The 55916-nt window shown below is 46.7% G+C and carries 64 protein-coding genes and 1 tRNA gene (2 of these 65 cut by a window edge); 32 read left to right on the forward strand and 33 right to left on the reverse strand.

Annotated features, from left to right (window positions below):
• A protein-coding gene (gene thrS, locus F9L33_RS09735) for a threonine--tRNA ligase (RefSeq protein ID WP_152142598.1) crosses the window boundary here: on the forward strand, positions 1-112 show its 3' end. Its footprint begins 1835 nt before the window's first position; 112 of the gene's 1947 nt are visible here — the last part of the coding sequence; the start codon falls outside the window, past its left edge; the stop codon is at positions 110-112.
• 52 nt (positions 113-164) lie between these two features.
• Here the strand turns inward: thrS and F9L33_RS09740 are convergent, their stop codons facing one another.
• Together F9L33_RS09740 and F9L33_RS09745 are read right to left on the reverse strand one after the other, a co-directional pair.
• Entirely contained in the window at positions 165-491 is a 327-nt protein-coding gene (locus tag F9L33_RS09740) for a hypothetical protein (protein WP_152142599.1), read from the reverse strand.
• A gap of 128 nt (positions 492-619) precedes the next feature.
• Positions 620-1111, reverse strand: coding sequence for an Lrp/AsnC family transcriptional regulator (locus tag F9L33_RS09745; protein WP_152142600.1), 492 nt, complete (start codon positions 1109-1111; stop codon positions 620-622).
• Between the two features lie 104 nt (positions 1112-1215).
• Between F9L33_RS09745 and F9L33_RS09750 the strand changes: the two genes are divergently transcribed.
• On the forward strand, positions 1216-2355 hold the full coding sequence (locus tag F9L33_RS09750; protein ID WP_152142601.1) for an MFS transporter: 1140 nt from the start codon (positions 1216-1218) through the stop codon (positions 2353-2355).
• Between the two features lie 129 nt (positions 2356-2484).
• Positions 2485-2682, forward strand: coding sequence for a hypothetical protein (locus F9L33_RS09755; protein ID WP_152142602.1), 198 nt, complete (start codon positions 2485-2487; stop codon positions 2680-2682).
• On the opposite strand, the gene F9L33_RS09760 is transcribed toward F9L33_RS09755, so the two are convergent.
• Positions 2679-4064 carry a PLP-dependent aminotransferase family protein gene (locus F9L33_RS09760; RefSeq protein ID WP_152142603.1) on the reverse strand — a complete coding sequence of 462 codons (1386 nt, stop codon included), beginning with the start codon at positions 4062-4064 and terminating at the stop codon, positions 2679-2681. The genes F9L33_RS09755 and F9L33_RS09760 overlap by 4 nt on opposite strands.
• A 95-nt stretch (positions 4065-4159) precedes the next feature.
• Here F9L33_RS09760 and F9L33_RS15775 point away from each other — a divergent pair, with 95 nt between their 5' ends.
• Positions 4160-4393 carry a DUF1127 domain-containing protein gene (locus F9L33_RS15775; RefSeq protein WP_193222012.1) on the forward strand — a complete coding sequence of 78 codons (234 nt, stop codon included), beginning with the start codon at positions 4160-4162 and terminating at the stop codon, positions 4391-4393.
• A 93-nt stretch (positions 4394-4486) separates the two neighbouring features.
• Here F9L33_RS15775 and F9L33_RS09770 read toward each other — a convergent pair whose 3' ends face one another.
• From F9L33_RS09770 to F9L33_RS09790, 5 genes are all read right to left on the reverse strand, one after another.
• Positions 4487-6907, reverse strand: a complete 2421-nt coding sequence (locus F9L33_RS09770) for an FAD-dependent oxidoreductase (RefSeq protein WP_152142605.1) — start codon at positions 6905-6907, stop codon at positions 4487-4489.
• A 3-nt stretch (positions 6908-6910) separates the two neighbouring features.
• Positions 6911-7141 carry a hypothetical protein gene (locus F9L33_RS09775; RefSeq protein ID WP_152142606.1) on the reverse strand — a complete coding sequence of 77 codons (231 nt, stop codon included), beginning with the start codon at positions 7139-7141 and terminating at the stop codon, positions 6911-6913.
• On the reverse strand, positions 7138-8307 hold the full coding sequence (locus F9L33_RS09780; protein ID WP_152142607.1) for an aromatic ring-hydroxylating dioxygenase subunit alpha: 1170 nt from the start codon (positions 8305-8307) through the stop codon (positions 7138-7140). The genes F9L33_RS09775 and F9L33_RS09780 overlap by 4 nt, the downstream gene beginning before the upstream one ends.
• 88 nt (positions 8308-8395) lie before the next feature.
• Positions 8396-9280, reverse strand: coding sequence for a LysR family transcriptional regulator (locus F9L33_RS09785; protein WP_152142608.1), 885 nt, complete (start codon positions 9278-9280; stop codon positions 8396-8398).
• Positions 9281-9346: 66 nt separating this feature from the next.
• Positions 9347-10054 (reverse strand): SOS response-associated peptidase, encoded by a 708-nt coding sequence (locus tag F9L33_RS09790; RefSeq protein ID WP_226804070.1) that lies wholly within the window; start codon positions 10052-10054, stop codon positions 9347-9349.
• Positions 10055-10070: 16 nt separating this feature from the next.
• Here F9L33_RS09790 and F9L33_RS09795 point away from each other — a divergent pair, with 16 nt between their 5' ends.
• The 4 genes from F9L33_RS09795 to arsC are packed head-to-tail and all read left to right on the forward strand — an operon-like array spanning position 10071 to position 12271.
• Positions 10071-10484, forward strand: a complete 414-nt coding sequence (locus tag F9L33_RS09795) for a VOC family protein (protein WP_152142609.1) — start codon at positions 10071-10073, stop codon at positions 10482-10484.
• Positions 10485-10533: 49 nt separating this feature from the next.
• Positions 10534-10872 (forward strand): DUF952 domain-containing protein, encoded by a 339-nt coding sequence (locus F9L33_RS09800; RefSeq protein ID WP_152142610.1) that lies wholly within the window; start codon positions 10534-10536, stop codon positions 10870-10872.
• Positions 10869-11927 (forward strand): quinone-dependent dihydroorotate dehydrogenase, encoded by a 1059-nt coding sequence (locus tag F9L33_RS09805; protein ID WP_152142611.1) that lies wholly within the window; start codon positions 10869-10871, stop codon positions 11925-11927. The genes F9L33_RS09800 and F9L33_RS09805 overlap by 4 nt, the downstream gene beginning before the upstream one ends.
• On the forward strand, positions 11924-12271 hold the full coding sequence (gene arsC, locus F9L33_RS09810) for an arsenate reductase (glutaredoxin) (protein WP_152142612.1): 348 nt from the start codon (positions 11924-11926) through the stop codon (positions 12269-12271). The genes F9L33_RS09805 and arsC overlap by 4 nt, the downstream gene beginning before the upstream one ends.
• Here arsC and F9L33_RS09815 read toward each other — a convergent pair.
• The 3 genes from F9L33_RS09815 to F9L33_RS09825 are packed head-to-tail and all read right to left on the reverse strand — an operon-like array spanning position 12268 to position 14528.
• Complete coding sequence (locus tag F9L33_RS09815; protein WP_152142613.1) at positions 12268-13581, reverse strand: MATE family efflux transporter; 1314 nt, start codon at positions 13579-13581, stop codon at positions 12268-12270. The genes arsC and F9L33_RS09815 overlap by 4 nt on opposite strands.
• Positions 13582-14088 carry a PaaI family thioesterase gene (locus F9L33_RS09820; RefSeq protein ID WP_152142614.1) on the reverse strand — a complete coding sequence of 169 codons (507 nt, stop codon included), beginning with the start codon at positions 14086-14088 and terminating at the stop codon, positions 13582-13584.
• Positions 14088-14528 carry a PaaI family thioesterase gene (locus tag F9L33_RS09825; RefSeq protein WP_152142615.1) on the reverse strand — a complete coding sequence of 147 codons (441 nt, stop codon included), beginning with the start codon at positions 14526-14528 and terminating at the stop codon, positions 14088-14090. Before F9L33_RS09825 ends, F9L33_RS09820 begins: the two co-directional genes overlap by 1 nt.
• 241 nt (positions 14529-14769) lie before the next feature.
• Here F9L33_RS09825 and F9L33_RS09830 point away from each other — a divergent pair, with 241 nt between their 5' ends.
• Entirely contained in the window at positions 14770-15147 is a 378-nt protein-coding gene (locus tag F9L33_RS09830; RefSeq protein ID WP_152142616.1) for a MerR family DNA-binding transcriptional regulator, read from the forward strand.
• Positions 15148-15240: 93 nt separating this feature from the next.
• Positions 15241-15633 carry a MerR family DNA-binding transcriptional regulator gene (locus F9L33_RS09835; protein ID WP_152142617.1) on the forward strand — a complete coding sequence of 131 codons (393 nt, stop codon included), beginning with the start codon at positions 15241-15243 and terminating at the stop codon, positions 15631-15633.
• Here F9L33_RS09835 and F9L33_RS09840 read toward each other — a convergent pair.
• Together F9L33_RS09840 and F9L33_RS09845 are read right to left on the reverse strand one after the other, a co-directional pair.
• Positions 15630-16277, reverse strand: coding sequence for a sulfotransferase family 2 domain-containing protein (locus F9L33_RS09840; RefSeq protein WP_152142618.1), 648 nt, complete (start codon positions 16275-16277; stop codon positions 15630-15632). The two genes, F9L33_RS09835 and F9L33_RS09840, sit on opposite strands and share 4 nt — an antisense overlap.
• 37 nt (positions 16278-16314) lie before the next feature.
• Entirely contained in the window at positions 16315-17226 is a 912-nt protein-coding gene (locus tag F9L33_RS09845) for a DMT family transporter (RefSeq protein WP_152142619.1), read from the reverse strand.
• 196 nt (positions 17227-17422) lie between these two features.
• On the opposite strand from F9L33_RS09845, the gene F9L33_RS09850 reads away from it, so the two are divergent.
• Positions 17423-18433 carry a hypothetical protein gene (locus F9L33_RS09850; protein WP_152142620.1) on the forward strand — a complete coding sequence of 337 codons (1011 nt, stop codon included), beginning with the start codon at positions 17423-17425 and terminating at the stop codon, positions 18431-18433.
• Here the strand turns inward: F9L33_RS09850 and F9L33_RS09855 are convergent.
• The 7 genes from F9L33_RS09855 to F9L33_RS09885 form a co-directional block, all read right to left on the reverse strand.
• A complete protein-coding gene (locus tag F9L33_RS09855; RefSeq protein ID WP_152142621.1) occupies positions 18430-19110 on the reverse strand; it encodes an ABC transporter ATP-binding protein in 681 nt (226 codons plus the stop codon). The genes F9L33_RS09850 and F9L33_RS09855 overlap by 4 nt on opposite strands.
• The gene (locus F9L33_RS09860) at positions 19103-20392 is read right to left on the reverse strand and encodes a lipoprotein-releasing ABC transporter permease subunit (protein WP_152142622.1); all 1290 of its coding nucleotides are present in this window, start codon (positions 20390-20392) and stop codon (positions 19103-19105) included. The genes F9L33_RS09855 and F9L33_RS09860 overlap by 8 nt, the downstream gene beginning before the upstream one ends.
• Entirely contained in the window at positions 20389-20877 is a 489-nt protein-coding gene (locus F9L33_RS09865; protein ID WP_152142623.1) for a DUF2937 family protein, read from the reverse strand. The genes F9L33_RS09860 and F9L33_RS09865 overlap by 4 nt, the downstream gene beginning before the upstream one ends.
• The gene (gene proS, locus F9L33_RS09870) at positions 20878-22215 is read right to left on the reverse strand and encodes a proline--tRNA ligase (protein WP_152142624.1); all 1338 of its coding nucleotides are present in this window, start codon (positions 22213-22215) and stop codon (positions 20878-20880) included.
• Positions 22216-22296: 81 nt separating this feature from the next.
• A complete protein-coding gene (locus F9L33_RS09875) occupies positions 22297-23763 on the reverse strand; it encodes a Ppx/GppA phosphatase family protein (RefSeq protein ID WP_152142625.1) in 1467 nt (488 codons plus the stop codon).
• A 3-nt stretch (positions 23764-23766) separates the two neighbouring features.
• Entirely contained in the window at positions 23767-24444 is a 678-nt protein-coding gene (locus tag F9L33_RS09880; protein WP_152142626.1) for a chromosomal replication initiator DnaA, read from the reverse strand.
• A 2-nt stretch (positions 24445-24446) separates the two neighbouring features.
• Positions 24447-25556 (reverse strand): AI-2E family transporter, encoded by a 1110-nt coding sequence (locus tag F9L33_RS09885; protein WP_152142627.1) that lies wholly within the window; start codon positions 25554-25556, stop codon positions 24447-24449.
• A gap of 120 nt (positions 25557-25676) precedes the next feature.
• Between F9L33_RS09885 and F9L33_RS09890 the strand changes: the two genes are divergently transcribed.
• Positions 25677-26027, forward strand: a complete 351-nt coding sequence (locus F9L33_RS09890; protein ID WP_152142628.1) for a Lin0512 family protein — start codon at positions 25677-25679, stop codon at positions 26025-26027.
• Positions 26024-26395 carry a Lin0512 family protein gene (locus F9L33_RS09895; protein ID WP_152142629.1) on the forward strand — a complete coding sequence of 124 codons (372 nt, stop codon included), beginning with the start codon at positions 26024-26026 and terminating at the stop codon, positions 26393-26395. Before F9L33_RS09890 ends, F9L33_RS09895 begins: the two co-directional genes overlap by 4 nt.
• A gap of 40 nt (positions 26396-26435) precedes the next feature.
• Here the strand turns inward: F9L33_RS09895 and F9L33_RS09900 are convergent, their stop codons facing one another.
• Together F9L33_RS09900 and F9L33_RS09905 are read right to left on the reverse strand one after the other, a co-directional pair.
• The gene (locus F9L33_RS09900) at positions 26436-26891 is read right to left on the reverse strand and encodes an SRPBCC domain-containing protein (RefSeq protein WP_152142630.1); all 456 of its coding nucleotides are present in this window, start codon (positions 26889-26891) and stop codon (positions 26436-26438) included.
• Positions 26892-26900: 9 nt separating this feature from the next.
• Entirely contained in the window at positions 26901-27569 is a 669-nt protein-coding gene (locus F9L33_RS09905) for a glutathione S-transferase family protein (protein ID WP_152142631.1), read from the reverse strand.
• A gap of 127 nt (positions 27570-27696) precedes the next feature.
• Here F9L33_RS09905 and F9L33_RS09910 point away from each other — a divergent pair, with 127 nt between their 5' ends.
• On the forward strand, positions 27697-28038 hold the full coding sequence (locus F9L33_RS09910) for a helix-turn-helix domain-containing protein (protein ID WP_152142632.1): 342 nt from the start codon (positions 27697-27699) through the stop codon (positions 28036-28038).
• Positions 28039-28343: 305 nt separating this feature from the next.
• Here F9L33_RS09910 and F9L33_RS09915 read toward each other — a convergent pair whose 3' ends face one another.
• From F9L33_RS09915 to F9L33_RS09925, 3 genes are read right to left on the reverse strand one after another with little or no spacing between them, the layout of a single operon-like run.
• Positions 28344-28835 (reverse strand): T6SS immunity protein Tdi1 domain-containing protein, encoded by a 492-nt coding sequence (locus F9L33_RS09915; RefSeq protein ID WP_226804072.1) that lies wholly within the window; start codon positions 28833-28835, stop codon positions 28344-28346.
• Positions 28787-29923 carry an NADH:flavin oxidoreductase/NADH oxidase gene (locus F9L33_RS09920; RefSeq protein ID WP_226804074.1) on the reverse strand — a complete coding sequence of 379 codons (1137 nt, stop codon included), beginning with the start codon at positions 29921-29923 and terminating at the stop codon, positions 28787-28789. The genes F9L33_RS09915 and F9L33_RS09920 overlap by 49 nt, the downstream gene beginning before the upstream one ends.
• A gap of 2 nt (positions 29924-29925) precedes the next feature.
• Positions 29926-30690 (reverse strand): NAD kinase, encoded by a 765-nt coding sequence (locus F9L33_RS09925; RefSeq protein WP_152142634.1) that lies wholly within the window; start codon positions 30688-30690, stop codon positions 29926-29928.
• Between the two features lie 193 nt (positions 30691-30883).
• Here F9L33_RS09925 and glyA point away from each other — a divergent pair, with 193 nt between their 5' ends.
• The gene (gene glyA / locus F9L33_RS09930) at positions 30884-32176 is read left to right on the forward strand and encodes a serine hydroxymethyltransferase (protein WP_152142635.1); all 1293 of its coding nucleotides are present in this window, start codon (positions 30884-30886) and stop codon (positions 32174-32176) included.
• Between the two features lie 63 nt (positions 32177-32239).
• Here the strand turns inward: glyA and F9L33_RS09935 are convergent, their stop codons facing one another.
• A complete protein-coding gene (locus F9L33_RS09935; RefSeq protein ID WP_152142636.1) occupies positions 32240-33127 on the reverse strand; it encodes a LysR family transcriptional regulator in 888 nt (295 codons plus the stop codon).
• Positions 33128-33232: 105 nt separating this feature from the next.
• On the opposite strand from F9L33_RS09935, the gene F9L33_RS09940 reads away from it, so the two are divergent.
• The 7 genes from F9L33_RS09940 to F9L33_RS09970 all read left to right on the forward strand — a co-directional run bounded on the left by F9L33_RS09940 (position 33233) and on the right by F9L33_RS09970 (position 39101).
• On the forward strand, positions 33233-34075 hold the full coding sequence (locus F9L33_RS09940) for a nuclear transport factor 2 family protein (RefSeq protein ID WP_152142637.1): 843 nt from the start codon (positions 33233-33235) through the stop codon (positions 34073-34075).
• Between the two features lie 103 nt (positions 34076-34178).
• Entirely contained in the window at positions 34179-34661 is a 483-nt protein-coding gene (locus F9L33_RS09945; RefSeq protein WP_152142638.1) for a GNAT family N-acetyltransferase, read from the forward strand.
• Positions 34662-34673: 12 nt separating this feature from the next.
• Positions 34674-35495, forward strand: a complete 822-nt coding sequence (locus tag F9L33_RS09950) for a hypothetical protein (protein WP_152142639.1) — start codon at positions 34674-34676, stop codon at positions 35493-35495.
• Positions 35496-35588: 93 nt separating this feature from the next.
• Positions 35589-35807: a hypothetical protein gene (locus F9L33_RS09955; RefSeq protein WP_152142640.1), complete on the forward strand. Its 219-nt coding sequence runs from the start codon at positions 35589-35591 to the stop codon at positions 35805-35807.
• Between the two features lie 84 nt (positions 35808-35891).
• Positions 35892-37178 (forward strand): homoserine dehydrogenase, encoded by a 1287-nt coding sequence (locus tag F9L33_RS09960; RefSeq protein ID WP_152142641.1) that lies wholly within the window; start codon positions 35892-35894, stop codon positions 37176-37178.
• A gap of 30 nt (positions 37179-37208) precedes the next feature.
• On the forward strand, positions 37209-38954 hold the full coding sequence (gene recJ / locus F9L33_RS09965) for a single-stranded-DNA-specific exonuclease RecJ (protein WP_152142642.1): 1746 nt from the start codon (positions 37209-37211) through the stop codon (positions 38952-38954).
• 72 nt (positions 38955-39026) lie between these two features.
• A tRNA-Glu gene (locus F9L33_RS09970) sits at positions 39027-39101 on the forward strand.
• A gap of 209 nt (positions 39102-39310) precedes the next feature.
• On the opposite strand, the gene F9L33_RS09975 is transcribed toward F9L33_RS09970, so the two are convergent.
• Positions 39311-39523: a hypothetical protein gene (locus tag F9L33_RS09975; RefSeq protein ID WP_152142643.1), complete on the reverse strand. Its 213-nt coding sequence runs from the start codon at positions 39521-39523 to the stop codon at positions 39311-39313.
• Positions 39524-39594: 71 nt separating this feature from the next.
• The gene (locus F9L33_RS09980) at positions 39595-40200 is read right to left on the reverse strand and encodes an autoinducer binding domain-containing protein (RefSeq protein ID WP_152142644.1); all 606 of its coding nucleotides are present in this window, start codon (positions 40198-40200) and stop codon (positions 39595-39597) included.
• Positions 40201-40309: 109 nt separating this feature from the next.
• Here F9L33_RS09980 and F9L33_RS09985 point away from each other — a divergent pair, with 109 nt between their 5' ends.
• Positions 40310-40918, forward strand: coding sequence for an autoinducer binding domain-containing protein (locus F9L33_RS09985; protein WP_152142645.1), 609 nt, complete (start codon positions 40310-40312; stop codon positions 40916-40918).
• A gap of 11 nt (positions 40919-40929) precedes the next feature.
• Here F9L33_RS09985 and F9L33_RS09990 read toward each other — a convergent pair whose 3' ends face one another.
• Positions 40930-41301 carry an H-type lectin domain-containing protein gene (locus tag F9L33_RS09990; RefSeq protein ID WP_226804076.1) on the reverse strand — a complete coding sequence of 124 codons (372 nt, stop codon included), beginning with the start codon at positions 41299-41301 and terminating at the stop codon, positions 40930-40932.
• A gap of 155 nt (positions 41302-41456) precedes the next feature.
• On the opposite strand from F9L33_RS09990, the gene F9L33_RS09995 reads away from it, so the two are divergent.
• Positions 41457-43325, forward strand: a complete 1869-nt coding sequence (locus tag F9L33_RS09995) for a monovalent cation:proton antiporter-2 (CPA2) family protein (protein ID WP_152142646.1) — start codon at positions 41457-41459, stop codon at positions 43323-43325.
• On the opposite strand, the gene F9L33_RS10000 is transcribed toward F9L33_RS09995, so the two are convergent.
• Positions 43322-45334 (reverse strand): hydantoinase/oxoprolinase N-terminal domain-containing protein, encoded by a 2013-nt coding sequence (locus F9L33_RS10000; protein WP_152142647.1) that lies wholly within the window; start codon positions 45332-45334, stop codon positions 43322-43324. The genes F9L33_RS09995 and F9L33_RS10000 overlap by 4 nt on opposite strands.
• 90 nt (positions 45335-45424) lie before the next feature.
• Entirely contained in the window at positions 45425-47764 is a 2340-nt protein-coding gene (locus tag F9L33_RS10005; protein WP_193222014.1) for an AsmA family protein, read from the reverse strand.
• A gap of 153 nt (positions 47765-47917) precedes the next feature.
• On the opposite strand from F9L33_RS10005, the gene F9L33_RS10010 reads away from it, so the two are divergent.
• Positions 47918-48712, forward strand: coding sequence for a crotonase/enoyl-CoA hydratase family protein (locus F9L33_RS10010; protein ID WP_152142649.1), 795 nt, complete (start codon positions 47918-47920; stop codon positions 48710-48712).
• On the opposite strand, the gene F9L33_RS10015 is transcribed toward F9L33_RS10010, so the two are convergent.
• Positions 48709-50817, reverse strand: a complete 2109-nt coding sequence (locus tag F9L33_RS10015; protein ID WP_152142650.1) for a hypothetical protein — start codon at positions 50815-50817, stop codon at positions 48709-48711. The two genes, F9L33_RS10010 and F9L33_RS10015, sit on opposite strands and share 4 nt — an antisense overlap.
• Positions 50818-50912: 95 nt before the next feature.
• Between F9L33_RS10015 and rimO the strand changes: the two genes are divergently transcribed.
• Together rimO and F9L33_RS10025 are read left to right on the forward strand one after the other, a co-directional pair.
• Entirely contained in the window at positions 50913-52292 is a 1380-nt protein-coding gene (rimO, locus tag F9L33_RS10020) for a 30S ribosomal protein S12 methylthiotransferase RimO (RefSeq protein ID WP_152142651.1), read from the forward strand.
• Positions 52293-52456: 164 nt separating this feature from the next.
• Positions 52457-52849, forward strand: a complete 393-nt coding sequence (locus F9L33_RS10025; protein WP_152142652.1) for a helix-turn-helix domain-containing protein — start codon at positions 52457-52459, stop codon at positions 52847-52849.
• Positions 52850-52965: 116 nt separating this feature from the next.
• Here F9L33_RS10025 and F9L33_RS10030 read toward each other — a convergent pair whose 3' ends face one another.
• Positions 52966-53550, reverse strand: coding sequence for a DUF4145 domain-containing protein (locus F9L33_RS10030; RefSeq protein WP_152142653.1), 585 nt, complete (start codon positions 53548-53550; stop codon positions 52966-52968).
• Positions 53551-53867: 317 nt separating this feature from the next.
• Here F9L33_RS10030 and F9L33_RS10035 point away from each other — a divergent pair, with 317 nt between their 5' ends.
• The 5 genes from F9L33_RS10035 to F9L33_RS10055 form a co-directional block, all read left to right on the forward strand.
• On the forward strand, positions 53868-54110 hold the full coding sequence (locus F9L33_RS10035; protein ID WP_152142654.1) for a peptidase: 243 nt from the start codon (positions 53868-53870) through the stop codon (positions 54108-54110).
• A gap of 53 nt (positions 54111-54163) precedes the next feature.
• Complete coding sequence (locus F9L33_RS10040) at positions 54164-54547, forward strand: thiol-disulfide oxidoreductase DCC family protein (RefSeq protein ID WP_152142655.1); 384 nt, start codon at positions 54164-54166, stop codon at positions 54545-54547.
• Positions 54548-54793: 246 nt separating this feature from the next.
• Complete coding sequence (locus tag F9L33_RS10045) at positions 54794-55030, forward strand: EF-hand domain-containing protein (RefSeq protein WP_152142656.1); 237 nt, start codon at positions 54794-54796, stop codon at positions 55028-55030.
• A 106-nt stretch (positions 55031-55136) separates the two neighbouring features.
• Positions 55137-55373: an EF-hand domain-containing protein gene (locus tag F9L33_RS10050; RefSeq protein WP_152142657.1), complete on the forward strand. Its 237-nt coding sequence runs from the start codon at positions 55137-55139 to the stop codon at positions 55371-55373.
• Between the two features lie 106 nt (positions 55374-55479).
• Positions 55480-55916, forward strand: partial view of a hemolysin III family protein gene (locus tag F9L33_RS10055; protein ID WP_152142658.1) — the 5' portion only. 229 nt of this gene lie beyond the right edge of the window; only the first 437 of its 666 coding nucleotides appear in the window; it begins with the start codon at positions 55480-55482; the stop codon falls past the right edge of the window.

The raw sequence follows: 55916 nt of genomic DNA on the forward strand, positions 1-55916 counted from the left end.
AGAGGGCACAGTCTCTGTACGCCGTTTAGGCAACAAGCAAACCTCAGTGCAAGCTTTAACAGACGTAATTGCTGAATTATCAGTCGACGCAACACCACCGGATATGCGTTAAACGCTGAATAAAGAATACAAAAAGGGCGGATAAAATTTCCGCCCTTTTGCTTTTAAACCGTGTGCTGGTTGGTGATATAAGTATCTAGGTTATATTCAACCGATAATGAAAACGCGCAGCTTTGATGGATATGCGCTTTAATCGCCTTCTCTAACTCTTCCGTCAAAGACACCGTAAACGCACGATCACGATGTGGCTTTTGCAACAAGGCTACCGTCACCAAAATATGCGTATGATTGAACTGATCAGCAGGATAAGCACGGCCTTTACATGCCCCAGCCCCTGTATCCTTACCAAGGATAGTTTCTTCTATAGCTTGCAAAATTTCTTCTGCATTAATATCCAAATCACTACTATATTTTATGTCTGCATGGGGCATAATTTATATCCTTTTACGCAATTATTTATGCTTTTTGTAATCAGCATATCTTATTATTTCTAGACTCATATATATGAAAAATATCACAAAGATGTTGCACAAACTTGATTTTATAAAGAATTTCCTCCTTAAACGATTTCAGGTGCGACAAGACCTTTTGTAATCCCCGCTTGAACGGGTCTTTCTAAATATGTGGACAAAACCATATAGCTTTTAGTCGCCGTTACACTGGGCATGGCATAAAGTTTTGCCAATAAAGCTTCCATCGCTTGCGATGTTTCCATACGAACCTTTAACAACATACATGTATCACCTGTTACAGAATGGATTTCCTCAACCTCTGGCAATTCGGCCAATGCCATCAGTTCTTTAGTTTTCCCCCACCCTGTCGTATCCACATGAATGAACGCTAAGAACCCTTTACCAGTCTCTGCTGCATCTAAGGATGCGACAACAGACTTGATGCGCCCAGATGCTTTATGTCGTTTCACACGTTCGTGCACTGCAGGTGCGGACAGTCCAACCAGATTGCCCAACTCGGCATAACTACGCTCTGCATTCTCAGTCAAAAGCCCTAATAACTTTCGGTCAATTGCGTCTAAACCTTTTCCATCTTTCATTTATACAGAACCTCATTCGTATTTATTTAATTCGGGTACATTTCACTTTAACTTTATTTAATTCTGCAAAATAACAAGAGTCAATTACAGCATACGAGACATCAATGAACCCTATTCTTCTTCTAACCCTCTCTATTGGTATCATAGGATCCAACTCATTGGTTCTCAGCCCGATCGCAGGCGAGGTTGCGCTTTCTTATGATAATCGCTCAGCATCTGACATCTTAATCGCCTCTGCACTCTATGGTATAGCCACCGCTATAAGCGCCCTCATCCTTGCACCACAGGCAGATAGTTATGGGTTAAGGAAATCGCTCTTTTGGTCCCTGATTGCTGCAACTGTTGGATTAAGCGCAAGCGCCCTTGCCCCTTCTTTGATCTTTCTTTGTATTTCACAAAGCCTGATCGGCCTTGCAGCGGGCGTTGCTCTACCTGCAACATATGGATTGGCAGCAGAAATCGCCACAAAGGGACGCGAAAGTGAAACTATGGGAAAAGTGCTTACAGGGTGGACTTTGAGCTTGGTCATTGGTGTTACCCTTTCAGCACTTATTGCCGACTGGTTACACTGGCGAATTGTTTTCCTAAGCATGGCATTGATCAGTGGTGTCATCGCCATTTTTGTCAAAACTATCGCAAGACACGAAAAGCACATAATCAAGTTTAAGAAAACATCACCACTCACAGCACTGTATATACCAGGCATATCTGGCGCACTCATATCAGTCGCAGCATTTATGACAGCTTTTTACGGTCTTTACTCCTTTCTAGGCGCACATATGCAAACCACTCTTGTCGTACCTACGTCCTATATCGGCTTGGCATCCTTAGCTTATGGCATCGGCTTTGGGCTAATCACCCCCATTGATCGCTTCATAGACCAATACGGCCCACATCGCGTTGCACCATTGGTATTCACAACCATGATCGCGGCTTATGGCTTATTATCGATTGCATCAGGCACAGCTTATATACTCATCCTAAGTTGTGTTGTCTGGGGGGGCGTAAATCATCTAGGCCTGAACTTATTGGTTGGGCGTCTAACAGCAATTGACCCCACTCAACGTGCATCAATCATGGGACTATACAGCGCTGTAACATATGCCTCCATGTTTATAGGAGCTACCGCTTTTAAACCTATTTTTGATTATTATGGCTTTGCCGTCATCGCAATACTCTCTGCCATCTGCATCGTCCCTGCCCTTTGGAATTCATTACGCCCAACACTTCACCCCGCCGACTAATGGCTAAAAACCGTTGCATAAAATCCACCATAACTTTAATCGAAACGTCAAATTTGCGCCATATTTCCAGCTCAGCATCTTTAGAATAACGACTCGCACTAATGCGGGCGCAAATGAAAGAGCAGACCAATGGCAAGTAATAAGAAGTACCAATTAAACGGTGTATCTTTGGCTACTCCACCAGAATTCATGGGTGGTCGCACAGAGACACATATGGAAAAAACCAACTGGCTAAAGCGCACAGGTACAAAAATGCGCCGCAAGGATAAGATGAAAACATCTGATCCAATCAGGTTTTATGACGGCATCCAAACTTTATATGGTTAAGTGTCAACATCCATCGGTGGCGAGCTAAGTAAGCGATCTATCGTTGTTAAAGCATCCCCATATGCCCCAATCGGTACACTTGAATTCAGGGATATCCGTACAGCATGTGGTGTTGGCATGTTATTCAATGCAAATTCATCGGCTGCGCGCACGATTATAGATTCACGCTCGCATGCCATAGTAAAGGATGATGCCCGCCAACCACGTGGAAGTTGAAGCCAAATAAATGGCACATCGCGGCGCCACGATATATCCCATTTGCCCAAACGATTGACTGTGTATTCCACACGTTTGCTCACCGTTTCCAAAACCCTGCGTCTGGTTGTTGCAGCATCACCCGATGTCAGCAATTCAGCAGCAACATCCGTTACCAATCCCGACACACCAAAACTTGCAGTTTGCATCAAACGCGTTGCTACAGAAACTTTATCGTCTGGGCATAATAGATACCCAAACCGCAATCCTGCCGAAACGGACTTAGAAAACGATGACAAATACCATGCTCGCTCAGGGCATATGTTTATGAAACTCGGTACTTTCGCAGGGCCAATACCCCAACAATCATCTTCAATCACCTGAAAATCATATCGGCGTGCTAAATTCGCAATTGCCAAACGGCGCTCAAGCGGCATCTCACCCGTTGTTGGGTTCAAAACATTACAAGACGTAAACAACGCCTTAAATGGTTTGCGCTTATAAACCGTTTCCAAGTGCTCAGGAATAATCCCAAACTCATCTGTTTTAACACCCAGCAAATCCGCACGCTGCCCCTGCACCGCATATCGAATACCTGGATATGTCAATGCATCCAAAGCGATCGCACCAATACCATCAGACAAAACAGCAGCACAGGCCAATCCAATCGCATTTTGTCCGCCATTGGTCACAACTAGGTTTTCATGATTACAATACACATTCGAATATTCCATCCACTTCGCCAAATGTGGATAGATCGCATGACGGCCATCACGTTCGGGGTAATATAAATATTCATCCGCTTTTGCCTGACCAACTTTAATAATTGCGCGTTGCAACGCCTCGGCCTGACCGACATTCGTCGTATTTGTATTGCGCAGATTGATCAGTTGATCAGGAACTGTGCCAAAGGTTTTCGAAAACTCGCCAACATGTTCTGTTTTACCAGCAACAAATGTACCGCGCCCAACAGTCGCTTGCAGCAACCCTTCTGAAATACCTTCTTTATACGCCCGCGCTACAGTACCAGGCGTAACCCCTATATCCCATGCAAGATCACGTACGGGTGGCAGCTTTGCACCTGCCTCTAAAGTTCCTTTGGCAATATCAGACCTTAAAGCAGCTACAACGGCTTTGTATTTCGGTCCATCAAAATCTGATAAGGTCGGCTGCCAAATTGTACCCATTACAATATTTCCCTAGCGTAACTATACGAATCTTTGTATCACATAATTACAAGTACAATATAAATTGTACCAATACAATATGGAAAGTTAGGAAAATGGCTTATAATCACTCATATACTGCTGAAATCGCGTTAAATTTAGCTAACCGTGCGGACTTACCAGTCCTTTCACAGGTGGCTATTCGTTTTGCGAATACAGTGGCTAAGTGGGCTGATCGATACAAATCTCGCCGTGATCTTAGTACAATGACACCAGAACGGTTAAAAGACATCGGGATTACAGAATACGATGCTTACCATGAATCTCGCAAGTCATTCTGGCGCGAATAGTTTCCCCTTTGCGCGGTTCGTGCAGATTTTACCGCGCAAAAAAAAGCGCCCGTCTTTTCTTCCGAAGACGGGCGCGTCTGCTTTAAACTTACTCTAAGCTCTTAAACGTTCGCCTTTCGGATCAAACGCAGGTTCATCCAACAGAACCGCTCGATGGGGCTTCCCAAGGATTGCCACATCAAACTCTGTTCCAGATTTCACATAATCCGCTTTGATAAAACAAAGCGCGATGGATTTTTCGACACTATAACCATACGCCCCAGAACTCACACGCCCTACAGGTGTGCCATCTGGCAAGAACACAGGCTCCCCACCACTGGCATCCGCATTCTCAGTCTCAACAGCCAAACTGACCAACAATTCGCGCGGTGGATTACCCATAAGCTTTGCATAGGCCTCTTTGCCCAAGAACTCTGGCTTATCCATCTTGATCAAGCGATCCAAACCAACCTCTTGCGGCCAATATTCTGGGCTATACTCACGCGACCAAGAGCCATAGCCTTTTTCAATCCGCAATGATCCTAATGAGCGCCCACCAACAGGACGCACGCCCAAATCTTTGCCCGTTTCTAATAAGGCTTCATATAGCCTCAACTGATCCTCAGTTTTCACATACAATTCCCAGCCCAGATCGCCCGTAAAGGACACACGCAGCGCAATCGCATCTATACCCGCAACTGTAATCTGTGCAGACCGCATAAACGTCCAATCCTCATTGGATAAATCCGCTTGCGTTAAATGCGATAGCAATTCACGTGACTTCGGCCCTGCCACATTAAACCCGCAATACGCTTCAGTCAGGCTTTCGAAACTGACAGTATCAGGCCGTTCAACCGCATTAAAATACCGCTGATGATACCGTTCAGCCATACCCGACCCAACCATATAAAAATGATCATCACCTAATTTTGTTACGGTGAAATCCCCAGCAATACCGCCACGTTCACCCAACAATGGCGTCAAACAAGACCGTCCAACCTCTTTGGGCACATGATTGGCAATAACGCGGTCTAACCAATCCGCTGCCCCTGCCCCTTTGATTTCGTATTTACCAAAGTTCGACACATCAATGATACCAACACTAGCGCGCAACGCTTCACATTCTGCACGCACAGGCTCAAACCAATCTTGGCGATCAAAACCATAATCCTCTTTGCCTTCAACGCCTTCGCCTGCAAACCACAGCGGATGTTCCCAGCCGTAGCTCAGGCCAAACACAGCCCCTAATTCCTTTTGCTTCTGATACGCAGGCCGCATTCGCATCGGGCGCCCTGCTTCGCGCTCTTCATAAGGGAAGTGGATTTTGAAACGGTTGGCGTATTGATCTTCGACACGCGCTTTTGTGAAACCTTTGTCCGCCCAATGCCCAAACCGCGCCACATCCCAAGGGAACATATCAAACTCTGGCTCCCCTTCGACAATCCACTGTGCTGTCATCAAACCCAGACCACCCGATTGACTGAACCCTGGAATAATTCCGTTACAGCAGAAATAGCCTTTCAATTCAGGAATTGGCCCATACAGTGCTGAACTGTCGGGTGACCATATCATAGGTCCGTTAATCACACGTTTCACACCAACTTCTGCGGCAGATGGCACACGATCCATCGCCCGCATGATGTTGTCCATGATGCGATCCAAATCATCCGCAAACAATTCATGGCCAAAACCAAGGGGTGTACCCTCTTCTGCCCAGAACTTCATGTCCTTTTCATAGGCACCAATCAGCAGCCCATCACCCTCTTGGCGCATGTAATACTCGCCATCACGATCTGCCACAGATGGTAAACGACGATCCATCGCAGCAATCTCTGGAATGGTTTCCGTGACCAAATATTGGTGTTCTGTTGGTTGCAATGGCAATTCTATCCCTGCCATAGCGGCCACTTCACGCCCCCAAAGCCCCGCAACATTCACGACCCAATCGGTTTGAATGTTACCCTTTGGCGTTTCCACAATCCAAGATCCATCAGGTTGCTGCACAGTCCCTGTCACAGGTGTAAAGCGGTGAATTTCAGCACCCATCTGCCGCGCACCCGTTGCATAAGCTTGGGTCACACCAGATGGGTCAACGTTGCCGCCATCAGGTTCAAACATGATGCAACGTATATCGTCAAAGTTCACCAATGGGTTCTTGGCAGCCGCCTCTTCACGGCTCAGCTCGTAAAAGTCAGCCTCAAAATACCGCGCTTTAGCCGCCTGTATACGCAACTGATGCTCGCGCTGTTCTGTTTGTGCCAAATACAGCGAGCCAGGTTGAAAAACACCGCACCCCTTCCCTGTCTCAGCTTCCAGCTCTTTATACAATTTCATCGTATAATATTGCAGCTTCGAGATATTGTTGTTGTCGTGCAACCCGTGCAAATTCGCTGCTGCGTGCCATGTAGAGCCTGATGTCAATTCATCGCGTTCCAACAACACAACATCTTTCCATCCCAGTTTCGCAAGGTGATACAGGATCGAACAACCAACAAGGCCACCCCCAATAACAACTGCCTGTGCATGCGTTTTCATTTTCTATTCCTCGCGCCCTAAAGCGACCAATGTTTTGTGAATTTCTTTTGCTACTGGAAGACCACCCTCCAGCGCATAAACGTAGGCCTGGGTCAGGAAATAGGCGCCCTCTAATTCATGCCCATTTGCCAACTCATCATTTCCAAGTTTTTGGTAAATCCGAACAAGGGTCGCATTATCCCCACTGTCATGGGCCGCTAACACCTGTGCGTTCAGATGGTCATAATCGATCACTCTGCTGCCATTTTCGCACGACCATTGTTGATTTGTGTTGCAACCCATTCGTGGAAAATATGCGTAGGCCCATCCATAGCAGGTGAAAATTTACCCCCATCAAAGAATACCCCATGACGGCCCTTTTGCATCCCTTCGACCACGAAAATATCTTCTTTAAAAACTTCTTCCCAAAAATCGGCATTTGTGACCCGCAGCTTTTTATATGCGTCACCAACGGCTTCATCACTGGCGTAATACAATGCCACATGTTCGCGTGTTTTATTCACCCCAACAGGTTCCAAAATAATCGCATAAGAATGATCACGGTGCACACCGAACATGACGTTTGGATAAAGCGTGGCATATTCTGATGCCGTATCCCATTTATCCGTCAAATCTTTAAAATCGGGAAAGGTTTGCCCATCTTCACCCTTCAACTGTTGATAAACAACGGACCCTTGTCCAGAATATTTATACTGTTCTTCAAGATGGTAATGATCCTCTAATCGCGACACTGTATTCAAACCGGGATGCACCCACGGTAAATGGTAACTTTCACTGTAATTCTCAACAGCCAACTTCCAGTTGCTGTCCACCTCTAGAACAAACGCACCATCCTCATGATGATAAAGCGGTTTATCAAACTCTTTCCAACGTTCCAGCAATTCAGAATGTGCCACTGTGAAGTCATCTGCCGTACCGCTGACATTCACAAACACCACGCCCAAATACACATGGCTGCGGATTTCAAACAATCCCAGTTCATTACGCTTGATATCTTCATGGATATTCTGACCAGGCCCACCCACATGCGGGGTAGAGCGTAATGCGCCATCCAAACCATAGCACCACGAATGATAGGGACAGCGGATCGTTCCGCGAATATTGCCTTTTTCCTTCACCAAAATCATACCACGATGGCGGCATGTGTTCTGATATACATTCACATTGCCTTCCGCATCCCGCACCAACAGCAAAGGCATACCAAGGAAATCGACAGGCATTGCATCGCCTTCATTGGGCACATCATGCGCAAAACCAACCCCAGCCCAATTGTCGAATAAAACCGATTGGCGCTCTTCTTTGAACACCTCCTCATCAATGTAATGTGCATTTGGCAAACCGCGCGCAAGGCTGACGGGTTTTGTCACATCGGACAAATCTGATAAATGAGACTCAGTCATAGCAATACTCCTCTTAAAGAAGCATTTTTCAGTGAATCCGTACAATCACAATACGGAAATAATTCCTATTGAGTTGAGTTTAATTCATTCAATTTTGCTTAAGCAACCATTCAGAAAAAACCTGCATTTCCGGGCGCTTACGAGCACCATCTTTAAATAATAAATAAAAAGCCCCGGGCGCTTCTATAGAGTGGTGACTAAACGGAACAAGTTTATGATCATCAAGCAACGGCTTAGACAATCGTTTCCACCCCAAAACTACTCCTGCATCATCCTGTGCCAACTGTAGCGCAATCGTATAGTTATTCACCTTCTGCCCAGCAGAAATAGGGCCTGAATACCCCAACATTTCAAACCATTGCGCCCAATTCGTCCACTTCTTTTCAACAGCCTCTAAATGTATCAAAGAAGACTGCGCCAATTCCTCTATATTGCTAGGTGCGCATTCTCGAAACCGCGGACTACATAATGGAATTAGCTCATCACCAAACAAATAAACACAGTCTTCTTTTGGCTTTGAGGTTGCATACTCAATCACCATATCCATTTGTAAAGGCCGCATAAATGGGCGATCCCTAACATTTTGATTCACCGTAATATCTGGGTGCGCTCGCCAAAATTGCGTGACCAAAGGTGTTAGCAAAAGTGTAGAAACCGCCGTTGTCACACCAATGGTGACCTGCGGCATTTCTTGGCGCGCACGTATATCGACAACCACATTCGAAAGAGATGCAAAACTTGAAATCAAAGCTTGCATCAATTCACGCCCCTCTGGGGTCAATTCAACAGCACGGTGCCCGCGTTCAAACAATGCCACCCCAAGATCTTGCTCCAGTGATTTCACTTGATGACTGATCGCACTGGTCGTCACATTCAATTCAGCCGCAGCCGTCTTAAACGATCCGCGCCGCGCCGCACATTCAAACGTGGCAAGCATTTTTAAAGATGGCAGGCTATAATGACGTTGTACCATAATGGTGGTTCCGTTGATATAATTTCACCTAAAAGAACCACTAAACTAAATAAAGCGCAATCCTATCTACGCCATCGGTTCCATCAATTGCGACGTATTATGATACCTAGAATTCACATCATGCGACACACGGTAAGTCTCATAAAATTCATCAGGTGCTGTTTGCATCAATTTCGCAGCCCCCTTACCTTCTTCGCCCAACCACAACCCATAATCATCGCGCGCAAGCGTTACAGGTTCACGGTGATGGATATGCGAAATGTCATTCCCTGCTGCTGTCGTTACAATCGCACAGGCCACCTGACGTTCCCCTTCGGGCGATGTCCAAGCTTGCCAAACACCCGCAAACGCTAACATCTCTTTTTCTGGGCGCTTCAAAAACCATGGCTCTTTGCCTGTCCCCTTATCGCGGTGCCATTCATAAAATCCACTTGCTGGAATCAAGCATCTCCGTGCCCGTGCCGCCTCACGAAACGCTGGTTTTTCAGCTAAGGTTTCAGACCGCGCATTGATCAACAACGGTCCATCATTGGGCTTCTTGTACCAATGCGGAATAAACCCCCAGCGCATGTCCACCAAATGCCGCTGACCATCATAAGCCACCGCAACAGGTATAAGTTGGGTTGGGCAAACATTGTAGCGCGGTTCAGAAAAAGACGTTGTGGAAACTACAACCCCAAACTCTTCAACCACTGCATCAGGGTCTTCTATTAAAGCAAATCGTCCACACATATTGTAGGCTTGACGAAAACCAATCCGAATGTCCAGATGCATCCAAAGGAGTCGTCTTATGAAATCACTATTTCACCTTGCTTATCACGTCACCGACCTAGATGCCGCACGCACGTTTTACGGTGATACATTAGGATGCGCCGAAGGGCGCAGCACCGATACATGGGTGGATTTCGATTTCTTTGGTCATCAGATTTCCCTGCATTTAGGCAAACCGTTTGAAACAACAAACACAGGCAAAGTCGGCGATCATATGGTGCCGATGCCACATATGGGTGTGGTTTTACCCTTGGCAGATTGGTTAGCATTATCCGAAAAATTAACCAGCGCTGGCACCGCTTTCGAAATACCACCCCAAATCAGATATGAAGGCGAACCAGGTGAACAACGCACAATGTTTTTCCGTGATCCGTCTGGAAACCCTATAGAAGTAAAAGGTTTTGCTGATTTCGATGGGTTATTTGCCACATAAAACCCTTTCTAGCTTGACCATTCGTCGTTTGCACGGCATCTGAAAAATCATGTTGATTTATAAGATATTCCACGCAGATGAATGGGCTGCATTTCAAGCATCGGGCGAAACGCAAGGTGCACCAATTGATTTACAAGACGGGTTCATTCATTTCTCGACCGCGACCCAAGCCGCCGAAACCGCTGCAAAGCATTTCGCGGGCATTGACGGTTTAATGCTGCTTGCCTGTGATAGTGATGCATTGGGGGACGCATTGAAATGGGAAGTCTCTCGCAATGACGATCTGTTCCCGCATTTATTCGCAATGCTACAAATGACGGATGTACTTTGGGCCAAACCTTTACCAATAAAAGACGGCATTCATCAGTTCCCACAGGATATGGCATGAACCTATTAGAAAAAATCGGCCTATCCGCCATGTTCAAACTGGACCCAGAACTGGGTCATTCTTTGGCTGTGAAAGCCTTGAACATGGGTTTGGTGACCAGCAAAGGCCCCTACACATCTGACCGCCTAAAAACCACGATCGCAGGTTTGGATATCCCAAACCCTGTTGGGTTGGCTGCAGGTTTTGATAAGAATGCTCAGGTTATAAGCCCGCTTCTAAAAGCTGGATTTGGTTTTATTGAAGTGGGTGCCGCAACACCAAAACCCCAAGATGGCAACCCAAAACCACGCTTATTCCGCTTGGTGGAAGATCAAGCATCAATCAACCGTTTCGGTTTTAACAACGAAGGCATGCGTATAATAGCCAACCGCCTGTCACAACGCCCTAAAACAGGTATCGTTGGCATTAATCTAGGTGCCAATAAAACCAGTTCACACCGTGCGATTGATTATGTGAAGGTGTTGGAAACATGTGGCCCTTACGTGGATTTCGCTACAATCAACGTCTCCTCACCTAACACCGAAAAACTGCGTGATCTTCAAGGTCGCAGCGCATTAACGGCATTGGTGGCTGGTGTGATGGAAACGCGCGATCAGTTGGATCATCATATTCCGATTTTCCTGAAAGTCGCCCCAGATCTAACCCCAACCGATATCGAAGACATCTGTTATGTCGCGCGCATGTCACGCATTGATGCGGTAATTGCGACGAACACAACCATCACACGCGATGGGTTACAAAGCGAACATGCCCATGAAACAGGCGGTCTTGCTGGTGCGCCATTGTTCGATATGTCGACACGCGTTTTGGCGCAATTCTCAAACCTCTTACAAGATGAGGTTCCATTGATCGGCGTTGGTGGCATTTCCACAGCAGAACAAGCCTATGCCAAAATCAAAGCGGGGGCTTCAGCCGTCCAGCTTTATACGGCTTTGGTATACGGTGGTTTCTCTATGGTGAATGATATCACACGCGGTTTAGATCGCTTGTTAGAGCAAGACGGATATGCCCATATTTCTGATGCTATTGGCGTAGACAGAGACACCTACCTATGAGCCAACCCACCATCTGGCACAATGCGCGCTGTTCAAAGTCACGCCAAACATTGCAACTGTTAAAAGACAATGGTTTTGACCCTGAAATCATCGATTACATCAGTGATACACCGACAAAAGCTAAAATCACAAATGTGCTGGAGTTGTTGGGAATTGAAGCCGTACAATTGATGCGTACAGGCGATGCACGGTTCAAAGAGGCGGGCCTATCAAAAACAGATCCATCTGACGTTCTGATTGATGCCATGATTTCACAACCGATCTTAATCGAACGTCCAGTTGTATTACACAACGGCAAGGCATCTATCGGTCGTCCACCAGAATCCGTTCTGGATATTCTCTAAGCTTTTTCAACCGATGCTTCCAACGCTGGGTATTTCCAAGCCAGTGTTACCCCGCGTGCTATGAACAATACATTCAATGCGGCCCATAAACCGTGGTTGCCATATACTGGTACCAGAAAATACAGGGCTATGATGTAGATCACCACAGATAAAAACATCATATTCCGCATGTCCTTGCTACGTGTTGCCCCAATAAACACACCGTCCAGCATCCAACATGTTACACCCGCGATTGGCGCCAAGACCATCCACGGCAGGTATTCACGCGCATCTATGCGCACATCTGCAGCATTGGTCATCACATCAATAACCCAACCGCCACACAACCAGAACATAAGTGCCATAACCGAAATAATTGCAACACCCCAGAAACATGACAGATACACACTGCGCCTAAATTGGTTGCGGTTCTTAGCTCCCAAAGCTTGCCCCACCAATGCTTCGGCAGATATCGCAAAACCATCCATCGCATAGGCTGTAATTTCCATGAACTGCAACAGCACCTGATTGGCCGCAAGCGTAACGTTGCCAAAGCGAGCTCCCATGAACAAGAACGTCATAAAGGACGCCTTTAACATCATAGACCGCAGCATAATATCGCTGTTCACAATGGCCATGCGCGTTAAACGGATACGATCAAACACCTGTTCCCAGTTGCGCCACAAAGCATTGCCGAACACATCGCGGGCTAAGAATATACCAAGGGCAAAACCACTCCATTCCGCAAGGAAAGTCGCAATAGCAACCCCCTCTACCCCCCATCCGAACTGCAATACGAACAGCAAATCCAAAACAATGTTCAATCCATTCATCCAGACTTGCAGAACCAACACCGCGCGCGTGCGTTCATGTGCCAACAACCAGCCCGTAATACCATAAAGCCCAATCGCAGCAGGTGCTGAATATATGCGAATTTGCATATACCCATGAGCCATCGTTTCCACTTCGGGTGTTGCAGGGGCTGCTTTAAAAGCAAGCCAAAACAGCGGGATTTGCAACAGCATCACCAACAGGCCTGCCGCAACACCAATAATCAATGTCCGTGTTAGAAGGGCAGCTGTTTCACCTACATTCTTTTCTCCAATAGCTTGCGCAGTAAGACCCGTCGTCCCCATACGCAAAAAGCCAAACATCCAATAAATACCGCTAATTATAATGGCGCCAATACCCACGGCACCAATCGGGACTGCATCACCCAATTGCCCGACAACACCAGTATCAACTGCACCCAAAATAGGAATCGTAGCATTCGACAGAACGATAGGTAAGGCTACAGATAAAACGCGCTTATGCGTTAAAGTTTGACTCACTTATGCATCCTTAGATGGCATCAAAAAATGCCCCGTGGCTTGGCCAATGATCTTTTGGCGATTATCTTGCCATGCCTCCACATGAACAGAAGCATAACGACGTCCTGACCGATTAATCCGCGCACGCGTGTAAATATCGCGCGGTTTACCAGCGGCTAAATAGTCTGTTGTGAAGTCAATCGTTTTTGGCAAAATAGGCAAAGGTAGCTCTTCAATTTCTGCGCCACTTAACTTTTCTGTTTCAATTTTTCCCCACAATTCAGACCAAGCCAATTCAATGATCGCCGTCGTTTCCAAAAATGCAGCCGTTGCACCACCATGAATGGCAGGTAAAGTCGGGTTGCCAATCAACATATCAGAATAAGCCATCGTGCCTGTCAACTCGTCACCCCGGCGCTCAAAACTAATACCCATAAACTTGATATAAGGAATGGCATCCACCAAACGCAGTAATGCACCATCGCGGCGAGTTTTAATCACTTGGATTGGTTCTGGTTTTTCGCGCATCACTCTGCCCCCCTCTTTTTTCGTGTAAAGGAAAAAGCACCCGTCGCTGTCGCTGTTGGCTCATCCTTTTGATCTCCTGCCCAAGCAACAACACGGACAAAGGCCACAGTCCGGGTCACATGAAAACAATGTGCTTCGGCAAAGATACGTTCGCCAGGTTTGGCCGATCGCATGTAATCAATGCGTAAATCCAAAGTCACGGATGCACTACTGTTCTCAGGATGCGTAAAAACAGAGGCCCCACCACAGCTGTCCATCAATGCGGAAATCGCACCACCATGAATAACACCTGTAGCAGGATCACCGATTAAACGCTCATCATAGGGCATCGACATGATCACATGAGCATCCTTGATCAAATCCATACGCATATTTAAGGCTTTGCAATGCGGAAGAGCCGTTGCAAAATGCTCTACCATTTCTTTCAAAGCAGGTTCCATGTGAACACTTTCTATATAAAGCTAATCGCAATACTATTCATGTTGCTAAAATTACGCGCAAGTTGAAATTTCACTTACACCCACAAGCTTATTACAACTCTGCAATCCTTCAAAATATGACCCAACGTCACTTTCGATCCCAAATTGATGTGGTTGTTGAAGTAATCTTGATAGCATAGTCGTTCTAAAAGCTTGAAAAGTGAAACAAATTCAATAAAATGACCTCAAAGTTGGAGTTTAAATGGCCGAACAAGAAAAATTAACGCTAAAAGAAATGTGTGAGAAGTTCGACGTGACACCTCGCACCCTGCGGTATTACGAATATATTGAGTTACTTCAGCCTGAAAAAGAAGGCCGCACACGATATTTCGGCTCCACAGAGATGGCTCGATTAGAGTTAATTTTACGAGGTCGCCGCTTCGGTTTCTCGTTAGAAGAAATTCGTCAATGGTTAGAGCTTTATGACCAAGACCCAAATCACAAGACACAAATGGAAGCTTGGTTGGAAATGTCCGAAGCTCAAATTAAGGAATTAGAGTACCGTAAACTTCAACTAGAAGAGACAATCAAAGAGCTCAGCGATCTTCGAACGCACGCAAAATCTGTTTTAGGAAAGTAACGTAACGTAAATCAAATGTTACCTAAGGTGTAACTTGAAGGTGAATATCTTTCTTCATACATGCCCACCACAAACATAACAATTAGGTGACATATTATGGATGCTGTCTTAACGATCCGCCAGATGTGCGATAAATTTGAAGTTACAGCGCGTACTTTGCGCTTTTATGAAGACAAAGAACTGATTGCCCCAATTCGGGAAGGTCAAAAGCGTTTGTATACCAAACGTGAGCAAGTCCGTGTAAATCTAATTCTACAAGGGAAACGTTTTGGGTTCTCTTTAGAAAACATGCGTGAACTCCTTGATTTATACTATTTAGACGACCAACAAAAAACACAGATGGAACGTGCCGTAATTTTGGGTGAGCAACGCCTGATCGACATGGAACAACAGCGTAAAGAGTTGGATCAAGCGATCATTGATATCAAAGAACGTTTGAAAATCAGCAACGACTGGCTGAAATCAGCGAAAAAGAAGGCTGGCTAAAACTCATACCCAAATCGATTGATGTCTTCTTCAAAGGCGGCAGCAATGATTTCACGGCCAGTATCATCATAATACTTTGAATATTCTTTATCGCGTTGGGATTTATTATCATGGGGCAATTCCCCTAATTTAAATCCCAACGTGGTTTCTAATATCTGAGCGTCCTGCGCCAGATGTTCTAACCGCAGATACAGATTGCATCGGTCCATCCCATCATGATCCATGACATAGCTCTTTGCCGCATCATTTTTGAAACTGCGTTGCATCATCCCGTTCCGCAGAAAATCCGCAAACGGCATCGATTGGGCAATTTTAACTGCGGGATGATCAAACGTTTGTTTCTTTAACCAATGATAATATGACACCACGCGGTCCCAAGGGTTACGCACAATAGTGAACACAAAATACTGTTCAATCTGCTCTTGTGTGATCAACCCGTAAACATCCGTCAGTCGTGCATGTTTCCACAATCGTCCTGACGCTTTCACATTTTTCAAACGGCTGCGCCTATTCTTGGCTTTGGGTGTATCCCCAATCAGCACATCATCCTTCATCGCTTTGTTTTCTAAAGCCAAACTTAAAGATGTTCCGCCAGTCTTGGGTATATGAACAAATATATATTTGCGGCCATGCGATATGATCATAAAAAAACGTAACCTGTCCGATGCACAATCTCAACCATCAAGCATCTTTACTGCGGATCGCGATTAATGCTCCCGATACGATAATAGCACCCATACCAATGATGGAAAGCCAATCCATGGCTTGGCCCCACATGACCCAACCAAAGAACCCAACGGATATCAGGAAGCTATATTCATAAACAGCAAGGTAAGACGCATCCGCCATTTGATATGCTTTGGCTTGTGCCGTCATAACACCCATCGCAATCGCTGCCATCAATGTGATAATCCCTGTAGCATAGGCCGAAGGCCATATCCAACCACGTGTTGCAAAGGTAATGTCCGCCTCGGCAGGTGGTGATATCCAAAAGAAATAACTTGCCCCAATCATGCCATATATAGCCATCGTGGCCAAAAACCAAAACGCCAATACACCAGCTGCTTCATCCGAGCATTTTACACGTGTCACGATAAGCCCAAGCGCATAAAAGGCAGCACCAATAAGCGGTAGAACACTAAGAATTGAAAAATCAGACGCGCTGGGCTTTAGGACGAGTAAAACGCCAATAAAACCTAGGAAAATCGCACCAATGCGCCACAGACCAATACGTTCTTTGAACAGCAAAACGGAAAAGATCAAAACGAAAATAGGTGCCGCAAACAACGCAGCGCCAGCTTGAGCGATAGGCATATAAGCAATCACCGCAAAATAAAGCATCGCACCAGATGTAATGAACAGGCTACGTAATAAGACCCAAATCTTTTTCTTAGGTACAAAATCCCACTTAAGGTACACGCCGATCAAAGCCAACAAAACGCATGAAATTACATTGCGAATGGCATGCATTTGCCAAACACCAATATCATCAGAAATAAAATAAACCAAATTATCCGAGAACCCGATGGATGACATCGCTAACACCACCAAGCCAGCGGCAAGCAAAGTTTTATTCTGCGGTTGCGCACGCATGATCCGTCCCACCCTCTATTCATTCGACATTTGGAGATGGCTTTTAAATATCCTCAAAGCCAGTTCAACGATTGAAATCATCAATATAGAGCTCTGGCAAGACAATTTAATTTTTGTATTGTAAACAAAACTAGCAGGTTTAGTATTTTGTAGTTATAGTTATCACAAGAATAAGGCCGCAAAGGTCAATCAGGCGATGACAGCATTAAAAAAATTTGAACGGTTAGAAAGTCTTGGACTTTGGAAGGAAACAGAAACCTCTCAAAAGGTAGAAACTGTTGTGTCCTTTGGAAAATCCAGTCTTGTTATATCTGATCACAAAGATACACCGCTCACTCATTGGGCTTTGGGCGCGATTGAAATCGTAACATCTGATGAGGGCTGTACTATTTATGCCCCAGATAAAGAGCACACAGAAACATTAGAAATCACAGACCAAACTATGAATCGTGCGATCGAAAAGGTCCGCAAAGAAATTCGCCGTCCCAGATCACACCGCGGGCGCATTCGGCTATTATCTGCGGGGGCAATTGTCACATCACTTGGGTTGCTCAGCATTTTTTGGCTTCCCAAAGCATTGGCCGATTACACAACATCAGCGATCACCGATGCAAAATCACGCGAGATCGGCGCGAAATTGATGCCTTATATCAACCAATACGCAGGAACACCCTGCCGCAAAGGCGAAACGTTAACCTCTGTACGTAAGCTAGAGGACCGTTTGATTGGCGGCGAGCATAGCACATTGTTCATTTCCGATTTAGGTGCCCGTAAAAGCATGCATTTACCAGGCGGCATCATCTTGGCCAATAAAACATTGGTTGAAAATTATGATGGGGCTGAGATTTTAGCGGGCTATGTTCTGATGGAAAAAGCATTGCAACATGAAAGCCCAGCTTTGCACACGTTGTTCTTAGAAGCAGGCCCAATTGCAACGATATCGTTTTTGGTCACAGGCGAGATAAAAGGTGACGTTCTAGAACAATTCGCCAAAGACCGTATCACAGGTGCGATGAGCCAACCAGATAGTGTGGCATTGCTAGAGCTATTCAAATCCACCAACCTACCAAGCATACCTTTTGCAAAGACTTTAAACGCATCAGACGCGACACAAGCATTGATCGATGGTAACCCTGTCACAGGCCCATATGAGCCGTTACTGACGGACCCACAGTGGTTGGCATTGCAAACTATTTGCGAAAATTAAGCGTCGACCAAACTGCCGTTTTCCAAGCGCACAACGCGGTCCATACGTTGCGCCAATTCTAAGTTATGCGTAGCAATCACGGCAGATAATCCAGTGCCGCGCACCAATTCCATCAGCGCATCAAACACTGTGTCAGAGGTGGCAGGGTCTAAGTTCCCTGTCGGTTCATCCGCCAGCAACAGTTTAGGCGCATTCGCCAAAGCACGGCAAAATGCAACGCGCTGCTGTTCGCCACCAGACAGTTCCGCTGGGCGGTGACTGATACGGTGATCCAAGCCAATTTTACCCAGCAAATCACGCGCACGTGCGCAAGCATCCACTTTGGACACGCCATTTGCCAATTGCGGCAGCACAACATTTTCTTCGGCTGTAAATTCCTGCAACAAATGATGGAATTGATAGATAAAACCAACATCTTGGCGACGTGTCGTCGTGCGACGGCGATCTGATTTACCAATCTGATCTTGGCCTGAAATCATCACCGATCCGCTGTCTGGTGTATCCAATAACCCTGCAATATGCAGCAATGTGGATTTACCCGCACCTGATGGTGCAACCAGTCCAACAACTTCGCCTGCTTTCACGCTTAAATCAACATTTGACAGAACCGTAACTTCGGTCGGCAAACCAGCATTATAGGCTTTGGAAATCTTTGACAGGCTTAGAACATCACTCATAACGCAAAGCCTCCACTGGGTTCATGCGGGCGGCACGGCGCGCAGGGAATATTGTGATCGTGAAGGATAAACCAAGCGATAACACAACGGCGCTTAGCACATCCCCTAATTCCAGCTTTGCAGGTAGGTTCGACAACAAACGCACCGATGGATCCCAAACACCGCCACCACCTATGTAATTCACAAGGTCGAAAATTGGATCGATATATAGTGCAAACAGGCAGCCCATAATGACGCCGACAATAGTACCGACAACACCGATTGAGGCGCCACAGATAAAGAATACACGCATCACTGATCCTTCTGTCAGACCCATTGTACGCAAAATACCCACATCGCGGCCTTTGTTTTTCACCAACATGATCAAGCCAGATACGATGTTCATCGATGCAATCAGAACAAGGATCGAAAGGATGACAAACATGATGTTATCCTCCATCTGCAAAGCCCGTAAAAATGCACCACTGGCGTTTTTCCATGTCCAAGCCAGACTGCGATCACCCGCTGCGCGCGTTAGCTCCCCCGTCATTTCATCCACACGGTCAGGGTCCGCGACCATAACCTCAAATTCATCAACCACACCTTCGCGGTTAAAGAATGCTTGCGCCTCGGCAAGCGGCATATAGACCCGAACTTTATCAATGTCATAACGCCCGACACCAAATATATAAACAATATCATAACTGCCCACGCGTGGGCTGGTGCCAAAGGCAGTCTTTACACCATCTGGCGAAATCAGCGTGATCTTATCACCAACTGTCAGCCCCAATTCACGCGCTACACCTGTACCGATGGCAATACCATTTTCAAAGTCTTCAATAGATCCTATACGCGTTTCAGGTTCGGCAATCAGTGGAAGTGTTTTCAGATCATCCAGTGTTTCGCCAAACACCTGCACACCTGCATTGCGCCCGTTACCAGAGGCCATCACTTGTGCATTTACAATGGGTGCCACGCGCACAACACCAGGAACCTTTTTGATCTCAGCAACTTTAGCCTCATAATCCGAAAAACTGCGAACCGTCACACCTTGCGGATCAACATATGGCGATACATAAATCGAGGCATGAGCATTCGCCCCTAAAATTGTATTGGTGAATTCTGTGCGAAAACCAGAGCGAACGGCCAAAGTTGCGATCAATGCGAACACCGCCAAAGCAATACCGATCAGCGAAATCCATGTCATCACGCTGACCCCACCTTCGCGGCGTTTGGCCTTGATATATCGCCATGCGATCATCCATTCAAAGCCTGCGAATGGTTTTGTTGTACCTGTACTCATGCTGCCACCTGTTTCGGTTTTCTGCGCAATAAACGCATGAAGCCCGCAAATAATCCATAGCCAAAAAGAAAACCAATGCTCACAAAGCTGGCACCTTCAAGGGTTAGGGGAACCGCTGGTTTGAAATCCTCTACAGTCCCCTTAAAAACCTCACTATCGCGCATGCGCGCAACATAGGCCAAACGGTTAAAAGCGTTGGCATCTTTCAGCCGAGAGTAGTCCTCAAATAACGTATCGAAGCGATCAAAAGTGCGGCGCATATCGTTTTGGCGGCTTTCCAAAAATTCAGACCCCGTCATCACAGCCAAAGCTTCATCGCGATTGTAGCCTGCGCTTTTGGCAGAACTGTCAAAATCTTGAACCACTGTTGCCAATTCATCCAAAGCGCCACCCATGCGTTGCACATACTGTTGGGAATATTCTGGAAACTGTGACAAAGCACAGCCGCATAGTATTCCGCCAACAGTATTTACAATGCTGACCACTTAGACGCTCGCGTAAATCTGCGTTAATTTTTCCAATGCCATTTCAGGTGTCATCTCTTCGCTTTCACCAGACTTGCGTGATGTCAGCTCAACCACACCGTTTTTCAAACCGCGCGGGCCAACTGTGATGCGCCAAGGCATGCCAATCAAATCCATCGTAGCGAACTTGCCCCCTGCACGTTCATTACGGTCATCGTAAATTGGATCAATGCCCAGCGCCGTTGCTGACTTATATAAAGCTTCACAAGCGGCATCCGCTTCATCATCACCTTGCTTCAAATTCACAATCCCCACACCAAATGGCGTTACACCTTCGGGCCAAATGATACCTTTATCATCGTGGCTGGCTTCGATAATTGCGCCGATCAAACGGGACACACCGATACCGTGCGATCCCATGTGGACAGGCACTTCTTTACCATCTGAATTCACAACTTTTGCATTCATTGCTTCTGAATACTTCGTTCCAAAATAGAAAATTTGGCCAACTTCGATACCACGCGAAACCTTGCGACGTTCCTCTGGCACTTCATTAAATAAAGCTTCATCATGCGTCTCATCTGTGCGCGCATAAGGTGTTGTCCACTCTTTCATAATGTCCGCACATTGGTCCCAATTGTCGTAGTCAACTTCACGATCACCCAATGTTAGATCAAGAATATTCGTGTCGTAGAAAACTTCACTTTCACCTGTATCTGCAAGCACCAAAAACTCATGCGTATCGTCGCCACCAATCGGGCCACTGTCGGCGCGCATTGGAATGGCTTTTAGTCCCATACGTTCATACGTACGTAGGTAGCTTACCAAATGGCGGTTGTACGCATGCATTGCGCTTTCTTTATCGATGTCAAAATTGTAACCATCTTTCATAAAGAATTCGCGGCCACGCATCACACCAAAACGTGGGCGGCGTTCATCGCGAAACTTCCACTGGATTTGATAAAGCGTTTGCGGCAAATCTTTGTAAGATCGCACATGGCTGCGGAAAATATCCGTAACCTGTTCTTCATTCGTTGGGCCGTACAGCATATCGTGACCGTGACGATCAGAAATACGCAACATCTCTTCGCCGTAGTCATCGTAGCGACCGCTTTCACGCCAAAGATCAGCAGACTGTAATGTCGGCATCAAGATCGGGTTGTGCCCAGCGCGTTGTTGCTCTTCGTGCACAATGTTTTCCAATTTACGCAGAATTTTAAAGCCCATCGGCAGCCATGAATAAATCCCAGAGGACGCTTGTTTGATCATGCCAGCACGCAACATCAAGCGATGGCTGACGATTTGCGCGTCTGTTGGGTTTTCTTTGAGCGTTGGTAAAAAGTAACGTGACATACGCATGGGCGCGCAACTCCGATCTAAGTGTACATAATTGCAACTTGTCTATGGGAAATATTGTTTATTAGCAATTATGAAACGCCTTTATTCTATGCGCATTTCGGGCGTAAGTTCCATTGTTGCTGCCAAACTGCCCAAACGGCGTTCAACAACTTCACCGACCAAGCCTTCGCTTTCTTGGTCAATCCCTAGGATCAGCTTGCCCTTACCGAGTTTTAACTTGCCCATATGCGCCACATCAGGGCCGCCTAGCATTGCACCAAGGCGCATTGCACGACCAGCAATTTCAGCTTGCACTCTATCTTCTGGGGCCAGCATTTCATTCAATTCCGCTAGCTTCTTAGCCTTGGGTTTGTTGCGGTATCGGTGGATCAAAGCAACAGCCAGAAAAATACATTCTTGATGCGATAAACCCAGCAAATTACCACGGGCGACGTAGTCAAAACTGACTTCACCACGATAATCGGGATGTGCACGCCAATTCACATCATGCAATAGGCAAGCAGCCCAAATTAAACGTTTACGATCCTCATCCACATTGGTGAATAACGTTAAAACCCATGCGTATAACGTTGTCCCGAATTCAGGGAAACGTGCATCTGTACGTTCAAAATATTGACACGCTTCAATAAGTGGATCACGACGCTGCACGCGCGGCGGCATCTTTTCGTAAAGAACACCTTCGCGAATGCCAAATGAAGAAAAAGTTACCTTTTCAATATCTAGCGCCTTCAACACCCCCAACATAACCTGCGCAACAAGGTGTACATAATCCAAGCGATCCAGGTTAACCGCGCCATAAGCTTCGATCTCTTCGCGAGATTGTTTAAGCGTCCATTTTAAGAACTCTTTGAAATCTTTTGCATTTAATGTGTATTCGTTGATCACGGACAATGGATAGTCTTTGCGCGCCATATCCAGTGCAGCCAAAGATCGAATCGTGCCGCCAATCAAATAAAGCTGATGTGGCCCTTCAATCCCTATGGCCAAACCTTTGAGCTGCATTTTGATCTCAGCTTTAAGGGTTTTTTCATCCGTTTCAAATTTTTGCAAATGTAATGGACCCAATTCAGAGGTACGCGCCAATTCAATGTCACCCCCTCCGATTTTGGCCAGTTCCATAGATGACCCGCCCATATCACAAACCAATGCTTGCGCTTCGGGACGGCAAAAGAAAACACCCTGTGCTGAAAGAGCTGCCTCTTCATGCCCTGATACCACACGTAATGATATGTTCGTTGCCAACAATACATCATCGCAAAACGCTTGACCGTCGCTTGCATCACGCACAGCTGCTGTTGCTACAGTATGGATTTGTTTCACACCCATACGCTCTGCAATTCCAACAAACCGTTCAATCGCCGCCAATGCGCGTTTACGCCCTTCGGGGTTTAATATACCGCTATCTGCTAGCCCACGGCCCAGACCGCAACTGACTTTTTCATTGAAAAACTGTAAAGGAGCGCGTTTTGCGCCATAATAAACAACCAGCCGAACAGAATTTGAACCCACATCAATCACTGCTGTTTTATCAGGTTCAGTCGTATTCATATATTAAGCGCCAATCATTTCATCAAGAACACGCCCAGCCAGACGTTTATTGATAGGTTTTTTACCAGCTAATGCCGCATGGTCCAAGGCTTTCACCAAATCGCCTGCAAACGCGAAGGAACGATCCATGCGCTTAAGGATATATTGGATTAAGGATGGGTCTACATCTATCTGGCGGTCTGAAAATAGCTTTACTAAGAGGACAGATAGTAAAATATCATCAGGTGTTGAAAGCTGTGCTAATTGTGTGCCCGATAAGCGGCTTAACAGATCAGGTAATTGAATGTCCCATTCTGCAATCACGCCACTGCCTGTCATCAACAAAGGGTGGCCCATTTGGTGCATCAAATTATGCAGATGGAACAAAGCATTTTCACCATCGGAATCTCCTGCAAGCTTATGCACATCCTCAACAACAACAGGTTGTTCTGCCAAAGTTTCCAAACGCTCATAGGCCAATGTATTGGCTTTTAATGTAATCGCACCCACATCCTCAGCCCAAATCTGCGCCAAATGCGTTTTGCCTGATCCAACAGGACCACATAAAACCAACTTACCCAAAGCCCAAGACTGCCAATTTTCCATCATACGCACAGCCACATCATTGGCAGGAGAAACAAAGAAGTCCTCACGTCCAAAAGCCGTCTTAGGCGGCAAATCAAAAATCAATTGTTCTGGCATTATTATGACTTCGTTTTTGCCGCGCGTTTACGGGGTTTTGGCGCAGGTTTAGGCTTTATCGTCTCTGTGCCGCGATAAAGTTTACCCTGCAAATACTGTCCAATACCAAAGCGGAAGAAGACGCCAAGTATTGCAGCAACAGGCACAGCCACTAACATACCTGTGAAACCCATCAAACCGCCAAAGGCAGACAATGCAAACATCAACCAAACGGGGTGAAGACCAACAGAACCGCCAACCAATTTAGGCGTTAATACATTCCCTTCAAGAACCTGACCAATGACAAATATGATCGCTACGACGACGATCCATTCAGGGGTGCCCCAAAACTGGAATAATGCCAAACCAATTGACAATACACCACCAATGACTGAACCAACATAAGGGATGAACGTTAATAGGCCCGCGATCAGGCCAACAACCAAACCGAATTGCAGCCCTACAACCATCAATGCAATAGCATAAAAGGTTCCTAAAATCGCACATACAGTCAGTTGTCCGCGGACAAAACCCGCCAATACTTTGTCTACTTCTTTAGCTAAGCCGCGCAATTGTTCCAAATGATCACGCGGCAACCAATTGTCCACAGTTTCGATCATATCGTCCCAATCCAATATCATATAAAACGCAACAACGGGAGCTACGATAATAAAGATGACGGCGTCCAAGATTGAAAATGCAGATGCCAGTACTGCATTCGCAAAGGCAGCCCCCTGCCCCTTTAACACTCCGGCAACCGATTGAAGACCGCGATTAATTGCTGATCCTTCTTCCATCATGCTTGGAAAGCGTTCTGCTAAAATCGTTTGGATATGTGCAAAATATGTGGGTGTGGCTTTTACCAAAGCCCCCAATTGCTCGACCAACATTGGGACCAACAACACGATCATAATAATGCCAAAAACCAAAGCAACAGCAGTGATGATAATTGTCGCTGATACACGGCTAAACTTCATGGTTTCTAATCGATCTGCGATTGGATCCATAAAGTAAGCAATCGCCATACCCGTTATAAAGGGCAAAATAATATCGCCCAGCATCCACATTGCCAAAAGAAAGACGACAAAACCGATGCTCCAATAGGATGCTTGCTGCCGAACTGTTAACGCCATATTGGCCCCCAAACTACTTTTATCCCTTGTCCAACAGGCTTGGCCGAAATGCAAGTCTTTGATCGCCTTGCCCTTACGCGCAAAACCCGCCATATCTTGCACAACTTCAGGAGATTTAGCATGGCAAAAACACGTATGTTACATGAGTTCGGTATGGGCAGTTCGCTGCGCCGCACCGATTACACGGGGGCTGCGATGCGTGCCCTGAAAGACGCCCTTTGGCACAACTCTATCAGCATTGCACCCGCGTTTGGCTTTCCAAAAGAAGCGATGATTGTAGATGTGGATGTTGCCGTTCAACAACCCGATCAGGTGAATGTGGATGAACTGAAAGCTGTGTTCCCATATGGTCAGATCAATGTAAAAGCATCAGCAGGTGGTTTGGATGTTCCAAAACCAGACGGATCTGGCATTACCATTGTAGCGCATGCAGCCATTGTCGTGTCTTTTGATATGGAGTTGGCATCATGAGCGTGGAACGTATCATTTTGGAAATGGGTGCAGGCAATGATCTTTATGGTCAAGATTACACCAAAGCCGCCAACCGTGCCGTGCAGGATGCATTGCGCCACAGCTCGCTGATTTTCTTTCGTTCGTTGGATATTCCATCCGAAGAAATGACTGTGAAAGTGACGATTGGTGTGCAAGAGCCTGACAAAGTGGATGTTGAGGCCGTAGCAGCCACATTGCCGCGTGGACGTGCAGAAGTCACAGCCGTGTTTGGTGGGCAGAATGTTGTGGATACAGATAATGACACCGTGTCTGTGATTGCGACGGCTGCTGTAGAGGCGTTTGTGGATATTGATCAATCCAAATGGAAACTGACTGAGCCAGCATAAACATTTATGAATGCGCCCAACATGTGGGCGCATTCCAAATTTACCCTTTATGGGGTTTCCCAACACCCGTGTTCAGATACTCTTTTAAACTGTCCGTAAAAAACATATCCCAGCCCGCTTGGCATATATCAAAGCACAGCAAATTAGGTGTTAGGCCAACATGTTCCAGTTCGATTTTCGTACCATCTGCTTCTGGTGAAATGCTCCACTTTAACGAAGATCCCAACCATTCCTGTTCAATCTCTTTTGGCTGACCTTCATGAATATGAAGCGCATCAACGCATTCCAATTCCACATAGGTTGAAGGTGCCAACTTCACCGCCTCAAATGTCCAGTATGAAACACCAGGGGGAAACGTAAATTTGGCACGATCACCAACTTTGTGGATAAGTTGATCTGGCTTTGTCCACCAATGTTCAAAACCCGAAGTCAAAGCCGCAAAGGCTGCATCTGCATTTGCGCTGACATAAATTGTTCTTTTGTAGTTTTCAGACATCACCTTCTCCTATGCCGCTTCGGCCCAATGTGGTGGGAATGATTGAGCAACACCTGAAACGGTTTCAACACGCCCAATCCAAGATGACATTGCAGTGGTGAATGCATCAAAATTTGCAAGCCCCAAATCAGCCATAATCTCGGACTTCGTATCCATTGCACGCTGGATAAGCCGCACATGTGGGAAGGCAACCGCATCAGCCGCAGTAGGCATTGCACCTGCAAGAAACTTGGTCTGTTTTAAAATTGCGTCCCACGTTTGTAATTCTGCGCGCAGCTTTTCTGATGCTTCCAAAAGTTCTGGTGTTGCTTTTGATGCATTTTCGAAAAATATCGGCCGCAAAAGGCCACTGATAGCAGGAGGAATGTAATCAGCAGCTTCCATTGATTTTTGCCAAATCTCGGCCGCCTCATCGGCCGTTTCACCAAATAAAGGATTTTCAGGAAAGGCACGGTCCAGCCATGCCAGAATTGCGATGGAATCGCGAATAACTACATCATCCTTAAGCAACGTTGGCATGGTGCCACGCGGGTTGATGCGCAGGTAAGCATCTTGCTTATGTTCTTGATCTGCACCTGAGAGTAATTGGGTTTTATAATCGATGCCTTTAATCGCCATACCGACCATAACGCGCCACGGGCATGGTGCGCCGCTGATTGTATAAAGGGTAATATCCATTGTTTGGTCTCCGTCATATTAGATTTGCACCAAACGTAGGCCTGATATATCAATTTAAAAAGTAGGCAGTATTTTTTGATATACTATCAAAAATAATACTAATGCATAAAATAAGGGAGTAATGCGTATGAAAGATGTGTGTCAGCCACCTGATTGTGAGGTGGAACTTTGTCCAGCGCCCGTGATCATCGGCATGATTGGCGGAAAATGGAAGTTGCTGATCCTACAGATTCTGATCTTTCGGGGCACCAAAAGATTCGGGGAATTGCGTCGGTTGATAGACGGGGTCACACAAACAATGTTGACCAATCAATTGCGCGCTTTGGAAGCGGATGGTTTGGTATCCCGCAAGGTCTATGCCGAAGTCCCCCCGCGTGTGGAATATTCAGCAACCCAAGACGGTAAAAACCTAGAAGCCATGTTTAACGCCATGCATGCATGGTGGGAAAATCGCGATCATAAAGAATGACACGGGTTTAGCCCTGTCAGCATTCTCTCTGACAAGGTTTTGCATCTCTATATGTAATGTAAGTTATAAAAGGTGGCGCCACCTGCGTGTGGTATAATGCCTGCTAGGGGTTGATAGCCCCTATGCCTATTCCAACTGTTGTTTCGGTGGTTTCCTCATTTGACGCTGTTACCCGCCCTTTGAAAACCCATGAACCACTTTTGCTAGCGGGGTTAGTTATACAGCGAGAATAGTTATGGAAGTGTTAGGGGGGCGTGCGGTGAATAGAAAATGAACACCTAATAAAATCCATTATATATTTTATATCAATCTATTACCTTTAATTTTATTTCCGCTCCATCGGGTAAGTCTTTTATTTCTCTTGCCAAATATCCAGAATATTCAATCAACTCACTTAATGATACAGTCCGTATATTATCGGCTTCATATTTTCCGCCAAGCAACCCAGGGAATACAAGATAGTAGGCATTACCTTCCTTCAGTTTACCTAAACTTTGGCGCGCAACTTCGACTATTTGGGACATTTCCCAATCAAGTATAAAATTACTATCTTCAGTAAGTTGGGAAAACTCATTTGATGTTTCCGCTACTACCTCACAGCTCAATTCTTCTGGACAAATTCGCCAGTATTTTCCACTGTCATCTAAAATCAATAAGTTTCCAAATTCATTACGTCCCACAATTCGATCAGCACTTAAACCAGTCCAACCCCAGTGTTCGTTGATTAGCTCAAGCATCTTCATATCGCTTATCGCAGCCCCAACTTCTTCAGCAACCGATCCCGTTTCATCAACCACCAACCTGATTCAATCGGCCATGCGGCGTGGTTTTCGTCTGCTTCTAATTCCGCAGCGGCATGAAGTGGCCAGTTGGGGTCGTCTAGCAATTCACGTGCAAGGGCCACCATGTCAGCCTGTCCGTTTGATATTAAATCTGCGCAAGCTTTTGCATCCCATAAGAATCCGACAGCCATTGTTGGCAAATCAGCATCTTTGCGGATTTGCTCTGCGAACGGCACCTGAAAGCCCTGTTCGATCACCATGCGGCGCGGGCGGTCTTTGCCGCCGATGCCGCCTGTGGAGCAATCGATGATGTCTACGCCAGCGGCTTTTAACGCTTTCGCTGTTTCAACCGTATCTTCGACCTCAACTCCGCCATCCAGCCAATCGGTTGCAGAGAGGCGGAAAGCCAGCGGGTATGTGTCGGGCCAATGGGCGCGGATGGATTTCGCCACTTCCACCGCAAAGCGTCTGCGGTTTTCTGCATTGCCACCCCACCCGTCTGTGCGTTTGTTGGCAATCGGCGACAGGAACTGATGCACCAAGAAACCATGTGCAGCATAGACCTCGATCATCTTAAAGCCCGCTTCCAAGGAGCGGCGAGCGGCTTGGCCAAAGGATGCAATTACACGTTGAATATCCTCTTCGGACATTTCCAATGGTGTCGGCCATCCATCTGCATAGGGAATGGCAGACGGGCCAATGGCCTGCCAAGGGGCCTCTCCACGTTCGGCAACATCTTCATCATCCACAGGTGTTTCGCCATGCCATGGCCGACGTTCCGATGCTTTGCGGCCTGCATGGGACAATTGGATGGCGGGCACTGCACCCTCTTGTGCAATAAAGCTTGTGATCTGTTTCAGCTTTTCAATCTGACCATCTTCCCAAATGCCCAAATCCCCATGAGTGCGGCGGGCATCAGCCTCGATTGCAGTCGCTTCGGCATAGACCAGCGCAGCGCCCCCCAGTGCGAAACGCCCTAAATGCACCAGATGCCAGTCATTCGCATAGCCATCTTTGGCGCGGTATTGGCTCATCGGTGAAACGGCGATGCGGTTTTTAAAGGTGATCTCGCGTAAAGTGTAGGGCGTAAAAAGTTTAGTCATATTTATACGAATTGTTCCCGAATAAGACGTTCTTCCAAACCGTGGCCTGGATCAAAAAGGATGCGGTGCGAAACATTTGGTTCGTTGCAAATCTCAACCGACAGCACATGGATCGCCTCTTTGCCATCCGCCACAGCATTTACAGGGCGCTTTTCAGGTTCCAGCACATCAAACCGCACATGCGCAGACATCGGCAGCAACGCACCACGCCAACGGCGCGGGCGGAAGGCGGCCATGGCTGTTAGTGCTAAAATCTCAGCACCAATTGGCAAGATCGGCCCATGGGCAGAATAGTTGTATGCGGTGGAACCCGCAGGTGTGGACAACAAAGCACCATCACAAACCAATTCGCTTAGCCGTTCACGACCATCTACGGATATTTTTAGTTTTGCCGCTTGCGGACCGTGGCGGATCAATGAGACCTCGTTAATGGCCAGCGATTCAACAGTTGTGCCATCTTCGCATTGTGCTGTCATTCTCAATGGATGAATGACAGCCTCTTCTGCCTCTTCCAGACGTGTGAACAGACATTCATCCGTAAATTCATTCATCAAGAACCCAACAGAACCACGGTTCATACCATAAACGGGTGTCGTCAGATGCTCGGTTGAATGCAATGTTTCTAACATCAAACCGTCGCCGCCAAGGGCAACAATAACGTCAGCCTCTTCCACAGAAACGTTTCCGTATTCCTTAGATAACAGTTCAAATGCGTCACCGGCGTCATCTGCGCGACTCGCTACGAAGCTTAATTTTTTGCGACTCATTTAATCCGTCACCTTATTCATAGGGGTTTCACCCACCAAAACCTTAGTAAAGTTTCCTATAGGAAACTTATTTCCAATAGGAACCATCGAAATGCGGCGTCTTGTACACCGCCCTTGTCGTTTTACAACTTACATACATAAACCCAATATACTAGGACAGTCTCAGATTTATAGACCTTTAGGAGTGAGTGCTATGTCAACAGCTCGTGACGCTGGATTTTTCACAGAAGACCTATCTTCTCGTGACCCTGAACTTTTCGGTTCCATTACAAAAGAATTGGGCCGTCAACGCGATGAGATCGAATTGATCGCATCTGAAAACATTGTGTCTAAAGCAGTGATGCAGGCACAAGGTTCTGTGATGACCAACAAATATGCCGAAGGCTATGCAGGTCGTCGTTACTATGGCGGTTGCCAATATGTAGACATCGCTGAAAACCTTGCAAATGACCGCGCAAAACAATTGTTCGGCTGTGAATATGCAAACGTTCAACCAAACTCTGGTTCCCAAGCAAACCAAGGTGTTTTCCAAGCGTTGATCCAACCAGGTGACACGATCCTAGGTATGGATTTGGCATCAGGTGGTCACCTTACTCACGGTGCAGCCCCTAACCAATCTGGTAAGTGGTTCAATGCTGTTCAATACGGCGTTCGCAAAGAAGACAACTTGATCGATTATGATCAAGTGGCTGCTTTGGCAAAAGAGCACCAACCAAAATTGATCATCGCTGGTGGTTCTGCTGTACCTCGTCAAATCGATTTCGCAAAATTCCGTGAAATCGCAGACAGCGTTGGCGCATACCTACACGTAGACATGGCACACTTTGCAGGTCTTGTAGCAGCTGGTGAACACCCAAGCCCGTTCCCACACGCACACGTTGCAACAACAACAACACACAAAACATTGCGTGGCCCACGCGGTGGTATGATCCTTACAAACGATGAAGCGATCTTTAAGAAAACAAACTCTGCGATCTTCCCAGGTATCCAAGGCGGTCCTTTGATGCACGTGATTGCTGCGAAAGCAGTTGCATTTGGCGAAGCATTGCGCCCTGAGTTCAAAGATTACCAAAAGCAAGTGCGTGCAAACGCTGTTGCATTGGCTGATCAATTGATCAAAGGCGGTTTGGACATCGTAACAGGTGGTACAGACACACACGTGATGTTGGTAGACCTACGTCCAAAAGGCGTAACAGGTAACATCACTGACAAAGCTTTGGGTCGTGCACACATCACATGTAACAAAAACGGTATCCCGTTTGACCCAGAAAAACCAACAGTGACATCTGGTATCCGTTTGGGCACACCAGCAGGCACAACACGTGGTTTCGGCGAAGACGAGTTCCGTCAAATCGCTGACATGATCGTTGAAGTTGTAGACGGCTTGGCTGCAAACGGCGAAGACGGCAATGCAGACGTAGAAGCAGGCGTTCGCGCTAAAGTATCAGAGCTTTGCGCAAAGTTCCCACTTTACGATGATATGTAAGCTTTAATATTTAAAGTTATTGGGCGCGTTCGGTATATACTGAGCGCGCCTTTTTTGTGTCTATCAGTAAAGCGTCTTACGTCCTTCTAAGTATTTAACTAACAAACGCACCAACCCGTTGCGCGGGGCATTTGCAGGCCAAACGGCATAAGCTCCCGCCGCTTCGACAGTCCAGTCTGGTAATATCTCAACCAAACGACCCTGTGTGATATCCTCCCTTATCTTGAATTCCAAAGACACAGCAACACCGCACCCTGCCACTGCGAATTCACGCATGGCAGATGCATCATCCACTGAAATCTGTGACTTGCCTTTGACCTGAACATCACCCTTTTGTGCGTGTTTAAACGATATTTTCTCAGGCAAGCTGGTGAGATGAATGAAATCCCAATCTTTCAGATCCTGTGGCGCATTCAACTTTGGATGTTTCGCAATATACTCAGGGCTGGCCACAACAAGGCGGCGTATATCGGACAGTTTTTTCGCCTTTAAGGAACTGTCTTTTAACCACCCCACCCGAATGGCCATATCGTAACCATCGCGGATGATATCCTGCTGCTCGTCAGAAAAATTGATGCGCAAAGCAATGCTGAGATATTCTTTTGCAAACTCCGCTAAATCCGTACAGATCGCGCTGTCGCTTAACGCCGAAGGTATGCTTAGTCGCAATTCACCTACTGGTTGAATTGACTTGGATATGAATTGCGCAAACCCATTTTCCACTGTCTGAACCATCTCTTGAGCCGATTGCAGCAATTCGATGCCATCTGGGGTTAAGGAAAACTGGCGTGTGGAGCGATATATCAGTGCGACACCAAGATGCGCTTCTAAATTCCGCACCTGTTCGCTGACAACTGATGGCGACACACCAACCATTTTGGCAGCCCCGCGAAACGAGCCTGCTTCGGCAGCTTTGGCAAAAAGGGCAAGGGCGCGTATATGATCAATCATATGTTTGATTTTCCAAACAGTGAATATTCATTCAACGTATTATCAATCATACCCAAATGCAATATCTGGATCAGTAATGCAATTATGGAAACGATGAGGTTCAAAATGAAAACTCTAAACACACTCAAAAAAACAACGACGGCTGCTTTGACTGCCGCAAGCTTATTCACGGGCGCTGCATATGCGGATGTCGCTGCGAACAAGGCACTTGTTGGACAAGCATTAAAGGAACTGTTCGCCGATAAAGACCTGTCTGCGATCGATAAATATTGGGGTGATGTCTATATCCAGCACAATGAAAACGTTCCAAGCGGGACAGAAGCATTGAAAGGCTTAGTCACACCTGATCTGAACGCTATCCCGTTCCGCATGATCGGTGATGGTGACTTGGTGGCAACGCACAGCGAATACACAGGTTTTGGTCCAGTACCGCTTATTGCTTTTGATATTTTCCGCATTGAAGACGGAAAAATCGTAGAGCATTGGGATAATATGATCCCGAAGGCCGAGCCAAATCCAAGCGGTCATACCCAAACAGACGGCGCAACCGAAATCACGGATCTGGATAAAACCGAAGAGAATAAAGCGTTGGTTGTTGATTTCGTGACGAAAGTTTTGATGAACGGTGAAAATGTCGACATCACCAAATACATCAACCCAACATCCTATACACAACACAATCCTTTGGTTGCGGATGGCCTAGACGGGCTTGGTGCATTCCTTGCGGAATTGGGTAAGCAAGGGATTTCGATGAAATATAACAAAATCCACTTGGTGGTGGGCGAAGGGAACTTTGTGCTGACCGCATCTGATGGTGTGTTTGGCGACCAACCGATGGCATTCTATGACCTGTTCCGTGTTGAGGATGGTTTGATCGTAGAGCATTGGGATGTGATTGCAGATATGCCAGGTTCAGATGCACCGCATAACGAAGACGGCAAATTCTAAAGCCAATTGAATAAAGACTAATGGCGCGTAGAACACACGTCTTGCGCGCCTTTTTTATGTTCCATAAGCTGAAGGTTCATTACATTGTTTTAGTGAGAACCAAATGAGCTTAACAATCAGAGCATTCGATGAAAAAGATATAGATGCTTTTCGCACTCTCTATCAGGAATGCCTTGCATATTACCAAGTCGCCGCTGCCTCGCCAGAACAAGAAGAACGTGTAATTTCGTTACTCATCGCAGAGCGGCATATGGCCTGTCATATTGCTTTTGATGGAACAATCCCCCTTGGCTTTGCAACATGGGGGCTGAACTTTCCAGCTGGTGCTGGCATTTCATTAGTTATGAAAGAACTCTTTGTGTCGTCGAATGCACGAGGCAAAGGCGTTGGCAAAGCATTGCTATCAACCCTTATTGATGTGGCCCGCGAAGAAGGATGTACACGTTTTGACTGGGCAACAGATGGCACGAACAAAGGTGCACAAAAATTCTATGCGGCACTTGATGCCCCAAAAATGACAAAACAAAGTTATAGAATATCATCTGAAAAGTACGAAAAATTCCAATCTAGACTTACTGTAAGTTAGCAATTTATTTGAATGAACGCGACCATGAAGCACAAACCAATTACATTGGGCGAAAAGCTTACAGCCATCAAACCTAAAAAACCAAGTTTCGGTTCTGGTGGGTGGCTACGAAAAACGCTTCACATAGTCATAAATTTCTCATTACTGATAGCAATTTTCATTCTACCTTTGTGGTGGTTTCTGGTGCGTCCCGACATAGATCAGAATTTTATACTTATCATTTTGGTCGTACTCATTACACAATGGTTATTTTTTGTGCGAAGGGTGAACCACCATAACGCTTTAAAACAGACAAAGCGCACAAAAAGCACCTTTGCTAACATACATTTTTTGTTAGCGAATGATCATCAAGACTTCATAGCTAATCTACGACTAGATGCGAAAACAGTCATTCTTGATGGCAGCAATATTTATCACTTTGGGCACGACAATGGATTAGATGCACAACCACTTGGAATGATCGCCAATCAATTGCGCACTGAAGGGTACCGTATTGTTTGTTTCTTTGACGCCAATATTTTTTTCACGCTCAGTAAGCATGGCGCCTTCCCAAGTGATGTACAACATTCATTGAAAATGCTCGAAGATATCTTCGGATTGCAGCCAAATGAAATTTATGTAGTTCCAGCTGGCGAACAGGCGGATAAGTATGTTTTAAGTAGCCTGAAGCATCTCCCGATTTCATTTGCCGTGAGTAACGATAGATTTCGAGATTACAGCAAACAATACCCAACAGTTATGAAAGACAATCAATGGCGTAAGGGGGTCGTGATTTCAAAAAACGAAATCAAACTGTTGCAACACCGATTTAAAACTCCAGTTCGATTGAATTAGAGTATCTTATCTCATATCGTAGAACACACGTCTTGCGCGCCTTTTTTGTGGCGGCTACAAGGGGTGGACTATAGTTTCATAGAAAGCCACACGATGAAGCGCATATTTGCGATATCCCTGTTGATTATGACACCTATGATGCTAGCAGCATGCGATATCAAAACCGCTGTTCCCGAGTTTGATTACCCAAAATACAAATCCGAAACAAAGTGGCCAAAACTGTCGCCGACAGCTGAATTAGAGCAAGCTTCGGACGTTGATGTGGAAGCCACGATCGAAGAGATTGAAAAGTTAGAGGCTTTAGCCCAATAACACGCAAAATACACACCGCTTGCGCATTGCCCCCACTGGGCAGTTGCGGTAACAAACCTGCATAAATCACACGGAGCGACGCAGATGTCGAATGCATTAAGACTTGGAATTGCCGGACTGGGAACAGTTGGCGTAGGTGTTATTAAAATTATCCAAGAGCATGCAACGATGTTGGAAATGCGCGGTGGTCGCCCTGTGACGATCACGGCTGTATCTGCGCGTTCAAAAACCAAGAACCGTGATGTAGATCTGTCTGATTACACTTGGGAAGATAATGCCGTTGAATTGGCAAAGCGCGATGATATCGACGTTTTCGTTGAATTGATCGGCGGCGATAGTGGCCCAGCAAAAGCTTCTGTTGAGGCAGCAATTGCAGCGGGTAAAGATGTGATCACTGCGAATAAAGCTTTGCTGGCTATGCACGGTCAAGAATTGGCCGTTGCAGCAGAAAATGCAGGCGTAAACCTGCGTTATGAGGCTGCGGTTGCAGGCGGCATTCCTATTATCAAAGCGCTGACTGATGGGTTAGCTGGTAATAAAATCAACCGCGTCATGGGTGTGATGAACGGTACATGTAACTATATCCTGACACGGATGGAGAGTGCGAACCTGCCTTATGAGACTGTGTTCGAAGAGGCCAACCAACTTGGCTATTTGGAAGCAGATCCAAATTTAGACGTGGGCGGCATTGATGCCGCACATAAACTGGTTCTCTTGTCCTCTATCGCGTTTGGCACACAGGTGAACTTTGCGGGTGCCGAGTTAGAAGGCATTGGCGAGGTTACAATCGAAGATATTGAACATGCACGTGATATGGGCTTCCGTATCAAACTGCTTGGCCTTGCTGAAATGACAGATGCAGGGTTGGAACAATCTATGCGCCCGTCCCTTGTGCCGGCAACATCACCATTGGCGCAGCTTGAAGGCGGCACAAACATGGTTGTTGTCGAAGGCGACGCTGTAGGCCAAATCGCAATGCGCGGTGCGGGTGCGGGTGAAGGCCCAACTGCAAGTGCTGTGATGGGCGATGTGATGGATATTGCACGTGGCTTGAAAATGCCTGTGTTTGGTCAACCTGCAAGCACATTGAAAGAGGCCAAAATTGCCAAAGCAAGCGGCAAGTCGGCCTTTTGTTTGCGTCTAAATCTAAAAGACGAGGCTGGTGCGATGGCAAAAGTATCGTCCGCATTGGCAGATGCAAGTGTATCTATTGATCGCATGCGCCAATTCAGCCACGACGATGCTTCGGCCCCTGTTATGATCGTGACACATCCTGTGGAACGCACAACAGTCGAAGCGGCATTTGCAGCGATTGCTGCATTGAACATCACCACACAAGAGCCATTGATGCTTGGCATTGTGGATGCGTAAAGCGCAAGCTGACCATATGTTGGCAGTTCAATGACTGCATTTTTGGGTGTTGAACAATCTATTACAGGTCGCCGTTGGATTGGTTTAGGCGGCGATCAGGACCGTCACGCCCAGTTGATTACACAACAAACTGGATTGCCAGAGGTCGTTGCCCGTTGTTTGGCGCGGCGCGGTATTCCTGTGGAAGAAGCACAAGGGTTTTTAACGCCATCATTGCGGGAACTGATGCCGAACCCATCTGTTTTAAAGGACATGGATAAAGCCGCTGAACGCATTGTGGATGCGTTGGGTAAAAAGCAACGTATTGCTGTATTCGCAGATTACGATGTGGACGGCGCCACTTCTGCCGCTTTGCTCATTTCATGGCTGCGTGATTTTGATTTGCCAGCCACGCTTTATGTGCCTGACCGTATTGACGAAGGGTATGGCCCGAATGATGAAGCCATGCAGATGCTTGCGAAAGATCATGACCTGATCATTTGTGTGGATTGCGGGACACTATCACACGAACCAATTGCAGCGGTAAAAGGCACAGATGTTATTGTTCTGGATCACCATCTTGGCGGGGAAACACTGCCCGATGCTTATGCTGTGGTAAATCCGAACCGTCAGGATGAAGATACGGAATACGGCTATCTTTGTGCCGCTGGCGTTGTGTTTTTGGCACTTGCAGCTTGTAATCGTATTTTAAAAAACCAAGGTGAAACCGTTCCAAACTTGATGAACGCCCTTGATTTAGCGGCTCTTGGCACTGTTGCCGATGTTGCCCCGTTGGTCGGCTTTAACCGTGCGCTTGTACGCCAAGGTTTGGCGATTATGGCGAACCGTGCCCGCCCAGGCTTGGTTGCATTGGCAGATGCTGCGAAAATGAATTCTGCCCCCACCTCTTATCATTTGGGATATTTATTAGGGCCACGGATCAATGCAGGTGGTCGTGTGGGCAAGGCAGATCTGGGCGCACGTCTACTGTCCACCGCAGATATGGATGAGGCGCAATCAATTGCAGATCGCTTGAACCAATTGAACGATGAACGCCGCGAAATCGAAGCCCAAGTCCAGTTGCAAGCCATGGAACAAGCCGAGGCACGTGGGCTTGATAAACCGCTGGTATGGGCAGCAGGCGAAGGTTGGCATCCGGGTGTGGTTGGCATCGTGGCCTCTCGTATCAAAGAAGCTACTAACCGCCCTGCCATTGTCATTGGTCTGGATGGGGCAGAGGGCAAAGGATCAGGCCGGTCCGTCACAGGTATCGATCTGGGCAATGCCGTTGCCACATGCGCACGCGAAGAACTACTGCTAAAAGGTGGCGGTCACAAAATGGCGGCAGGTTTGACAGTTGCGACTGCAAACCTTGAAACCGCTATGGAGCGCCTTTCGGAACTGCTTGAAAAGCAAGGCGCAGGAAATCTAGGCCCAAAAGACCTGCAATTAGACGGCGCAATTGCCCCGACAGGTGTTACACCCGATCTGATTGAACAACTCGAATCTGCGGGCCCATTTGGCGCAGGTGCTGCAGCACCCCGCTTTGCCTTGCCCGCCCAGCGCATTGCATTTGCCAAACGTGCTGGGGAATCACATTTGCGCCTGACTTTGCAGGGCGAAAATGGTGGTCGGATCGATGCAATTTGCTTTGGTGCCTATGATACAGAGCTTGGAACGACCCTTGAAAAGCACAATGGACGCTTATTTCACTGTGCTGGGCGCCTTGAAATTGATGATTGGGGCGGTCGTAGAAAGGCAAAACTGCGTTTAGAGGATGCAGCAGAAGCAAAGTAAAAAACTTTTACATTTCATGCAAAAATCCTCTTGCAAGCCGTCACAGTTCGCACTAAACACCCCCTCAGTTGCGGTCCCTTCGTCTATCGGTTAGGACGCCAGGTTTTCAACCTGGAAAGAGGGGTTCGATTCCCCTAGGGACTGCCACTTATCAATTTAATCATGAATTTGAATAGACATGGTTAAATTTTCCCACAGATCCACATAACATCTTTCTAAGGTACTAGAATACCATAGCGCTTCTTTATTTAATAAAGCCTATCATTCTCTCACATCGAAAATGTTATACACAAAAAATGTTACCACTTGAGCATTGGCTGCTTATTGAATTGTATAACTGACGTTCAAACGCATACTTATAAATTATAGAAGTAGTTATAAATTTTACCGACCAATAAGCCAAATAATGCTCCAATAAGTAACGAAGCTGTCAATGCTCCCATATTGCCAGCGACATCGCCTGTAAAAAAACTACCAGAATATGACGAATTAGAAACTGTGATAAATCGATATAAACCGAAAAGAAGTGTACAAATTAGAACAGGTTTCCATACTTTAGTTTTCTTCATTTCGTATCTCCATTGTAAGGTCTTAATGCTATAAACCCAACTTTCACTATTTGGACTAATATAATTTCTTGCTAACGCAACCAACCTAAATCTGTTGCACGTTGTACAGCCTCTGCTGTTGTTCTTGTACCTAACAATTCACGCACAGCAGCCAGTTCGGTTTTTGCTGTTACAGAGGCTATACCAAGCTTTTCAGAAGCATCCGCAATCCGTGCGCCACTTGCCAATTCTCTTAGCAGCATCTTTTGCTTATCAGTCAGTTCAAGTTTATCAACCTCTTCATTATGAATGGTTGTAAGTATCTCTTTTATTTCATCTATTTCAGCATCCGTAAACTCGCGATCGCTACGCGCAAAGCTTGCAATAGAGTGATTATCATTTTCTTCTACTGAAATAGTACATCCATAAGTGATCCCAAATGTTGCAGCATCTGCGATAACCCCACGTGGATCAATGTCGATTAAATCCCGCCAGCGGCACGCACCACGGTTCTTAAACGCCCAAACAATTGTTGGATCGCTGGGAAAATATCCATTCTCTTCATAATGATTAACCCACTCAATTGAGTATGCTTGAAACATCAACTTTGGAGCGTTAAACTTCATATGCAAGCCCATTGCATACCCTGCTGGTGCCTTTTCTTTTAACAAACCAAGCCAATAGTTTATGCCAGACATTTTGTATTTTCTGCCTCTACTTTTTAATATTAATCTATACTCTTTTAAATTAAGTACTTTTTTTGGAACAGAAAGTCACTATTATAAGCGAAGTTTCTGAAAGCAAAGTATGGTTGTACAAGCGAAAATCAATGAAATTGCGTGGCTTGCCCCATCTGGCATGCAGATTTCACTACGGATTAGCTTTGGTGCACCAGTATGCTCCTTCAATTTATATTCACCAGAATGGATCAACAAATACACGGAACTCGGCTTAATGATGTATGATCCCAACATGAAATGGGCTTATGAAAACATAGGCACATGTCGTTGGAGTACATTAAAAGATGGTGACACGCACAGCATTCTAAAAATGGCCGAAGGCTATGGTATTAAATACGGAGCAACGGTTTCTTGCCGTACACAAAATCAAGTGGGCAATCGTAGTATTGCAACTTTTGGGCGAAACGATCGCGAATACGAGGACGCTGAGTTAACACATTTGCACAACTTCTTGCAAAATTTACATGACGAAGTCACTCCCCCCACAAATATAACAAATGCAGAAATAGAAGCCTTAAAAATGCTGAAGCAAGGTATGATAATCAAAGAAGTCGCAGCAGAACTTGGTGTAAGCGACAATGCTGTTAAACAGCGCCTAAGCAATGCACGACGAAAACTAAAAGCAAATACGACAGTCCACGCTACAGCACTCGCGCAGCAGTATGGACTGATATAGATTATTCCTTACTATCTACGGATCGCAGAACTTGGAACGGCCTGCCCCAATGCAGACCAGTTCACACTGGCACGTGCGATTTTTGTATCGCTCCATGTTTTCATAACGATTTCAAACCCTTCCAAGGTTACGTTTTCAGCAATAAGTGAAAATCGCAAATTCTGTGCCTTTGAACTATCCATACCTGTAATCCCCAACGTGATGTGTGGTGGCTTTTGAAAACTGTCAGTAAATATTATCTTAAAACGAACCTCACGATCACCTTCTTCATACCACATCGGGCCATTTGTAGCGACATGATTGAAGAGTTCCCCAGAGCCCGTAATAACTTGCACTCCGACCAAAGGAGATGTCGAATGCTGCTTGATCAAGTCCTTGCTCACTTAACCGTCCCTCATATTGTTTTACTTGTTTATATGACGTGTTGCATGAATTGATAGCTTAAATTTCCATTTCCTATAGCCACTACACGAAAAAATATGCACACTCGTGACTAATATACAAAACCACAACTAAAAGATTACTAAAAAGGCTCTTCATGGACAGTTTCTTACTACAAGCCACAATTTACCTAGCAGCTGCGATCATTGCCGTTCCAGTCGCCAAAAGATTGGGACTAGGGTCAGTGCTGGGATATTTGATTGCAGGTGTCTTAATTGGCCCAACCTTTGGCTTTGTCGGTTCAGAAACGCAAGACTTACAACACTTCGCTGAATTCGGTGTCGTTATGATGCTGTTCATCGTTGGCTTGGAATTGGAGCCAAAAGCATTATGGGATATGAGATCTCGTTTGATTGGCTTGGGTGGTTTGCAAATATCACTTACGACAGCTTTGATTACAGCCGCATGTATGGCGCTTGGACAAAATTGGGCAATCAGTTTAGCCATCGGCTTGGCCTTTTCGCTATCCTCAACAGCTATCGTAATTCAGACATTAACGGAAAAAGGCCTTATGAATTCCCAAGGTGGCAGATCATCTTTTTCGGTCTTACTCTCTCAAGATATCGCCGTCATCCCAATGCTGGCAATGATCCCATTGCTTGCCATCTCTGGCATCCATAATTCATCGGGTCATCATTCAGCAAGTCATGGCCCAGAACTAAGTCTTATTGCAGGCTTACCTGGATGGGGTGTTACCCTTGTTACAATCGGCGCCGTTGCATCTGTGATTTTGGCTGGCGTGTATTTAACACGCCCAGTATTTCGCTTTATCGCTGCAAGCCGTTTACCTGAAATGTTCACGGCTGCTGCTTTGATGATTGTGGTCAGTATTGCTTTGCTGATGACATTGGTTGGTCTATCCCCTGCGCTTGGTACATTTTTGGCGGGCGTGGTTTTGGCCAACTCTGAATTCCGCCATGAATTGGAATCCAATATAGAACCCTTCAAAGGGCTGCTTTTAGGATTGTTCTTTATCACCGTTGGTGCCGGCATTAACTTTGATATCTTATTTGGCAACTTCACTGGTATCATCGGTATGACCCTAGGCGTGATGATGATCAAAGCATTCGTTCTTTGGGTGCTTGCCTATATCTTTAAAATCCGAGGTCGCGATAGATTACTGTTTATTCTAAGCCTTGCTCAAGCAGGCGAATTTGGCTTTGTGATGTTAAGTACCGCAGTCCAAACAGACGTGGTTCCAACGCAATTATCACAGACTTTATTATTGATCATTGCATTATCCATGCTGCTGACCCCTGCCCTGTTCATCCTATATGAGTTCATGCAGAAACGCAGAAAGACAGACACCACGACACAAGATCATGATGACATTGATGAACAGGGTAAAGTCATCCTTGTTGGGATTGGCCGCTTTGGTCAAATAATCAACCGTATGGCTTTGGCTACGGGCATTAAAACCGTAGTCATTGACCACCATATCGATCAAATTGAACAGATGCGTAAATTTGGCGTCAAAGGGTATTTTGGCGACCCAACGCGACCAGAGTTAATGCACGCAGCGGGATTGCATGATGCCAGCATTTTAATCGTTGCTATTGATGATTTAGACGCCTCGGTCAAACTGGTAGAGCACGCACGCAAAGTACGGCCTAATTTACGTATCATTGCGCGCGCATATGATCGTAACCACACATATCGCCTTTATAAAGCTGGTGCCACAGACATCGTTCGTGAAACTTTTGATAGTTCTATTCGTGCAACGAAATATATGCTCGAAGAGCTAGGTTGGACCGAATATGAAATCGAACATGCGGCAGAAGAATTCGTAAAATCAGATCGTCATGCGCTCTTTGAATTGGCAGAGTTATGGGACCCAAACCTAAAAATGATGGACAATGCAGCTTATGTAAAACGTGCCCGTGAGATTAATGCAGAATTCAACACAAGTTTCTTAGCTAATTTAGAGAAAATCGTTACGGACGATGACACTGATAAGTCAACCTAGCCAAGCGCAATTCGTGGACGACCCGATGCAATTGCGGTGATTTCGGCCTCAACAAACACTTTGCGACCCTCTACTTCCGCTGTTTTAATATCACGGTCAAAACGCACACGAATGCCTTCGGCACCGGCATCCTTGGCACCAGTTAATGCTTCTGCTTCTAAGCGTGCTTCCAAGCTAGAAAATGCGTTTTCTTCGCTCGCAAAGTCCTCTGGACCTGTTTCAAAATGCACACGAAAGCGCCCTTCACCTTGGGATGTCACTTGTGTCGACACACGCATTGAAATCTGACCAACAACAGCGCCAATTGCATTCGCAACACCTGCATATTTTGGCAATATCGTTTTCGTCGATAGGCGTTCACCCACAGCACCGTAATAGTTATGTGCAGAGGCACCTAATCCAATCACAGGTCTGTTCAACCCTGCATCTAGGAACATCAGTCCACGATGCCCCTCCATGCCTTTTTGCACCAACACATGGCGTGCCAGTTCTTGGGGTGATACTCCAAAATCGAACCCATCTTCGGCAAAAGCTGTTTCCAAAAGCGCACATGCTGTCTGTTCTGTCAGTTGATCCACAATCATCTGCGCCAGCATTTGTTCTGTTACAGCCAAACGAGTGCCACTGCCAGTGCGTTGACGAGAAAACAGCTGTAATGCCTTTTCTGCAGCCTTCGCATCCCAAACATCCAAGCGCCCTAATACATGCGATGCATCCGATGGCGTGACACCGCACATCATAACAAGGCCACGATTAACCAAGATTTGCAATGCAGCCTGATCCATACGGTTTTGCAAAACAGAGCCCATTGTATGTGCCGTATCACCGATACGATCCAATAAAGCTGTTTCACGATCATTTAAACCATCGCGCGATACATCTGTACGTTTGATCGCACGCACGAAACGCCCATCATATTCACCAACAATGCTCTCACCCAATTGTGCATCCAGCATACCATGCACCAAATCGGGAAAATCCATCGCCAACAATGAAACAGGCATCACACGGCGTGGCCCCAATGTCAGTGCAGCCGCCAAACCATCCTTGGCCATATGCACCTGACTGTCTCCGCCCAATCCTGTCGTCCGCATCGCGACCGCTTCAACCATCGTGCGGAATTCTCCCACCCGCGCACCTTGTGGGTCAATGATTGGTCGCCCATCGCGCAGCACAGCAACATCAGTCGTTGTGCCCCCAATATCCGATACAATCGCATCTTTTTCATCAGTCAACCAACGCGCACCTACAATCGAAGCCGCAGGGCCAGATAGGATCGTTTCAATCGGTGAAACACGTGCTTGATCAGCAGAAATCAACGCTCCGTCACCGCGCACAACCATGAACGGTGCATTAATCGATTTAGAACCCAGCAATCCTTCAACCGCACTGATCAGATGATCAATCATACCGATTAATCGCGCATTCAACAAAGCCGTCATCGCACGCTTCGGCCCGTTTAACTTTGCACTTAAATCATGTGAACAGGATACTGGTTTTCCTGTCACTTCGCGAATAATGTCACGCGTGCGCGTTTCATGCTCTGGATTGCGCGTTGCAAACTGACTGGCCACTGCAAAACCTGAAACAGAGCTACCATGCTCTTTCAACCCAGCACGTAATGCGGCTTCATCCAACGGTATAGCCTCACCACCTGCATGATTATGACCCCCAGCCACAAAAATCACAGGATCGCCCTTCAAGGCATCCTCTAATCCTTGGCGGGTTAAATCGCGTTCTGAAAATCCAATAAAGATCAAGCCAACACGCCCACCCTGACCTTCGACCAAAGCATTCGTGGCCAATGTTGTAGACAACGACACCATCGCTACATCCGCAACATCTGCACCACTTTCTACAAGTACAGCATCAATTGCATTGCCAACACCTGCAGCCAGATCATGGCGCGTGGTCAAAGCCTTTGCATGGGCAATTACGCGATCTTCATCCTCGATCAAAACCGCATCGGTGTATGTGCCACCAGTATCAACGCCAAGCAGTAGGGCCATGTCTTACCTCATTCATTCAGACATTGGCCTAACAAGACATTGCACGACTGTCACGACTGAAAACGACATAGATGATGCCGTAAACCTGTTCTATTGGAACAAGCCTTTCAACGCATTGCCTACTTCTTGCTTTAACTTGTCCTCTGCACTTTGCTTAACCGCATCCTCAGTGGATTGTTGCGCCGCTGCTTCATCCTGCGCCTTTTGCAAGTTCAGTTTTTCCAACAGCTTGGCTTTGGCTTCTGCTTTCAACTCGTCTTCACGCGCTTTCAAATTCAGTTTTTCCTGTTCCAAACGCCCTTTGGTCAACAGATCAACCAAGCCACCCAAATCGGGTTTAAAGCTTAGGTTGCTCCATGGTCCTGTGATTTCCACAGGCACAGAAAACTTCGCATCTTCGGATAATGAACTTGGTGTTACAGTATAGCTCATGTTCTGATCGCCAACGTTGATCTGACCCTTACCTTCAGCCTTAAACAACGGGCTGACCAGAGACATATCCACATTCTGCAACACACCGTTTTTCATCGTGAACGTACCTGTCAAACTGGTAAATTCAGTCGCGCCTTCAAAGCCACCAAAAGCTTGTTTTAGGTTTTTCATCATCGCGGCAAGGTCGATGCCTTTAAAGCTGCCTTTGTCCACGCGTACAGAACCGTTCCCCGAAAGGCTGTGCATGATTTGATACAAACTGCCACCCGTACCAGACATTTTCAGCGTCGTATTGCCAGAGCCTGTCAAACGTTTGATATCCAACAAACGGCCTAATAATGGTTCCAACTGAACACCATTCGCACGAATGTTCGAACTGAACTTAACTGCATCACCGCCAGAGAAATTCACAGTACCTGCCAATGCCCCTTGGTATGCACGCACATCATTCAATGTCAGCGCAAGAGCACCGTTTCGCAACTTTGCATTGATATCGGTTTTGCCCAATTCGCTGACACCAAGGTTCACAGATTTCGCTTTCAAAGCGATGTCTGCATTGATCGCATCAAGCCCAGTAATACGAATAGGATCTTTACTCCAACCACTGCCAGAACTGCTGCTACTTGCCCCACCAGAGCTACCGTTACTGCCAGAACCACCTTCATCAGATATAAAAGCAGAGAAATCCAAAGCACCCGCTGTTAAGTTCGCAGAGATATAAGGACGGCGATCAAAGAACATCTCTGCATTGCCATTAAATGTATTCTGATCCAACGCAATCACCGCATTCCTTAATTGGTTCTTACCATCACGTACCCGCACAGTGCCCTTTACACGTGCCGTTTGACCTGTGCCTTTTGGAAAGCCAACCGCTTGCCCAGCCAATGCCAGCGTATTGGGCAAGTTGCTTGCATTGAAATCAATCGTCCCATCCGCATTGCCAGTGGTGCCATTCACCAAGCCAGACCAAGCGAATGTAAACGCATCTTTGCTGGCAACTTTTAGCCCCAGTTCAACACGCAAGGTTTCCGCCCAATTCTCTGGGCCTTTCAGATCAAAGTTCGCCGTGATCGGCTTGCCGTTCATCATCATCGATGCATCACCACCAAACACGATACCAGTTTCCGAAATATCAATCGAACCGTTTGACAGAATTTCATTTGCCCCTTTCAGCGCATCAGGGATCGTCAAACGCGTCATTTCCGCAATGATTGAAGGTTCTAAAAATTCAAAGGTATAGCTGCCATTCATCAAAGGAAGCCCATCTTCCTTTAGCGCCAGTTGCCCATCCAAACTGGCACCAAGTCCCGCCATTTCAGCAGAGCCTTTCACTTCCGTCATTTGACCACCCGTAAGTGCCGCCAAATCCGTAACAGACATATCGACATCCACAACTTGACCGTTCCAAACAGACGCGCCTTTCACAGCCGCAGCACCCGATTTTGGTAGGGCAAAATCTACGTTGATCTCTTGGATCACATGGTACTTTTGCGTCGTGCCATCTGTAAATGTCAGCTGACCGTTGGTGATTGCGCCTTTGTCCAAAGAAAACGCACCGCCACTGGAACTTTCACTCGACGTTCCACCCGAAGACGTATCACCAGAACTGGCAGAACCGCCCAATTCCCAGTTTGCCAAACCATCCGCACGGCGCTCTAAATGAATGATTGGTTCATCCAAGATCAACCGTTTCACTTCCAAATCACCACCCAAAAGCGCAGACAGGCCAACGCCCACAGATGCGCCTTGCGCCGAAATCATATTCGGCTCATTCGCCCAATCCGCATTGGAAATCGTCAACGGCCCTGTTTTTACACCCAAGACAGGATAAATCGTTGGCTTAAACTCACCAGACAGCGTTAGTTTCCGCCCAGTCGCTTTTTCCAACTGTGCAGATGCAATGTCGCCGATTTTATCCGCTGGCAACAAAAACACCAAACCAACAGCACCGATCACCAGCACCACCACAATCATCAACAACCGGAAAATCCAACGCATCATCTGCTCCTAATAGTTTTCTTTAGAATAACATGTAGGCACGCACACGCCTATTCACAATCTTTTAATCATCAAAATTCATATCGCTACGTTACATCTGGCCAGATTGCATATGATAGGCTTTACTTCCCTCATACAAACTATGAGGCCGCCATGACACAGACGTTAAAGACCGAGATCACAGATCAGATTGCAACGGTGACCCTGAACCGTCCTGAAAAGAAAAACGCCATGTCTATGGTGATGATGGATGAGCTTACAGAAACAGGCCGCACATTGGCTGCAAACAAAGACGTTCGCGCGGTGATCATCACAGGTGCTGACAACAGCTTTTGCTCTGGCATCGACCTTGCCGATCTGATGGCAGGTGCTGCAAAAATGGATGAGCTGCGCGACAGCATCCTCAACCCACCAGCGGGCGAAACCTCTAACCGTTTCCAAGCGCCAACCACGATTTGGTCCATGTTGGATGTCCCTGTCATCGCCGCCCTAAACGGTGTGGTCTACGGCGCAGGGGCGCAACTTGCCCTAGGCGCCGATTTCCGCATCGCCGCACCTGATACAAAATTCTCGATTATGGAGGCCAAATGGGGCTTGATCCCAGACATGGGCATCAGCCAATCCCTACCCAAACTGATGCGCGCTGACCAAGCCATGGAATTGATCATGACAGGCCGCGTACTTGAGGCATCAGAAGCCCAATCTCTAGGCCTCTTAACCCGCATAGCAGATGATCCATTGGCCGAAGCCATCGCCATGGCGGAACTTTTGAAAACCAAATCCCCAGACGCCCTGAAAGGCAGCAAACGACTGGTCAACGGCACATGGGGATGCGGCGAAGCGGGTCTAAAACTAGAGGCCGAACTGCAAGCCGCCATCATGGGACAGACCAATCAAATGGAAATGGTCATGGCAACAATGCAAAAACGCGCGCCAAACTTCACCTAATCCTGCCTGCGTCCAATCAAACCCGTTAATGCGGCTGCCCCAACAGCAGTAATCACCCACCCCATAAACTGAACAACCCAGCGCAAATAAAATCCCGCTTCTCCCCAAGCACCGCGATCTTTGCTAGGAGCCCAAGCAATTTCTTGCCCAAGCGCATCTAGCGGGATGAATAAATCAATCCCATAACCAGTCGCACTAAAGGTTTCATAATCCTTCCCTGCCTTACTGCTTGACCATATTTCAGCTGGGTTCTTATGCGCTTCTTCATCCGCAATCACACGCCAATCCATTGAAGTCAAAATAACATCCGAATTCGGCGCCATTTGCCCAGCTTGATAAACTTGTCCAAAAAACAAAATAGCGAATAAAATAATGCCAAATGCCCATGCAAAAGCCCTAAAAGGTGCGTGCCCATACCCCACCAGTAGCTTCATAACATGTGCCATGAAACGGCGTAGCGCAGGTCTGAATTCACGAAACGCAGCAGCACAACTACCATCATATGCAGCCAAGATGCGGTCGTTTTCACTGTCCCAGCGATGATCCTCTGCCGCTTCGCGTACTTTAGCAGCAGACCGAATATGACCCTGTTTTTGAAATATAGCCGCCAACTGGCGATAAGGCTGCGGATAGTATTTAACCCGCGGCTTACGCCCCATGGCTTTGGTCCATTCACTTTCAGTGCTTCTATTGACCCCAATACTTTGCGCAATCCAACCTATACGACCATATACATCCAAATCAGGGCTTTCTAAAGCATCATACCGAAACCCATTCATCCGTAGACCAGAAGCTTTGCGCCAACTGGCCAGATCATCCACAAGCACATGTACATGCGCTTGCATCAAATTAATTTCACCTCTACACTCTACCACGTTACACCAAAAAAATGACCCTTTTACGGTCAATCCATCTCCATCCAGCCCTTTGGCAAAATGCCCACCACTACAAGCCAACTGACCACCGATATGGGCACCACTCAGGTCAACATCCCCATCAGAATGAAAACCGTCACGTAAAAACACACCCTGCTTTACGGTCAGTTTATCTCCGTCCAGCCCTTTGGTAAAATTCCCACCACTACAAGCCAACTGACCACCGATATGGGCACCACGCAGGGTAACATCCCCGTCAGAATGAAAGCCTTCACGTAAAAACACATCCTGTTTTACGGTCAATCCATTTCCATTCAGCCCTTTGGTAAAATTCCCACCACTACAAGCCAACTGACCACCGATATGGGCACCACGCAGGGTAACATCCCCGTCAGAATGAAAGCCTTCACGTAAAAACACACTCTGTTTTACGGTCAATCCATTTCCATTCAACTCTTTGGCAAAATGCCCACCACTACAATCCAACTGACCACCGATATCGGCACTACGCAGGTCAACATCCCCATCAGAATGAAAACCGTCACCTAAAAACACACTCTGCTTTACAGTCAATCCATTTCCATTCAGCTCTTTAGCAAAATGCCCACCACTACAATCCAACTGACCACCGATATCGGCACCACGCAGGATAACATCCCCATCAGAATGAAAGCCATCACGTAAAAACACACTCTGCTTTACGGTCAGTTTATCTCCGTCCAGCCCTTTAGAGAAATGCCCGCCTATACAAGACAGTACACCACCAATCTGAGTACTACGCAGGGTAACATCCCCATCAGCATATAAACCCTCATTTAGGTAGAGTTCTTTTTTCACTATTGCACGCTCTAACCCAATATCAGAAATTCGCGACCCCGCTAAAAACAAAGATCGAATGCGACTGTCGTCAAAATTCATTGATGCCACAATTCGACATTTATGTAGAGCGAGCGGCAGATCCGTTTCACCATATTCAAAGTCTAATTCTTCGGTGATATACCCCCCAAGGATTTGAACCCCTTTGGCATGGGCGGGCGCTTGCTCGCACCCCCCCAACAACAGATGACGTATCAAAGGCGCGCGGATGGTGTTTTCATCCGTTGCTGTATCGGGAACAATGTAACCAATAAATAGATGTTGACCGTTTCGGCAGCACTCGATCAACTGTTCCTCTGCACTTGTTAACGGACGCAAATCATCCAAATTAATATCACTTTTGCCATTCAGCATAATATCTTTTCCCCTAATTCCACGTAGTATGCCCACGTCATCCAACCCAATCAATCCCCTTTCCCTACCGCCGCGTTGCCGCTATACGGCACCCCATGACACAGAACCCGCCAAACCTACGCCCCGATTTAGCCCCGAAAGCCAAAATCAATGAGCCCACACGTGACGGCCAACCGCAAATCGGTATGGTCTCTTTGGGCTGCCCAAAGGCATTGGTGGATAGCGAACGCATCCTGACCCGCCTACGCGCCGAAGGCTATGCCATCAGCCCTGACTATTCAGGCGCCGATGCGGTCATCGTTAATACATGCGGTTTCTTAGACAGCGCAAAAGCGGAAAGCTTGGATGCCATCGGCGAAGCTTTGAATGAAAACGGCAAGGTCATCGTCACGGGCTGTTTGGGCGCGGAGCCTGATTATATCCGCGAACATCATCCAAACATCCTCGCCGTCACAGGCCCACACCAATACGAACAGGTTTTGGACAGCGTACACAAAGCCGTGCCACCGTCCCCTGACCCGTTCATCGACCTGCTGCCAGCCACAGGGGTATCCCTAACACCGCGCCACTACAGCTATCTGAAGATTTCCGAAGGCTGTAACCACAAGTGCAAATTCTGCATCATCCCAGACATGCGCGGCCGTTTGGCCAGCCGCCCAGCGCATGCTGTTATTCGTGAGGCCACGAAACTGGTCGAGGCTGGCGTCAAAGAACTGCTGGTGATTTCTCAAGACACCTCTGCATATGGCCTCGATATCAAACACGCCACCGAGCGCGAACATCGCGCGCACATCACGGACCTGACGCGTGACTTGGGCGAACTGGGCGCGTGGGTGCGCTTGCATTACATCTACCCCTACCCGCATGTGCGTGATTTGCTGCCGATCATGGCGGACACATCCAACAACGTGCTGCCCTATATGGACATCCCGTTCCAACACTCGCACCCCGATGTTCTGAAACGTATGGCCCGCCCTGCGAAGTCGGCGAACACGCTGGATGAAATCAAAGCATGGCGCGATGTGTGCCCAGACATCACCCTGCGCTCGACCTTTATTGTGGGCTATCCAGGCGAGACTGAGGATCAGTTTCAGCACCTGCTGGATTGGATGGACGAGGCGCAGTTGGATCGTGTTGGATGTTTCCAGTATGAGAACGTGGATGGTGCGCGGTCGAATGATCTGGATGGGCATGTGGATGCGGATGTGAAACAAGACCGCTGGGAGCGGTTCATGGAAAAAGCCCAAGCGATCAGCGCTGCGAAATTAGAGGCCAAAGTTGGCAGCCGTATCGACGTGATTATTGATGAGATTGACACGGATGGTGTGGCCACCTGTCGGACAAAATCAGACGCCCCAGAGATTGATGGCAATCTGTTCATTGATGAAGGCACTGAAACCCTGTCTGTGGGGGAGATCGTGACGGTTGAGGTGGATGAAGCCAGCGAATATGATCTGTGGGGTCAGGTGGTTTAAAGGCTTATGTCCCAACTGGGACATCATACTAAAATATTGATATAATTACATAAATATAATTCATAAGCAGCATATCGCGCCCTAAAAGCCAAGCCGATTTGTATCTTGGCCTCTTATCGCATAGGCATTGCAGCAAATGTAAACCAAATCTCGGAGCCCTCCCCATGTCCGCAACTGATACAGATCCAATCGATTACTTCGCAACCACCGCCCCAACCTTCGGCGGCCGCTTACAAGCTGCCCGTAATGCCAAAGGATTAAGCGTTGCCAGATTGGGTGAAAAATTGGGCGTTGAGGCTGAACGTGTTGAAATTTGGGAAAGCGATAAGGACACGCCGCGCGCCAACCGCATTCAAATGCTGGCAGGCCTGTTAAACGTCTCCATAATCTGGTTGATCACAGGCGAAGGCAATGGGACGACCCATGTGGCAGAAACCCATGACCGCCCGACGATTATCAACGACACTTTGGGTGAGATTGCACAGCTTAAGACAACGCTGATGGATGCGCACGATAAGTTGGAAAGCTTGGAGCAGAGGTTGCAAGGAGCTAGTTAACCAACAAAAGTGGCAGAAACCAGTTTTTAATAAAAAATTTGACAAACTAATTTGCAGAATATCACAAACATTATGATAGGTGGCGTACCAGAATGTGACTTGCGAAGTAAAGTTTATCACAATTCATATATCTTTGTACCATCATCATCAAACTTACTTAAAAAACCATTTAACCGTTGCTGAATACTGGTCAAAGTTCCGTTGATTTTGATAGCTTGATCTAAAGTCATATCTAGCTTTGAGTTATGTGCAGCTGTATTACGTAAAACTCTCAATTCATTTAATAAATTATATAAACTGGAATTTATGATCTCATTATTATTCAAAAACTCAACTCTTGCTCTAGTAGAAGTAGGATTTTTTAAACCATCTATTACTATGAACTCATGTAAACGTTTTTCAAACCAGACTTCTAAAGTTCTTTCTATTTCTGCCCAGCCCCTTAAAATATTCAATTGTACGTCATCATATTCTTGTTTTTGAGTATTATCAGGATGAATAACCGTTAAGCCTAGTTCAATGGCATCTTCTACGAACTCAGTTACTTCTTCCTTAAAAGAAACTTCTGCATCTTTATATTTAATTTGCCTGATTGAAGACGATAAATTCAAGATTGGTGTCTTAAAAATTAAAAAACCACATATTACTACCAATGGCCAAGCAAGATGACCCACAGTTTTCTCAATAAAGTCTAGCCACATAATGCATTTGTCCAAATCTTATGCACTCGTTGATTAGCATTTAGCAGTTTATCAGTCTAGTGTTTACCTTAAATACCCAGCGCCCGAGACTTGGGAGGGCGCAATGCGCCCTCCTGTGCGGGCATGCTCTCGGTGATTGCTTACGCAATCTCCTGCCGCATCAACGAGATCGGGTGCTGCCTGTGCCATGCACAGGCTGGTGTGTGGAGAGCGATGCACCCCAACAAAACATTTCCCACATCTCACATTCCGTGATAGCGCTTAGACAGCAGCGGCATAACCGCTGTTCCCTTACATCGTTATTCAAAGGAGATCGCATGCGACGTTTTTCGCTTGCCGCCTATGAGCAGCATTTAAAATGGCTGGCCCTCGTGCTTGGCCTGTGTTCCACCATCGCAATTGTGCAGAACTGGCATCCTTGGCCCATGTTCTTTGGTCTGCCGTTTTGTATCATCTGGATTTACTGCGCTTGGCTGCACACTGAACGCCAGTTGAAATATATCAACATCATCTTTGCCCTGCTCTATGCTTACGGCATCGCGAAATACATATTAACATAGCTCTGCGACAGTCTGCACATGGACTTGGGCAGATGTCGGGTTAATTTTCAAATATGGATCAGATCAAAACGCTTTATAATGCCGATTGCCCCGTGTGTAATTTTGAGATTACGCATTACATCAACTATACCCAAAAACAGGGTCTGCCGTTTGTGTTTGAGGATTTAAACGGATCGGATGTATCCGAATGGGGTTTGACCGAGGATCAAGCCATGCGCCGTATGTATGTGTTGCACAATGGCGAATTGACCTCTGGCATCCCCGCATTTCTGATCCTGTGGCGCAATATGCCCCGTTATCGTTTGGTGGCACGACTCATCGCTTTGCCTGTGATCAAACAGGTGGCGATTCTCACCTATGATTACATCGCCGCCCCGCTGATCTATGCAAATGCCAAACGCATCGCCAAGCGGAAAGCACAAGGTCGCGTAGCTTAACCCCACCCATTAAGGCAAAGCTTTGCCAATCGCCCTGATCGTTGCTGGCAGATTTATGCCAGCGCGCAACCATCGGCCTTGGTCAGCCGATGAAGACTCTTAAAACCAGCCAAAAAGTGCACAAAAATCAATGATGTGCTTGGTCTGATTGTGAGCCCCGTCCGCATCCGCAATGCTGATCCACAGAAGCGATAAACGTTTCTGTTCGGTTCTCCCAATCCGGACTAATTTAATAGGAGACTACAGATGAAAAAGACAATTCTAGCTCTTGCAGCAGTAACATTCAGCACAGCAGCATATGCGGCTGATTTCGCAACAGTTGATGCAGACCAAGACGGCGCAGTTTCAGCTGAAGAATTGACAGCAGCGATGCCAGATGTGGACACAAACACATTCCTAGAAGCTGACACAGATCAAAACGGTACGCTTAGCGAAGCTGAGATGACAGCCGCTATCGAAAGCAACCTATTGCCAGCAGGTTAATAGGCCAGTCGCCCCTGCCACTTCATTTCCCCCGCGGGCAGGGGCACACTGACTACTTTTTATCTTGGGCACATATGCCCGCCTTAACCCAATTAGGAGAAGACACATGAAAAAGATTATTTTAGCTCTTACAGCAGCAACATTCAGCACAGCAGCATTTGCAGCTGACTTCGCAACAGTAGACGTAGACCAAGACGGTGCGATTTCACCAGAAGAGTTTTCAGCAGCAATGCCTGACGTAGACTCAAACGCATTTCTTGCAGCAGACACAGACCAAAGCGGTACGTTGAGCGAAGAAGAAATGACAACGGCTGTTGAAAACGGCTTGTTGCCAGCTGGTTAACAACACAGATACCCCTGCCACACTCTCCCAGCTGGCAGGGGTATTTTATTTTTATTTACGTTAAGTATGTCTTTAGCTTTTTGATTTATCTTCGTAGTCTGAAGACATGCATAAAGACCCAAGTGACATTTACCCCGATTATTCTACAGCAGAACGTATAGCAGACGGAACAATGCACCTGATTGGTGTTGTTGGGTCTATCATTGCAACCTGCCTCTTGATCTCTCTTGTTTCGAGTGATGGAACACGGACTGATCTGACCGCCGTTTGGCTTTATTGTGGCACTGTTATTTTTGCTTTTATCGCATCTGCCTGTTACCATATGACCCCGATAGAGGCTTACCGCCCACTCTTTCGCCGTTTTGATCACGCAGGCATATTCTTGAAAATCGCGGGCACATACACCCCGATTGTTATGCTGATTGGCAGCCATTTCAGTTATACTGTTCTCGCATTGGTCTGGGTCGTCGCCCTGTACGGTGTCACGCGTCGCATATTTTTTTGGACGGCTCCCAATAACAATTCAACGCTCCTTTATATGGG

It is taken from the genome of Amylibacter sp. SFDW26 (assembly GCF_009184395.1).
Classification (GTDB): domain Bacteria; phylum Pseudomonadota; class Alphaproteobacteria; order Rhodobacterales; family Rhodobacteraceae; genus Amylibacter.

What these genes read in the sequence shown, in the direction of transcription:
- F9L33_RS09740 (WP_152142599.1), bottom strand. Translation starts at nt 491, where the DNA reads ATGCCCCATGCAGACATAAAATATAGTAGTGATTTGGATATTAATGCA.
- F9L33_RS09745 (WP_152142600.1), bottom strand. Translation starts at nt 1,111, where the DNA reads ATGAAAGATGGAAAAGGTTTAGACGCAATTGACCGAAAGTTATTAGGG.
- F9L33_RS09750 (WP_152142601.1), top strand. Translation starts at nt 1,216, where the DNA reads ATGAACCCTATTCTTCTTCTAACCCTCTCTATTGGTATCATAGGATCC.
- F9L33_RS09755 (WP_152142602.1), top strand. Translation starts at nt 2,485, where the DNA reads ATGGCAAGTAATAAGAAGTACCAATTAAACGGTGTATCTTTGGCTACT.
- F9L33_RS09760 (WP_152142603.1), bottom strand. Translation starts at nt 4,064, where the DNA reads ATGGGTACAATTTGGCAGCCGACCTTATCAGATTTTGATGGACCGAAA.
- F9L33_RS15775 (WP_193222012.1), top strand. Translation starts at nt 4,160, where the DNA reads ATGGCTTATAATCACTCATATACTGCTGAAATCGCGTTAAATTTAGCT.
- F9L33_RS09770 (WP_152142605.1), bottom strand. Translation starts at nt 6,907, where the DNA reads ATGAAAACGCATGCACAGGCAGTTGTTATTGGGGGTGGCCTTGTTGGT.
- F9L33_RS09780 (WP_152142607.1), bottom strand. Translation starts at nt 8,307, where the DNA reads ATGACTGAGTCTCATTTATCAGATTTGTCCGATGTGACAAAACCCGTC.
- F9L33_RS09785 (WP_152142608.1), bottom strand. Translation starts at nt 9,280, where the DNA reads ATGGTACAACGTCATTATAGCCTGCCATCTTTAAAAATGCTTGCCACG.
- F9L33_RS09790 (WP_226804070.1), bottom strand. Translation starts at nt 10,054, where the DNA reads ATGCATCTGGACATTCGGATTGGTTTTCGTCAAGCCTACAATATGTGT.
- F9L33_RS09795 (WP_152142609.1), top strand. Translation starts at nt 10,071, where the DNA reads ATGAAATCACTATTTCACCTTGCTTATCACGTCACCGACCTAGATGCC.
- F9L33_RS09800 (WP_152142610.1), top strand. Translation starts at nt 10,534, where the DNA reads ATGTTGATTTATAAGATATTCCACGCAGATGAATGGGCTGCATTTCAA.
- F9L33_RS09805 (WP_152142611.1), top strand. Translation starts at nt 10,869, where the DNA reads ATGAACCTATTAGAAAAAATCGGCCTATCCGCCATGTTCAAACTGGAC.
- arsC (WP_152142612.1), top strand. Translation starts at nt 11,924, where the DNA reads ATGAGCCAACCCACCATCTGGCACAATGCGCGCTGTTCAAAGTCACGC.
- F9L33_RS09820 (WP_152142614.1), bottom strand. Translation starts at nt 14,088, where the DNA reads ATGCGCGAAAAACCAGAACCAATCCAAGTGATTAAAACTCGCCGCGAT.
- F9L33_RS09825 (WP_152142615.1), bottom strand. Translation starts at nt 14,528, where the DNA reads ATGGAACCTGCTTTGAAAGAAATGGTAGAGCATTTTGCAACGGCTCTT.
- F9L33_RS09830 (WP_152142616.1), top strand. Translation starts at nt 14,770, where the DNA reads ATGGCCGAACAAGAAAAATTAACGCTAAAAGAAATGTGTGAGAAGTTC.
- F9L33_RS09840 (WP_152142618.1), bottom strand. Translation starts at nt 16,277, where the DNA reads ATGATCATATCGCATGGCCGCAAATATATATTTGTTCATATACCCAAG.
- F9L33_RS09845 (WP_152142619.1), bottom strand. Translation starts at nt 17,226, where the DNA reads ATGCGTGCGCAACCGCAGAATAAAACTTTGCTTGCCGCTGGCTTGGTG.
- F9L33_RS09850 (WP_152142620.1), top strand. Translation starts at nt 17,423, where the DNA reads ATGACAGCATTAAAAAAATTTGAACGGTTAGAAAGTCTTGGACTTTGG.
- F9L33_RS09855 (WP_152142621.1), bottom strand. Translation starts at nt 19,110, where the DNA reads ATGAGTGATGTTCTAAGCCTGTCAAAGATTTCCAAAGCCTATAATGCT.
- F9L33_RS09860 (WP_152142622.1), bottom strand. Translation starts at nt 20,392, where the DNA reads ATGAGTACAGGTACAACAAAACCATTCGCAGGCTTTGAATGGATGATC.
- proS (WP_152142624.1), bottom strand. Translation starts at nt 22,215, where the DNA reads ATGCGTATGTCACGTTACTTTTTACCAACGCTCAAAGAAAACCCAACA.
- F9L33_RS09875 (WP_152142625.1), bottom strand. Translation starts at nt 23,763, where the DNA reads ATGAATACGACTGAACCTGATAAAACAGCAGTGATTGATGTGGGTTCA.
- F9L33_RS09880 (WP_152142626.1), bottom strand. Translation starts at nt 24,444, where the DNA reads ATGCCAGAACAATTGATTTTTGATTTGCCGCCTAAGACGGCTTTTGGA.
- F9L33_RS09885 (WP_152142627.1), bottom strand. Translation starts at nt 25,556, where the DNA reads ATGGCGTTAACAGTTCGGCAGCAAGCATCCTATTGGAGCATCGGTTTT.
- F9L33_RS09890 (WP_152142628.1), top strand. Translation starts at nt 25,677, where the DNA reads ATGGCAAAAACACGTATGTTACATGAGTTCGGTATGGGCAGTTCGCTG.
- F9L33_RS09895 (WP_152142629.1), top strand. Translation starts at nt 26,024, where the DNA reads ATGAGCGTGGAACGTATCATTTTGGAAATGGGTGCAGGCAATGATCTT.
- F9L33_RS09900 (WP_152142630.1), bottom strand. Translation starts at nt 26,891, where the DNA reads ATGTCTGAAAACTACAAAAGAACAATTTATGTCAGCGCAAATGCAGAT.
- F9L33_RS09905 (WP_152142631.1), bottom strand. Translation starts at nt 27,569, where the DNA reads ATGGATATTACCCTTTATACAATCAGCGGCGCACCATGCCCGTGGCGC.
- F9L33_RS09910 (WP_152142632.1), top strand. Translation starts at nt 27,697, where the DNA reads ATGAAAGATGTGTGTCAGCCACCTGATTGTGAGGTGGAACTTTGTCCA.
- F9L33_RS09920 (WP_226804074.1), bottom strand. Translation starts at nt 29,923, where the DNA reads ATGACTAAACTTTTTACGCCCTACACTTTACGCGAGATCACCTTTAAA.
- F9L33_RS09925 (WP_152142634.1), bottom strand. Translation starts at nt 30,690, where the DNA reads ATGAGTCGCAAAAAATTAAGCTTCGTAGCGAGTCGCGCAGATGACGCC.
- glyA (WP_152142635.1), top strand. Translation starts at nt 30,884, where the DNA reads ATGTCAACAGCTCGTGACGCTGGATTTTTCACAGAAGACCTATCTTCT.
- F9L33_RS09935 (WP_152142636.1), bottom strand. Translation starts at nt 33,127, where the DNA reads ATGATTGATCATATACGCGCCCTTGCCCTTTTTGCCAAAGCTGCCGAA.
- F9L33_RS09940 (WP_152142637.1), top strand. Translation starts at nt 33,233, where the DNA reads ATGAAAACTCTAAACACACTCAAAAAAACAACGACGGCTGCTTTGACT.
- F9L33_RS09945 (WP_152142638.1), top strand. Translation starts at nt 34,179, where the DNA reads ATGAGCTTAACAATCAGAGCATTCGATGAAAAAGATATAGATGCTTTT.
- F9L33_RS09950 (WP_152142639.1), top strand. Translation starts at nt 34,674, where the DNA reads ATGAACGCGACCATGAAGCACAAACCAATTACATTGGGCGAAAAGCTT.
- F9L33_RS09955 (WP_152142640.1), top strand. Translation starts at nt 35,589, where the DNA reads ATGAAGCGCATATTTGCGATATCCCTGTTGATTATGACACCTATGATG.
- F9L33_RS09960 (WP_152142641.1), top strand. Translation starts at nt 35,892, where the DNA reads ATGTCGAATGCATTAAGACTTGGAATTGCCGGACTGGGAACAGTTGGC.
- recJ (WP_152142642.1), top strand. Translation starts at nt 37,209, where the DNA reads ATGACTGCATTTTTGGGTGTTGAACAATCTATTACAGGTCGCCGTTGG.
- F9L33_RS09975 (WP_152142643.1), bottom strand. Translation starts at nt 39,523, where the DNA reads ATGAAGAAAACTAAAGTATGGAAACCTGTTCTAATTTGTACACTTCTT.
- F9L33_RS09980 (WP_152142644.1), bottom strand. Translation starts at nt 40,200, where the DNA reads ATGTCTGGCATAAACTATTGGCTTGGTTTGTTAAAAGAAAAGGCACCA.
- F9L33_RS09985 (WP_152142645.1), top strand. Translation starts at nt 40,310, where the DNA reads ATGGTTGTACAAGCGAAAATCAATGAAATTGCGTGGCTTGCCCCATCT.
- F9L33_RS09995 (WP_152142646.1), top strand. Translation starts at nt 41,457, where the DNA reads ATGGACAGTTTCTTACTACAAGCCACAATTTACCTAGCAGCTGCGATC.
- F9L33_RS10000 (WP_152142647.1), bottom strand. Translation starts at nt 45,334, where the DNA reads ATGGCCCTACTGCTTGGCGTTGATACTGGTGGCACATACACCGATGCG.
- F9L33_RS10005 (WP_193222014.1), bottom strand. Translation starts at nt 47,764, where the DNA reads ATGCGTTGGATTTTCCGGTTGTTGATGATTGTGGTGGTGCTGGTGATC.
- F9L33_RS10010 (WP_152142649.1), top strand. Translation starts at nt 47,918, where the DNA reads ATGACACAGACGTTAAAGACCGAGATCACAGATCAGATTGCAACGGTG.
- F9L33_RS10015 (WP_152142650.1), bottom strand. Translation starts at nt 50,817, where the DNA reads ATGCTGAATGGCAAAAGTGATATTAATTTGGATGATTTGCGTCCGTTA.
- rimO (WP_152142651.1), top strand. Translation starts at nt 50,913, where the DNA reads ATGACACAGAACCCGCCAAACCTACGCCCCGATTTAGCCCCGAAAGCC.
- F9L33_RS10025 (WP_152142652.1), top strand. Translation starts at nt 52,457, where the DNA reads ATGTCCGCAACTGATACAGATCCAATCGATTACTTCGCAACCACCGCC.
- F9L33_RS10030 (WP_152142653.1), bottom strand. Translation starts at nt 53,550, where the DNA reads ATGTGGCTAGACTTTATTGAGAAAACTGTGGGTCATCTTGCTTGGCCA.
- F9L33_RS10035 (WP_152142654.1), top strand. Translation starts at nt 53,868, where the DNA reads ATGCGACGTTTTTCGCTTGCCGCCTATGAGCAGCATTTAAAATGGCTG.
- F9L33_RS10040 (WP_152142655.1), top strand. Translation starts at nt 54,164, where the DNA reads ATGGATCAGATCAAAACGCTTTATAATGCCGATTGCCCCGTGTGTAAT.
- F9L33_RS10045 (WP_152142656.1), top strand. Translation starts at nt 54,794, where the DNA reads ATGAAAAAGACAATTCTAGCTCTTGCAGCAGTAACATTCAGCACAGCA.
- F9L33_RS10050 (WP_152142657.1), top strand. Translation starts at nt 55,137, where the DNA reads ATGAAAAAGATTATTTTAGCTCTTACAGCAGCAACATTCAGCACAGCA.